The following is a 57,671-nucleotide window of genomic DNA, read 5'->3' as shown; positions in this document are numbered from 1 at the left end:
TCGATGTTCCTGCAAGTGACAATCGACCGCTTCCAGAAACCCGTTCGTTGGAACTGGCTTGTCCCGAGTACTGAACGGAACGACGATAACGCGGACGTTCGGCCGTCGATTACAGCCTTCCGCAGTCGTCCCAGAATAAAGGACAGCCTTCGCACGCCCAAACCTAAGACCCGGTGTATTCGTTGCGACAGTCCCGTAATCGACCGCCGTCACGGCTCGGTATGCCTCTCGCAGGTCCGCTCGCAACCGAGCGAACGCTGCATCGAGTGATTCTGCGTCACGACCACCACTCGCTGGCCCGTTCGGGTGAACCAGCACGTCCGAGAGGTCGACCGACGATTCGAACGTATATGTCTGCTCATAGTCGAATGCGTCCTCATCGGTAATCGTCTCGAACGGCGGAGACGGGTAGCCGACCCACTCGCTACCAGTGGGTTGGTCGTGGACGACGATATCGTCTATCCCCGACTGCCAGACGAACCGGACCACCGTTCCGGGATCGATTCGAACCGCCATCGGCGAGAAAACTCCCTTCACGTCCGTCTCGGAACCACCGTCAGCACCGACCGTGATTTCAACCTCCAAGTCTCCCCGTCGGTCATCGGTCGTGACTTCACCCGGTACGTCTGCGAACCAGTCTCCGTAATCGAACTCTGAAGCATCGCCTCCCTCGGGTGGGTCGCCGACGACGATTGCCCCTCGTCGCTTGAGCGAGGTGTCCGCCCCCGAGTAGAACTTGTAGACCCCGTCTCGAACCACAATTTCAGGTCGGAACTGCCACGACGTAGACTCGGGAACGTTACCCTCCGTCCCGCCACCGTGAACGTACGACTTTGCAACGACTTCCCGACCAACATCGGGGATTGCACCTCGGATTTCGTCGCCGAACCGAATCGTTCCCGCCGTCACATCAAGGACGTAGTGGTAGTCGTCCGAGGCAGAACCATCGAAGTCTTCCACTCTCGTCCACTGCTCATCGAGTATTCCCTGTGGATCTCGGCGCACCACAATGTCCGGTGTAGACCGGTCTTCGAGTACCGGACCGTGTTCGAAGCCAAACGTTTGACTCGGACCGGCCGTCGTCTCCGTGCCACCGTCGGGTCGAGTGAGTACTTCCTCAGTGACAGTCGATTTGTGGATGGCCTGTACAGTGTTCACGTCGATAGACTCGAACTGCGGCGGTACTTCGTGGTGGGGCGCACCGTCGTACGAGGGGTCTTCTTCGCTTGGTTTCTCGATGAGACACCGTATCCAAACAAACCCCTCGTCTTGGCCGAGGACGCCGTGTTCTGGACTGGCTTTCTCTCGGTTCCAGTCCGACGGGCGGGCAAGGTGAACGGTACCGTCCTGATAGAGTCGATTCGTCCCGTCGTACGGCACGTCGAAGTCGTGCCAGTTGGGGTCCAGATACCAACCAGTGTACTCACGGCAGTACTGCCACGAGACTACGACCGTTGGGCCGAACGTCGAGGATTCGGTGCCGTGAGATGCGGGATCTGGAAGACCTTCGTCGTGGAAGTTCATCGCAATGTCGAGGGTTCCGACACCGTCGAATGGGTCGGTATCGAACCCGAGGTACATCGCGCTCCCGACGCGGGCAGTTGCTCCGAACCCGAGGAAGTGAACGTCGGGAGTGTCGTTCGCCATCGTGTTGTCGATTCGACCGCTTTCCGTCTCCGAAATCACCCGCACTAGTTCGGCCGTGGTCAGTGTGACCGGAGCAACCGTCTGGAAGTGTTTCTGCTCGCCAGACGCGTCGTCAGCTACCAACGGTTGACCTTCCGGAACAGTCGTTCCTTTCGTCCCTTCGGGGTGTCGTAGTCGGAGGCTGGCAGCTGCTGGCCGTGGTGGCTCAGGGGTGACGCCGAGTAGTTTCAGGTACTTCCTGCGGTGGGCGTCGGTTACTTGGTCGAGTTGGTAATTGTAGGACTCGGTGAGCCACGAGAGTGCTTCCAGAATCGTGATGCCGGGGTCGTGGACGTTGTGGTCAGTCCACGTTTCGGAGTGGACTGGAATGCCTTGTCGCGCCTCTTCGAGTATCGATGCGAAGTCCCGGTCGTCCAGTTCAGGTATCTTGAGTCCCATCTACTTCCCCTCGGTGTCCGTGTCCGCACTCATTCCATCGACAGTGACAACGTGAGCTCCACTGTAGACCAGAACGTCCACCGCGACGTTCGGCGGTTGCTCGCCTTCCGTAACGGTCCGTGTTTCGTCGTCTCCGCGGAACGTCACCGACAGGTCGGCGACATGGTCTACACCGTCGATTCCTTCGAGGAGGGCATAGAAGTCAGAGAGACACGGAAGCTCCCCGAACTCCCAGCCAACGCCTGTTTCGCTGCCCGTGAGCGGGTGGAGGAAGCCAGATAGTTGGTCTCGAATGTCGGCCTCCAAAGTCGAGATACTTCCCACGGACCCCGCTTCGATGGTCGTCGTCACCGACACCTCGACGTAACTCGGCCCCCTGACGACGAGTTCGGGGACTGAGACAGCATCGTTACCCGAACGAACTCGGTCGGCAGCGACGAGGGTTGCAGGCGCTCGGTCGCTGACACCCCCGGTGACGCGGTGCTTGAGTTCGACCGATGGAACTGGCTTCTCGCGCTGGTCGTTCGGAACGATTAGGACCGTCACCCATCCCGGGCTATACTCGCCCATCTCGTCCATTGCTGGGATACATTTTGCTCTGGCGAGTTGGCGAGACGCGGCCATGGCTACCCGTTCGAAATCTTCTTTCGCCACTGCCTTGCCACGGTCTCTGAGTTCCTTCGGCGCTCGCGTGAGGACGCCCGCGAGCAACTCCGAATCGGCACCGCCGTCGCCGGGTTCGGGGTTCGTGACCGAATCGACGAACGGAATCAAACTGAGCAGGTCCGTCACCGCGGCAGTCTCGACGTTCCCCCAGACGCCACCACCCGTTCGATAGTCGATTCGAAGGTTGTCCACGCCCTGCGGCGGTATCCGCCCGTGGACGCCGTTTCCGAAAGTGAGTCGGCCGCTCGTCGCGTTCATCTGATAGTGTCGGTCGTCGTTGCCCGATTCGAGGAAGTCGTCTACTGGGCCCCAGCGAACCCAGAACGCAATTGTCTGGTCGTCTGCACTCGTCACCTCCTCAACTGCGTCAGGATGAGTTTCGAGGAGCGTTTGTCGCTCGCCTTCCGAAAGTACGGGGAGTTCGTTCACCCAAACAGCCTCCTCCGTCACGGGCGGCGTAGCAACGATGAACGTCTGGGACTGAGTTCCATCACTCGACCCAAGAATCTCTCCCTCGATCCGTTCGACGTTGTAGACCCACCCGGTATTGATGTGAAGCCCAGACAGCTTTGGCGGGGTTCGGTCCGGCGTTCCCGCAGGCGGGACGGTTGCCAGTCGCTGTTCGCACGGATCCGGCACTCCTTCGACCTTTGTGGTGACGAGTTCGCCATCTGGAGTCTCGATGGTGACGGCATTCGTTGCACACTCGTCCAACGCGGGGTGGTCGAAGTCGAAGTGAACGACTCCTTCGTCGGCGGGATCCGAGCTGGTTGCGATAGTGAGGGGTCTGCCGGGGGCAACCGTTGTGTCCTTTCGGAACGTCCTGACTCGGTCGTCGGGCCGAGCGCACGCGAATTTGATTCGGTAGCCAGCTAGATTTATCACTTGTGTCCCCGCGTTCAGCAACACGACACGTTGGTCTACCGAATCTATCCGGAGTACTTCCACCGGGAGGGCTGTCGGGTCGGGTAGCTTGCCAGTGTCCACCTCCGGGAGGAACGCTTGACCATCGACTCTAGCGCGTATCCAGTGAAGTTCTTCACCGAACTCCGTACTCGGGGTGGTTGGCTCTTCGAACCGGAAACTGACGATGCCCTGTTCGGTGAGGCTCTCGGTTCCGTCGGTCGTATCAAGCAGTATCCACTCGTCCCCCAAGCGATTGCGGTATTCCCAGCGAACACGGGGGTGGAATCCGGAGGGATATTCTTCGTCTGTGAGCGAGAAAAAGAGGTTGAGAGGCCCGTCGCGGAGTTCTCTGTCGAAACCCACGTAGAGTGTTTGCTCGCTTTCCGGCAGTCCAAAGAATGGCTTCACGCTTGGCGACGGTTCACCGTCAAGCGTGGCAGTCACGTCCTCGTAGTTCAGATTGTTCTGCGTCACCAACGTCTCGGCGTCTTTCGTGAGCAGATCCTCCTCGCGACTGTCGTAGGAGAGCCACGTGCCACCGAATCGCGGCGGTGTACCGACGATGCTGGTCGCCGTTTTGCCCGCTATCGCGTCCGCTTCGCTGTATGTTAATCGGAGATATTCTCCCGAGACGAGTTTCGCTCGAATCCAGAAACCCTCGTGTCCCGCCGCAGTCGTTGGTTCGAAATCATCAGGGATGGTGAACGACACAGACCCAGAGCGTCGCAGATCTCTCGTGTCGTCCTCGAGATCATCCAAGAGCGCCCATCCCTCGCCGTTCCAATACTCCCACGAGATTTGTGGTTCGGGCCACTCTTTGGGCATAGTTGTGAACGTCACGTCCCAACTCTCGTCTTCGAAACGCGCTCCGAGGGTTCTGTCTGGGGTCGCGTGAAACAGGTGTGCATCTGTCGTCGTCTCTCCGTCTCTCGCCACCAACTCCTCTTTCAGCGTAATCTCGACGCCTTCGTAGACGCCGGAGTCGAGATACTGTGACTCTCCGAGCAGTTCGTTCGGATCGTCACTATCGAGACCGACAAATGCCCCGTTTGGAAACTCGTCTGCTGGAATAGCCACCGAATCTGCAGTCACCACCATTCCGTTCGAAACCTGTTCTGGGATGGAAACGTCCGGTTCGGTAGCCGTCTCACCGACTTTCCTGCCCGACGGAATAAACGTCATCTCCGCCATCACGGACCCTTTCGTGAACACTTCTTCCGACCCAACGTAGAGCGTACTGCGTAGCGGCCACGACTCTCCAAACGGATACAGTTCCGCAGGTTCCTCCTTGCCTGTTTCTTGGTCGTCCGAGGTCACTTCCAATGGAACATCGCCAGATAGCAGGTCGTCCGGCAGTATCCGCTCGACGGTGCCGGTACCGCCTTTCGGCGGGACGAGAGACAGACGGACCGACTTGACTTCGACGCCAAACAAGTCCTGTGGAGCGTACGACTTCGATTCCGCGAGCAGCTCCGCGTCGAACGGGATTCGACAGCGAATCCACTTGCTCTTCGTCCCTGCCACCTCCCGTTCTGTGGTTTCGGTCGTCTCTTTCGGAAGCGTGAGATCAACTGTTACCGTCGTTCCCGACACTTTCGACGTGGAGATGCTGGTAATTCGTTTCCACCCCTCTGATTTCACGCCGTCTTCCTCAGTCTCTCCGTAGAAGTCCCACTTCAATCGATCCGTGAACACTTCTGACTGTACCGACTGAGTATCCGTTTCGATTGTCACCCAAATCTTCGATTCGGATTTCAAGGTCAGGAGGTCAACGTGGCCGACGTAGAGGGCGTGTTCCTGTCGGTCCGTCCCCGTGAAGAGTTCGGTCTCCACGCCCGACTCCAGTGCGTCTAAGTGCGCAAAGATGTCGTCGTTGACCGGGTCGGTCGTGACGACTGCTTCGATAGATGCTGGCGTCCCTTCGAACCCATCTCCGGCGAGAATTTCGAAGAGTTGTTCCGGTCTTTCCCCCTTCGCGGGTGCTACCGTCTGTGTTCCCTCCGAAATGGCCACGTTCTCCTCCACGTCCGCTGTGACCTGAAACGACACCGGCAGTCTCGATGGTTGCGGTGGATTCCGACCGAACCCGAGCGAATCGAAGAACCCGATGCGGTGCTTCTCGGGGACTCGATTCAGGCGTTCGAGAACATCCTCACCCATCCCGGAGAACAGCGTGAGCAACGTCGCACCAACATCGTCGGCGTCTGGGTCCCACTGTTCCGTATAGTAGGGCGCGATGTCTCGCGCTTGTTCGAGGAGGTCGTTTCCGTCTCTCGAATCCACGATGGGTCGTTCGGACACAGTATCAGCGCTCCTGCAAGTAGAACGGATAGACCAGATTGAACTCCGTATTCGTAGTCCGAATCCGGTAGCTCACCCGTATCAGGAGTTTCCCCGACGCTAGCTCTTCGGTGGAAACGTCCACGTCCTTCACCTCGATTCTCGGTTCCCATTTGACGAGTGCGTCCCGAACGGTACTTGCAATGAGGTTGCGCGTCGTCGTATCGATGGTGGCGAAGGCGTACTCGTGGATACCACACCCGAAGTCCGGTCGCATGATTCGCTCGCCTTTTGCAGTGCTGAGGACGAGGTAGATGGCCTGTCGAACGTCTGCTTCGGCGGTCGAAAGCTCCAGTTCGTCATGCCGGTCGGTTTCGACCGGGAATTTCCACCCCGTTCCGAGGAAATCTTTGCTCATTGTTCTCCAGTGTCGTCAACCGATGAGTACCGTTGGCTCACCGCTGGCTATCGAGTTCGGTGGTCCATTCTCGACGATGCTGTCGCCCATTCGCGTGGCTGGAACGTTGTTTATCATGACCGTCGAACTGCCCATCTGGACGGCCCCTCCAACGTGCGGAATCGGCGTCGGTGTTGGCGTCGAAAGCGGACACGTGTGGAGGTCTGTCGCCCGCCACGCCGGTTTCCCACCGATGAAGACGTTTGAACTTCCCGCTCCCGTGAGTGGTGTCGCGTGTGCAGTCTGGTCGAGGATACGTGCTGCTGGTGGCATGATCGTTCAATTGATGTTTACGATAGAACCTTTGAGAGTCAGGACTCCAGAGGCCTCGATGTTCGCGTTTCCGTCCGCTTTGAGTTCGAGCATCGGGGTGTCGATGGTGAGTTTCGTGCTACTCGACAAGGTGATAGCACCTTGTTCCGAGTCGAACTCGATTTTGTTCTGGCCCGCGTCTTCGATGCTGATTGCGCCCCCACCGGAATCGTCGAGTACGACGGTGTGACCCCCGTTCGTGGTTATCTCGACCTTTCCCTCGGACTCAGAGTCATCGAAGACCACTTCGTGACCGCTCCGCGAACGAATCTTCCGCACGTCGTTCTTCCCGTCTGCGTTCTTCTCGGGCGGTTCGTCCTCACCGTTCCAGAGCGCGCCGATGACGTAGGGATGGTGGATGTCACGGTTCTCGAACGCGACGAGAACTTCGTCCTCCGGTTCCGGGAGGAAGTACGTCCCTCGGTCTTTCCCGGCCATTGGCGTGGCAATTCTAGCCCAATAGCTCTCATCATCGGCGTCTCGCCACGGAAACTGCAACCGAACCCGGCCCAGATTCTTCGGGTCTTTGTTGTTGGTGACGATGCCGACTGCAACGCCGCCCAGTCCGCCGTTATCGCCCGTAAATTCAGGGATACTCATTGGATTGCTCCATTCATTTTGGTCGCTCCGTCAGTTGAAACGCGGTCGTGTACCCTGAGCTACCTATCTGATGGGTGGCTTGTTCGACGAAGTAGTCGCCCGAGAATTTCTCGTCCACCCCCTCGATTCGAACCGACACACCGGCACGAATGTCTGGGATTCCGAACGTCTCCGCAGTCCCTCGAACGAACGACTGGGAAATCCGAGCCATTTCGGCTTCCGCAACCGTTCTCGCCTCGTCTACGGATTGCGTCTTCACTCGGAGAACGCGCTTCCCCGTTCCTTCGGACTGCTCCACGGTAGTGACCACGTCCTTCTTCTTCGCCGCGTCCCAGTACCTCGCTTCGACCGTCTTCACCTGCTCGGCATCGTTGAGTTCGGGCGAGAACGAACTCAGCGACTCACCGTATCGGAGGCTAACGACCGGCGTACTCGGACGCTTGTTCGGTTCGCGGGTCTTGAAGTAGAACGTCTCGCGCCGGACGAACGTTTCGAACCCGTACTTCGCCCCAAGTTCTTCGGCGAGGAACTGGTAATCGCTCTTCGTGTCCTGAATTATCTTGTTCGGCTTCAAATCGGTCGAATCAACCTCCACGTTGTTCCCGAAGTATTTCGAGGCGACTGCCGTTACCACGTCGCTCACTTTGGTCTTCTCCCACGATCCCGAGTTCGTCCCCTTCGTCATCTCGTGAAGTAAGTCGTACCCGCTCACCGCAATCGTCGGCGTCCCACCCGAGGGGAAACTCGGTTGAACCGAACTTATCTTCCCGACGAACGCCGGGTCCGCTTCCGGTCGCTCCACGTTCGGTGACGGTTCGAGTTGCTTTCCGTAGCCAAGCCACAGACGCACCGACGTGCCGACTTCGAAGTCGTCCCACTCGAACCCCGAAAACGAACCAGTCGAGTAATCGAAGGGGTAGTTGAGCGTGAACGAAAAGCGGTCAGCACCTTCCATCGTGGTATCGACCGACACGTCAGAGAGGACACCGTGGGCTTCGGTGAAGGTCTGCCCACCGATTTCCGCCCTGAACCGCGGCGAGTAGAAATCGCCGTACCGCTCTTGGAGTTGCTGAAGCGTCATTCACTCTCCCTCCAATGGTGGGACGACGAGTTTGGTCCCGGGTCGCAGGACTCGGGGGTTCTCGATTCCGTTGGCGTCCGCAATCGGTCGCCACTCTGTTGGGTCTGCGTACTCCGTCCCCGCAATCGACCAGAGCGTGTCCCCCGATTTGACTTCCCACAGTTTCGTCCGGTCGGCAGATGCCAGCGGATTCTCCGAGCGCTCTCGAACCGGTGGGTCGTACTTCCTGAAGGTGACGGTCACTCGCGCCCGCACTGGCAGTCCGTTCCGGTCGAACATCGTGAACTGCTTGCTGGCGCTTTCGAGGACGGACTCGAAGTCCACGAGGCTACCCCAGACGAACTTACAAACCGGTGGTGCGTGGAGTTCCGTATCAATTGTCAGAAGGCTGTCTATCAACTCCGTGTAGTATCTCACGTCGGTCGCCTCGTCGTCGTGCGTATCGAAGAACAGCTCCATCGACAGAGTCTCCGATTCCCCGGAGACGAACTGGGTGAGAGGCGCTCCGCGCCCCGGTGGACTTTGCTGGGCGTAGCTGACGCCTTTCTCGATGGAGTACTCGGTTGGATTGAACATAACGGGAATCGCTGTCCCGGCCTGTGTGCCACTGAGGATCTGAATTCGTGCGTCTTGAAGACCGGGGTCCGTCGGGCTTGCGGCCATTCAGAACCCCCGTCGTTCGCGTTCGATTCGCGTCTTCTTCTCGAGTTCGCTGTACAGACGGTCGACGAAACGGTTCATGGCTGTGGTGTCTTCGAGGACGGCGGTCATCGTGGTGTCACCTCGGGGTGGTCGTGATCGTGAGGTCGTAGGTTCCGTACGAGCGGACAACGGTGGACCGTCGAGTTCTTCCGTCCTTCTTCGCGCTCTCTCAACACTCTCCCGCTGGTCGATAGTCGTCGCCGTTCGCGCGTCGTCGCTATTCGGGCTAGACGGAGCAGTAGCGAGAGTGAGTTTTGGACGGCTTGCGCTAGTGGATTGGTTATGACTGGAGGGAGATGTGGGCGTGGCGTCGACAGGCTGGCGACCCTTGAGCGAGTCCGGGCTCGCCGGATGCGGTGACTGTAATTCCGTGTTGTCTCCCAGTCTCGATTGCGAGATTGCTTGCATTGGGGCTACCTGGTTTTCGGTAGTGTTCGAAATCGAAGGAATCATTGTCGGGGACGCGGTCGCATCGAGTTGTGTTGTCTCAGCGTGTTTCGCGGTGCGAGATGCCGTTCTCTCAGGTTGCAGTCTGACGAGCATCGGTTCTGCACCGCGAGAGTGAGACGGCTGGTCGGCTAGTTCCAGTAGCACCTGTCGAGGCAGGTCGAGGCGAGTGACGTTCCGAACCGATTTGTGGGGCCGAGTCGAGGTATCGGTACGAGGCGCACCTCGTTCGATGACTGTGACAGACCGCACTGATTCGGTTGGTATGCTCGGGCCGTCGTTTAGATTAGCTGGCATTCGCTCTCTTTGCCGGTCCGTGGTTGTATTATATGCCGACGCTTCCTGATTATCCGAGATGGAGGACTGCGCACGCTGTTCTTCGGTATTTATTCGCGCATTCTGCAAGAGATGCCGAACAGTCACCTCTCGTGGCGAATCCGACTCAACGCCAGCGTACCGGTGTTCGTTTCTCCCGGTTGTGCGCTCTCTTTGCCGGATCTCTTTGACGACGAGTGGCTGGAGAGATAAATACGAAAAGGTGGGTGCGACGTTCTCGCGTCGTCTGCTGGGATTAAGTAGCACACCTGCGAACGATGCGAGGATACCGATTGAACTGTGTTCGCGGAGTTCTGTTGCTATTGGGTATCGATCATAGACTACTCCTATCGATCGTACAAATTGCGGTAGTCGGGTCTCTTCGGTCTCGTCTGGCACCATGTGTCCCCCATTCGTCGGTCGAAAATCGAGGGACGAAATCCTCTCCCTCGTTCCGAGTCGACCCCCTGTGAGTGAGTAGGAAATGTACTACACCTAACTATTTAATGATTGCTCCGGCTAGATTCTGTCGCTATACGAGGAACAGTGTCAGAGAGATGCAAGACGTACTCCATTTGTCTCACTCCAGCTTCATTCGAATATGCGGTTTGCTGTGTCATAGCCGAATCCCGATACTGTTGAACAACTCTACAGCATACGCCAATCCGCTATCACCGTGCCGCGTAAGCTGAGCAACGACTTCTTCGTCCAATTTTACAACACTATCCTTCTGGGTCCTCTCCGAATAAATCCGCTTTACCAACGCAACCTGCTCCTGAGAAAATCCATAATTCTCTTCCCAAGCCACGAAGGCATCTTCGACTGGCAATAACTGAACCCTAATCAAATGACCTCCTTTTCGATCAACGTCAGTCCACGGTTCAGATGCGACAACTTGGCCATCCTCAGTCCAGAATGCAGCAGTAACCCTCTGTTGAGACTTTCCCTCAACTTCCAGATACATGTATTCGAGTGCTTCATCCTTCAACACCTCCCGGTCAACAGGCATGCCCTCGAAAAGCGAGGTTACGTCAATCGAAGAGTTGTCGAACTCACTAGTAAAGAAAACGCCCACCGCCTCTCGCTCGGAAAAAGCAATAGACCCTACACTGCCACTCGAGTCGTTGACATTGTATACGTCCCCATCCCACGACTGTTCGAATGCAAACTCAGGATGATTAACAATCCATACTGCGTGGGCGATCGTCCCCAACAACGCACCTTCACGAAGTTGGGACTGAGTAATTCTTGTTCGGTATGACATACTCTACTCTTCTTCCTCCAGAATCTTATCTAGCTTTCGCAAATTCTCAGTGAAGCTTACCACTTGCGCATTGGCATAACTGTTGAACCCTCCTTTGGATCGGGGGAAGATGTGGTCGATGTTGACTTCATCCGGATCAACGGGTACACCTCGCGCTCGTTTCGAAGCAATGACTAATTCACCGCCACCTGCGTCGGACCGAAGTGCGCCCTTGTTGCGTTTTCTGTTCTGTGCGATAATCTTGGCTTTTTGCTCGCTAGTAAAGTGCTTGAACGGCCCTACGCCGGGTGGATCGGGTATATTTGCATAAGGTCCATCTCCCTTAGCACGAGCGTCGAGGTTCTCGACCTCTTTTTTGACTCGCGTTAGCGGCAAAGCATAGCGGGATCTGCGTTGTTTGCCGCTCTCGATACGGAATTGGAGTAGCATCTGGCCTTGAACTTCCACTTTCCCAATTACCACTGCGGCTTCGCCTCCCTGAAACGGTACTAGTACCAATTCGCCCGTTTCGTACGGCATGTCTTCTTTCTGTTCACCTTCTTTAATCTGACTTGGGCTTGCCGTGAATTCATAATCCCACGTATCCCCTCCGTCGATGACCGTAATAGAACGGAAGACAGGATGGGTCTGCTCTACCTTGGACGCTATTTGTTCCGCCTCCTGTCGTTCAATTCCGCCACCTCCGAGGCTACGCTCTTCTTTGTCAATAGCCGCTAACCCGGCTTGAATCTTCGTTGCCTTCTCGGGGTCATCTGCTTCAACTACTTCTTTCTCGCCACCGATACCTAACGCCCCACCCAATCGCTGGACTGCCGCCTTCGCCTGTTCGAGAACCCATTGAATGCCCCGATTGATCGGCTCTTGGATGGCCGAAACCACGCTACGGATCTTCTCTGGTAAGTCACCGAGCCCCAGAAGATTCGCCAAGAATCCGATGACGGTCGGGATACTCCGAGCTAGCGCATCCTCGACAAGTTTCGCCGCGCCAGCGACGTTCCCCTGTGCGATTGCGAGGATTGAATCGAGAATGGCGTCGACCAGCGAGGCGACCTCGCGCGCACGCTGGAAGAAGAACGTGACCACGTCGTAGATGGCCTTACACGCCTTGATGAACGCGCCGACGGGACTCAGTATGCCGATAATCCACTTGATGCCCGCCTCGATCACTTGTGAGGCGATTATTTCTTGGATCTTGTCCAGCACCATCGCTTTGAGGTCGCCGACTTTCTCTTGGATGTACCGCCACAGCCCCGAGATTCCCTCTGTAATCAGAACTCGGAAAATTTCGAACGTCTTCTCCAGCGCGCTGACCGTCTCTTCTCCGAGAACGGACACTGCTTGGGCGCGAATGTTCTCGTAGGTCAATCCGAGAATCTGCATCACGAGACTGAAGATTCCCGCGAGGTCGAACTCTTCCGGAAGTTGAATCCCTGCTTGGCTGAGCGTTCCAGTCAACCAAGTGACCAGTCCGGCCTGGAGATGTGTCAAGATTTTCGCGATGAAATTATTCAGTCCTAATTTCACCCCCTCTACGAGATTGCCGAAGAATCCGATAGGGTCCTGAATTATCGTCTGTACTGCTGTTGCCGCTTTCCCCAAGACGCCCAACAGCAAGTCCTTGAGTTGCATAATCGTCTGCACGACACCACTCAGCGCGGCAGTCGCTTTGTCCACGAGACCCTTGTTCGCCTCCTTGAGTTCCTCGATACGGGCGTCTACCTGCTGGAGTTTCTCCGTGTACTTTTGAGCGAGCGAGTCTATCAGTTGGTCTTTCTTACTCTCGACAGTCTGCTCGAGTTCGTCGAACTGTGTCTGGATGTCACTGGCGGCCTCTTGCCCGACTGCTTCGAGCGAGTCGGGAAGACTCGCCACGTATTCACTGATCTCTTCTCGACCGTCAGCGATTATCGTCTTCGCTTCGACGAGTCCTGTTTCGACGATCGTTGCGACACGGTCGATGACGGTCTCCATCTCGTCGATGAACCGGTCACGTCCCTCTACGTAGAACTCGTTTACTTCCGGCGGCAACGACGTAACCTTGTCCGCGATCCAAAGCGTCCACCCGCCGACACCGCCGTATCGTTCGTCCTTGTACGCGGTCATCCGTTCATCGACGTAACTCTCGAAGGAGTTCCGCGCTTGTTCGGCCCCTTGGTCGAACGCTTGCATCGCCTCCTGGTCGAGTCGAGCGAGGCGGTCGGTGACGCTCCGTTTCGTCGTCTCGTAGATCTGATTGACGTTCGCCGCGATTTCTGCGCGCTGCTGTTCGTCTTCGCCTTTCGCTTGCTCTTGGAGGTCACCGACCTGTGTTACCAACTCCGAGCGGCCACCGTGCATACCTTCTGTTCGGGTGTCTGCAACTGCTTCTGCCTCCGACTGGGCGTTCGACAGGACACCTTGCTCGTGAGCACGGTACTCGACTGGTGCCTGCGAGGTATGCACTTGTGCTTCACGTTTCGTCTGGAGCGCCGCTGTGAACGCCTGTTCGTTAGCATTTGCGAGTTGTTCTTCTGTGACTCCTTGCGAACTCAACTGCTGGTCTAGCGCTTGCTGTCGCTCCCGGAACGGACCCGACACCTGCGCGGGCGATTTTGGTTTCGGGGCGGCCCGTGCAGCACCGACAGCGGGTGGTGGTGCCCCTGCAGCAGGCGGGTCGAGCGGTGTGGTTGGTTTCGGTTCTACTTTGGAGGTATCTGGCGTCTCTTCTGTCTTCTCCTCGATCGGTTGCTGGGTCTGTGCGGTCTCCTGTTCGACCGTTGCGGCTAAGTCCCCCTTGACCGCCGTGAGTGCGTTACTCTCTTTGAATTCGTCGGCCTCTTCGAGGGTCTTCGGAGCCACGCCAGCGACTTTATCGAGCAAAGCCTGTTTGAACGACGCTCTGTCGAACGGTGGTGGCTCTTGCGTCGCCATCTCCCCGACTTGATTCGCAGCGGCCTTGCTCGTGATCTCGGTCTCGGGACTTTCAGCGGCCGCCTGTGCCTCTGCAGAGGCCGCTGTCGCCGGGGGATGGGCTCGCTCTCTTGTAGCGACGGCTTCTAACTGCTCGACTACCGCTTGGAACCCCGGGTCGTCCGCCGGAGACGTGGGCGCAGTGTCACCAGCACCTTCGGGTGCCGCCGGTTCCTCACCCGCCGCTGACTCTGCACCGACCTCCTCCTCGGCAGGTGGTTCGGTCTCCGGTTCGGGTTCCGTTACGGGCTCCTTACCTGTCGCTTGCGCCTCTGCTGGTCCAGTCTCCGCCATCGTTCCTGTTGGACCACTTGGTGCCGAAGGTGTTGCGTCCGCTCCGTCCCGTTCTGTGTCTTCGGCCTGTTCGGCTTCCCGGCCGGGGCTATCGACTGGCGATTCGGCGGTGACATACCCGTTCAGTGTGCCACTTCTGTGGAGTTCCTGAACGGCCTGATTGCCGAGCGTTTGCTGGAGTGCCCGAACTGAGTGTTCCCGGGACGACGTGGCTGGGGATCGATGCTGGACGTTCACATCGGTCTGCTCGTTTCGGTCGGCCCGCTCTCTGCGTGTTCGCTCGGAAATCATCGTTCGTCAGGTCAGCAAGTGTCGATAGCGGCCGAACTCCTCCGGCCGAATCAACTTCCCTGCTTTCTGGTACTCTCTCCGGACGGCCCGGATGACCTGTTGCATTCCGACGGCCTCGTCGTCTTCGGCTGCCATGAACGCCGCCGTCAACGCGATGTTCTTGATATTCCCACCGGTCAATTCGAGGGAAACCAAGAATTCCACGTCGAGTTCTTCCACGGGAGTCGCATCCGGGAAGATACGTCGCCAAATCGCACTCCGTGCTTCCTCGTCTGGACGAGGGAAATCGACACAACAGTGAAGGCGACGACTGAATGCGTCGTCGATATTCTGCTTGAAGTTCGTCGTGAGGATGATGGTTCCGTCGTGTTCTTCGATTCGTTGGAGGAGGTAGTTGACTTCGATATTGGCGTAGCGGTCGTGGGAGTCTTTGACCTCGGTTCGCTTGCCGAAGAGAGCGTCTGCTTCGTCGAAGAGGAGGATCGCACTGGTGTCTTCGGCTTCGTCGAAAACTTTCCCGAGGTTCTTCTCCGTCTCGCCGATGTACTTACTGACGACGCTCGACAGGTCGATTTTGTACAAGTCGAGGGCGGCGTCCCCGGCGATTATTTCGGCGGCCATTGTTTTGCCCGTCCCGGACGCCCCCGAGAACAGAACGTTGAGTCCATTTCCGAGTGAGAACTTGTCTTCGAATCCCCAGTCCATGTACACCTTTCCCTGCTGTGTGATGTGTGCCGCGACTTCCCGGAGGTGGTCCATTTTGTCCGCTGGAAGCACGATGTCCTCCCACGTATAGTTCGGTTCTATCTGTCGTGCGAGCGAATTGAGTGTGTTTGAAGACTGCGCTCGACATCCTTCGTAAATCGCGTTCGTGGAGAGAATTTCGTCTTCGGAGAGATGACGGGCCGTCGAGACAGCGTCTGCTATCTGACCGCTAGTGAATCGAAACTTCCCCGCGATATCCGCGACGTCCACGTCGTCGGGAAGTCCATCAACGCACGCCCAGAGTTCCTTCCGCTCCTCGTAGGAGGGAACTGGGAAATTGATGCTGTGCAGTTCGTGGCTTTCCAAGTGGAGATAGAAATGTGCCGGTAGCGGTTCTCGTCCTGCGAGAAACACGTCTCCATCAATCGAATCGATCTGTCTGAGGAACGACTCAGGGTCTACCTCAGTATTCGGTGTTCCCGTGAGTTCGCTCCATCCATCGAAGTACAGCAGGCTACCGGTTAGCCGTGCTTCCCGCTCCAAGAGCCGTATCGTCTCCGGAACGTCCTGTTGGACGAGGGCTTCGACATCGACTCCCAGTAGCGTGGCGTCTGTCTCCGCACAGAGTTCGAGCGCCGTCGCTTTCTTGCCTGCTCCAGTTGGCCCGCTAAAGCACGTCATCAACGGCGACGACTGTCCACTGTTTTCGTGGGTTTCCCAAATCGCTTCGGCGTGGTTTCGGTGGAGTTCTTGCTCGGAGTCATCGGGTCGCCGTTCAGGTGGCGTTTCCATCTTGACGAGGGCAGCTAGTTCGTCTGCAACTTCGTCGTCGCCGAGGAGGTGGGTAGTGATGCGGCCATCGACCATCACATGCCGTGACGGGCGTGGCGTTTCTGTGTCGACGGACAGTCTCACCAGTCGGTTTCGGATGAGTGGAGAACGTCTCGTGAGGATCGTGTGTGGTCGTCCGTCGCGTTCGGGGTAGGTGAGGACTCGCTGAACGAAATCGACGGTCGGACGCGTCTTCGTGATGTCGTCCTGTAGGTATGCGTAAATTTTCTCGTACTTCGGGTCGAGTTCTGGAGCAAGGGCGAGAAGTAGTGTGTCTCGGTGGAGTCGGTCGAGGTCGAACGCATCGGCGAGATGGCGGAAACGGAGACGTTCCCCGCCATCGTTTGCCCACTCCCGGTCGCTCGCCCGTCTTTTTTGGTCGGTCAACTGTCGTTCCCGTGTGCGGATTTCCCCTGCGGTGGTTTCGATTTGGCGACGAAGCGGGCGTATTTCCTCAGCGCGTTGGGTCTCCGACCGTCTGTCGCCGGTCGGTGAGGCGAGTAGTTCCCGGACGGTCTCGTCGGAAATGTAGAGGCTGCGTAGTTGGCCGCCGTCTCCCTCAGCGGTAGTCGACCACTCTCGCTGGTAGAGTGTGAGCAGTAAATCGAGTCGTTTGAGTTCGTGTCGGAGATGTTCGAACGTGTCTTCGTATGGCTTCATTCAGGTGGTCTCCCGGGGATATTCGAGATACCGCGGTGGACGAGTTCGACGGATTCGATTGCGACGGATCCTTGGTCGGCACCGAACTCGGGACCAGTCCACTTCACAGGGTACGCTTCTTGGAACTCCCAGCCCCATGTTTCGCTGCCGACCGAATCGAGCAGGATGACGCGGACGTTCTTCCGGGTGAGGGTGCCGTTTCCCACGTCGTCAGCGGTATCGTTCGCCCAGTCCCAGAGGGTTCGTGAATCGGTCAGTCCTCTCCGAAGGACCGCGTTCGGGTAGTCGTAGCGGCCGGGTAATTTGTGTGTGAACTCGTTCACACCTCCCTCTTGGTATTCTTCGGGTTGCATTTCGACATCTAATCCGGAAACTTCCGAGAATCCCGCGACGACGAGCGAATCAACTTCCACGAGGAAGTTACAGTTCGCGTAGGGATCCGTTCGTGGTTCAGCCGACATGCATCGACCCCACGGTTTCGTTCATCCGGTCGTTGATACTGCTAATCTCCTCACACCAGCGCTGTCGCTCCCAGTGAGGCATGTTCAGCACCTCGTCGTGTCCCCAGTTGAAGTGATAGGTGACGAAAGCAAGTTCCTCGTAAAGTTGGTTGAGCGGGTAGCCTTCGATCACCCCTCCAGGTTTCCCATCTCCACCCCCAACTCTGGCCCCGTTTCTCGTTCGAGTGCTGGTTCGACGGGAACTTCGAACTGCTCGCTACATTCCGGACAGACCGTGTCTATCGCGTTGGCACCACGGGTATTCACGCGTTCGTAGAGGTCTTGTAGGTAGGAGAGGTCCGAAACGAAGAGGTCCTCGATTACCGGCGGCGTGACCTCGTCGATCGTTCCGAGCTGCGTGACGACTCTCGAGAGGAGGATCACGGTGAGATAGGAGGGGTTCGCCTTCACCCGAGGGTCTTTGAGTGGCTGAATCTCGTCGGCCGCCGTGGCGAGACGCATAGTCCCTGTTTGGTGGAGCGTCCCCTCGTCGTCTGGGTACCCCTGCGGAAGGGTGAACTCGAATTCCGTTTGGAGTGCTGATATCGTCATGCGGTTCGCTCCATGCCCTCGTGGGCGATTTCCATTGATTCGATGGCGACTTCGCTACCGCTCGCATCGAGGTCAGGCGCATCGTATTGTTGGGGCCACGCATCTTTGAATTCCCAACGCGGGCCGGGGTCTCCTTCTTCGTCGGTGACGACGACGGCGATACTCCGCCGAGCATCCTTCATTTTCCCCTGTTCGACCAATCGTCGCCACTCGAACAGTTCCGTCGAGTCCGGAGTGGTTCCCCACTGTAGCGTGAGGTTTCCGTACGAGTTGAGGTTCCACAGTTTTCGCTGGGTCGGTGGGTCGTTTCCTTCGCGGTACTCTATTGGTTCCGTCGAATTCTCGGGAATCGTCGCCTGACTGAACCCTGCTTGGACGATTCCATCGATTTCGAGCAGGAACTGCATACTCCTGAACGGCCCATATCTGTCTGTCATGTGTGTTCTCCTTCGTTAGGCTCCTTCCGCACCGCCGGTCCACTGTGATATTCTGAAGATGACGAACTCCGCTGGCTTCACCGGGGCGACGCCAATTTCGGCGATAAGTCGTCCGCTGTCGATGTCGGCTTGCGTCATCGTCGACTGGTCGCATTTCACGTAGAACGCTTCCTCTGCGGTCGTTCCCATGAGCGCGCCGTTCCGCCAGACTGTCGTCAAGAAGTTTGTGATGGTCTGGCGGACTCTGGCCCAGAGGTTCTGGTCGTTCGGTTCGAAGACGACCCACTGGGTTCCCTCGTCTATCGATTCCTCTAAGTAGAGGAAAAGCCGACGGACGTTTACGTACTTCCACGACGGGTCCGTGGTTGAAACCCGAGCACCCCAAACACGGATTCCACGGCCCGGGAAGTTTCGGAGACAGTTGACGCCTTTCGGATTGAGGAGTCCCTGTTCTTCGTCGGTCAGAGTGAGTTGTAGTTCGTGCGTTCCGCCGACGAGTTCGTTCGCGGGGGCTTTGTGCACGCCTCGTTCTGCATCACTCCGCGCGTAAATCCCCGCGACGTGTCCGCCGGGTGGGACGAGTTTCTCGAGGCTGGTTTCGGGATTCCTGATTTTGAGCCATGGGAAGTAGTAGGCCGCATATTTCGTATCGATTCGTGCAGAGTCGCTTCGCGGCTCGATCGTTTCGAGGTCACCAGCATCTTCCGGTGCTTGCAGGATTGCGAACCGATCTTTCAACTTCTCACAGTGACTCACGATTTTGTCGGTCAAACCTTTCAGCGCCGCAGAGTCTCTCGCTTCGTCCGGCACACACAGGATCGAAATATCGTCTACTTCTTCGAATGCCGCCAACCCAGTCCGTTCACCGGGAGTCGCTTGCCCTACGTAATCTTTCACTGCAGCGTCTGGTGTTGGACTGGTGAACGATTCGGTCAACCACGTCGGTTCAACGTTCCAATTCGAGGGTAATGCCGACCCCTCGCGGGCAACTTCGACGAGTTTCGACCCACTGTTGATCTGCTTCGTGAAGTAGTTGCTCGAGGTTTCTTCGAGCGAGAGGTTGTCGTACACTTCTTCGACGTCGGGATCCGGTGCGGCGTCGTGGTCGATACCGTGCGTTTGAACGAATTGTGCATCCGTTTCGTAGCTCCAATATCTGAGCGTGAGTTTGAACAGCGGGCTTTCTGGCTTGTGTAGCGTCCCCGGTTCGACGTACGCCGCGATATTGCTCCCCCAGATTCCGGGGCCGACGGCTTCCATCGAACCGAACGTAACGCTCGTCGAAACGTCGAACGGATCTGCTCCTCGTCCGGAAAGGTCGATTTCGAACGACTTCTGACTGCCACCGACAGTGTACTCTATCGTGAGTGTCTCTTCTGCAGGATTCGTCTCTGGAGGATTTGTTTCCTGTGGGTTGAACGTCACACTGAGAGTAGCCGTATTCCCCTCGCCGGTGAGTTCAGTTGGGTCGGGATCCTCTATAGTGAAGGCGTCGCTCGCTGAAGAGAGTGGACTGATTTCGACCGTGTCGTTCGTCTGACTGGTGAGCGTAATCGTCTCCGGTTCCGAGTGTTCCGAGAACAGCACCGAACCAAAGTCGATCTCGAGTCTATCAGCGGCTAAGTCGCCGGCCCCCAGTCCGACGAGGTCTACGAACACGTGTTGATCGCCAGATCCATCGAAGGTGTATGGGATGTCGAGCACCCCCTCGTGTTTATTTTCGTCCGAAGATTCGAACGTTATCTCAATCGTCGCTTCTGATTCTCCATCGGGGCTGAGTGTAGTCGTGCTTGGCGCACCTGCGTCGAAGCCCTCGGAAGTCAGATCGTTTAATGTGCCAAGTTCGACTTCCGCCTCTGAGCTGTTTGTGAGCGTAAGTGTGACCGGTCCCGCCGAACTAGTGGAATCGTCTAGGGTGCCAAAATCGATCGTTTCATGAGAGAGTTCGAGCGGCGAAATTCCCTCACCGTCCATTCTGATAGTGAGTTCTCCCGGAGTGTTGTTGATTTTGTACGGTATCTTGAGGTCTGCCGTGTGTTTTTCGATCGTGTCCGGAGTGAACCGTACCGTGAGGGTGGTCGTCCCGTTCTGACCAACCGATTTGGTCTTGACCACCCCTTTGAAGACATTTACAGGGTTGGTTCCATCCGTCGCGTGTATTTCATCGTTTTCGATAGTAACCGTGTCTGTGGCAGTGTTCGTGAGGGAAACCGTCTTGACGACGTCCGAAGTCACGACTTGGCTTCCGAATTCGAGATGAGTCTTGTCTGCAGCGAGGTCGTCTCCACCGACGCCATTGAGGTGAATCTGGATACTCTCCGTGAGATTCGTTTCTGGGTCTTGATAGTCGATGTCAAGATTTTCCTCTTGGATTTGCTTGGAATCGGGAGTAAACGCGACTTCGATGGTGGTCGATTCACCGGCCTCGAGTTGATTCGAAGTTGGAGAACCAAGCGAAAAATCCCCGATGGGGGATGCCGGGTTTTCGATCGTGATTTTATTGTTGGTTAGGTTGGTGAGTGTCAGTGTTTTTGTCGATTTCTTGTTGAGTGAAACGGTGCCGAAATCGACTCGTGGAGTGAGTGTCCCCGGTTCGTTTGCCCGCAGGTCTGCGCGGGCGGTTGGTGTGTCTTCGGGTGTTATACGGCCGATATAGGCCTGCCGACCACCATTTCTGAAGAACCCATCGACGGCGTACGCCAAGTTCGTGCTTGCTAACGGCTCTCCATCCTTGTACAGCGCGAATCCCCCGTATTTTCGTTCGAAGTCGGCAAAACTGGTGACGAATTCGGGATCGGTCGGCCCGCGTTCGGTTTCACCGAGGAACCCTGCAATGCTGGTACTAACCCCTTCAATCGGTTTCGGCCCTCGGTCAACCTCTTCTACGTATACCCCTGGTGTACGATATTCTGGCATATAACCCCCTCATCCCCCGAGCCGACTTCTCTTTGCGCGCGCAAGTCGAATTGCTCGTTCCCCATACACCTCTTATTTATTTATAACTTTGCATCACCACTCGCAGCTTATTTTTCACACTCACAAGCACTCAAGCCCGACTCGAACGAGACGAGTCGTTCACACAATCCCGCCGAAAACTTCGATTGTTTCCGCCGTGAGGTCTACTTTGAACGTCCGAACGGTTTCGCTGTCCTCCGCGACCGAGACCGCAACCTGCAGTGGGTTCGTGAACTCGTCGTGTCGCATTTCGAGCGTGACGTCACCAGTCGGTGGCCACTCCGGAAAGTACAGGTCGAAGCGACCATTCGAGTTACTCTCTGCTCTGATTCGAGGAGTACTCGACGTGACCTCTACATTCACATCGGCAATCCGGTTGTTCGCGGTGTCCTTGACGAACCCTCGCAGGACAGTCGCATCAGTTCGAAATAACCGTACCGTCATCGTTGGGTTCGACGGACGATATATCTCGACCGCTACGAACTCCGTCAAATCTTCCCGCTCAGTCACGAACACCTCACGAGTTACGTCACGGAACTCGTCGTCGCTTTCTACCGTTACGACGGTCGGATTTGGCGGTTCTGGAAGTTCGACGTCGAGAAATAGAAATTCGGTCGCTGACTTTGGTCTCGGAGACGTCTCGTCGTTCTCGATTCCAATCCGAGTCGAGGTTTTCGGCGGGGCACCTGTCGCGCCGTCGATAAGGTGTACCGCAAGCGTCACCGTCAACGGTGGCAGGCGAACTGGAATCTTTTGTGCTTCGTAGTCGTCTATTCCAGACTTCGAGGTTTTAACCATGAGTGAACTTCTGTCGTCTGTTTTCTCGACGTGTCCGCCGTGTGTTCGGTACTCCGCTATCGATTCGTGTCCGACCTCGAACATTCATTCTTCGCCGTCCTCCGTTGGCATTTCCGGTCGTCCGATGTGTCTCTCGACGACTGGTATGACTGTCTTCTGCTCTGTCGGTTCGATAATGACGGGTGTGACGAGATACGGGACTGAAGGCCAGAAGCCTTTCTCCGGGAACAGATTGGCTATTTGGTCGACCGATTGCGGGTAGAGAGAAACGTACGCTTCCTCGTCGTTATCACTGCTCGTAACGACGGTCGTATTCTGTAGAATCTGCATCGCTCGACCCAGTATGACGTGTGTCTCCGTATCGTCGTCCCCGTCGTTTCCGGTCGCTGGATGGGCAGTAAGAAGAAAGTACAAATCAAGCGCGAGTGGCGGCCGTTCGTACAGGGTTGGATCGATCTGGCGATGCTCCCCGTTTTTCATGTACTCGTTCTCCTCGACCTGGTACAAGTAGAAGGTGAGACGGAGAGAGAGGTCGCTCGCGTCTGCTGGTGACGCGAGGCCGACTTGGTCCTTCCCGATGAGTATCACTTCCGGCGGTCCCGGATCGACCATCCCGTCACTCAGCGCCTTCGCTAACGTCTTACTCACGTCTGATACGACGCCGTACCCCCCCACTATCTCTCAACTCCCCTCAGTCGGTACCGTCCACCAATGTGGTGTAGCGTCGAACGACGCGTGGAGTCACGGAACACAGACTGGATGATAGCAGTCATCGCCTCCTCCTGAGAATGTCCTCTCATCGGCCGACATAAAAAGTCTTTCTCCGAATTTTCGAGCGGTACTTCCAGTAGCAGTAGCGAGTACAGACACTACATTCGATTTTTGATCCCAACTTGAGAACTTAATAACAGACCGTCGAATCCAGTCGGAATGGACGAGGTGAGTAAGATCACACATATTTTTGTATAGTTTCATTTATTTGCCCATTTTGTGCCCAGTACAACACCGCTGTTGTTAAAATAGATAAAAATATTATTGTTAGTAATACAATTCCGATTTTACCTTGAATAATGTTTTGACGTATACTAAATATAAAATTAACTGGGTTTTTTGTATTATAGGATATATATAATATAGTAATGATCGCGATGACACCTGGAGGTATAATAATCGCAACCAGAGTTACAGGGCGATTATTGATTTCTTTTGAAGCATCGAATTCCGGGACACCTCCACGCATCTCTTTCACTGGTGTTGCCGTATGTTTGAACGAAGCGGTAACCAGTGGAAGAAATGCATACATTAGTACAGTTAAAAAGAATGCTCCCAATATGAGAGGATGAAAACGAATAAAAAGAGATTGAGATTGACTTATTTCTTCTGAAGTTTGGTTTAGGATACCCATTACCACAAGTGAAAACCCATAGACAAGAGAAAGCAACCCACACATAAATAGAATCGATTTTCTAAAAATTGAATTGGTGTTGAATTCAATATTTTTAACAATATTATCTATAATGTCGCTTTTGCAATTTCTAAGACTGTACTCTTCTTTTGCCACAATTTTTTTAAGATTCCTTTTGTTACTCCCTCTTGCAATCGAAGAAACATTGTAAGATAGTAAAGTAAAAGCAGTGGCAATTATTAAGTACAAAATTCCCCAAAGAATATTTGGCGAGTTTTGTAAATTAGATACAATTGAAGACTCAGCATTTATATTAACTCCTAGAAACGGAGACATGATAATCACAAACGGAAGAACTCCCGAACTAAATCCAATTAATCCTAGCATCTGAAGTGCTTTTTGATCAAGAACTTCAAATGATTTCATTTGATCCTCTTCAACTTCCTTCCCCTCACGAATCCCCAGATCTAACCGGTCCTCTTTGTCCGTTTCAGGCATGATAGGATACTTGGACAACTGGTATCGACAAATCACCTTCGGTCGGTATAGTCTTTTCAATTAGTAAAACTATCACACTAATGTGTTAAAATTTCATACATTTTTAAGAACCAACTATTCTCCATTTTACACTGATTGATTAGACGTGAAAATTCAATAAACAGCGGTTCAAGAACCGCGTGGTAAAATCCACCATCTAATCATTAGTCAATAAATCAAAGGAGTAAATGGAATTCTCATAGGTCACGGCTTCCACTCGTTGATGTAATTGATCAGGTCGTCTTTGAACTGACTGAGGTCATCACTCGTTTCTCCGGGCAGGGTATTTTCGAAATGGATACGCTCATCATCGCAATTGATGACCGGTTTGACACCAAACGACGTTTCGATGTTTCCTATCTGGGCGAACACTCCCACCCTTTCTTTTGAGGGGATCGGATTCCCGTTATTATCTTCTCCCGGTGTACCGTCAGAGTATAGACCACAGAGTGCTCCGTTTTCAGTGAAGTAAACTGCTGAACCGGATTCACCACCATCTCCGAGCAGTGATGTTATTATGCATTCGTCGATACGAACCAGATTCGGACGTCCTGGTTCACCTTAGTCGACCTGGATCGAAACGTCAATCAAGCTGATCTCCGCCGTGGTCACATCGGTCTTCCGCTCCGTCTTCGTCACCATCTTGCGGAAGTGTTCGTCCGTGATATCCGCGACGATGGACCGACCGTACATCTCACCATTTTCTGTGGTATCGAGGTCGATGGCACCCCTCCCGTCGTGTTCGGTGACAGATCGGGCAGCAGCATTGACAGTTACACCGTCTTCGAGCAAACCATCGCCAATAGTCACGATTAGATCACTTTAATCAGCGTGCGAAACAATAGAACCGACTCAAAAGCCAAAACAAATATCATCATAGAGATTTATCAATACTAGTATGTCTGGATTGGCAGGCACGACACTCGAAGTAGATGTTGTGGAAGTAATTGACGGAGATACAATTAAAATCCACCTGAATGGAGAAGAAGAAAATCTTCGTATTCTGGCCCTCGACACCGAAGAATCACAGGATGGGCTGAATAAACCGCATACTCCATTGGGAGACGAAGCTAAAAATGAGGTCCAATCATTTATCGAAGCGGGTTCAACAATTACCATCGAATTCCCAGGGTCTGAGACGCTCGAAACTTGCCTCGAGCGATATCGTGGTAACTTCGGTCGTCCACTCGTCTATGTTCACAAGGATGGAGAAGACTTCCAAGAACGAATGATTCGCAAGGGCTACAGCCCCTATTTCACAAAATATGGGTATGCGAATTTTGAAGAGTATCATCGGCGATATAAAGAAGCAGAACGACAAGCTCAGGCAGATAATATTGGAGTCTGGAATCAACTGGAAGCCAATGGACAAGTGATGCGTGACTATAGTACGTTGTGCACATGGTGGGAATTGCGTGCCGAAGTCGTTGAAACGTATCGAAAAGCGAAACAGGAAGAAGTAGAAAATCTCTTAGATAGCCGTCTTGATTATCACGAACTCACAAACATGGTCGGACAGGAAGCAATCGTATTCACTGAGTTGCGGTCATATCGTCGAACCCATGGGGGAGAACACGCCATCGTAACAATCGGATCCGAGAGTCAGCCGTTCAAACTCTTCATTCGAAATGCATTTGCCTCTGAAGTAGGCCAACGTATTCTCTCACTACTTGAGAAACGGTATGTTCCAAGTGGCTCAGACGGACGAACCGTGGAATCACCTCGCCGAAGTTATGCATACATCGCCGGTGAAATTGAACTTTACCCAGAGGAAACGGGCGAGCCTGAAATCGAAGTAACATCGATTAACCAGATTATGGACGAACCGCCAACCCAATAACTAAAAATTATGTTATTTAGAAATAAATATGATGTCGTCGTCAATGATAAATCAGTTGCTCTTGAAGACGAGCGGTTAAATAATCTTCAGGAGGGTTTGGTGAAACTATTGCGCTTTTCGTGGTGGTGGGGACGGAAAACCTTCTTTACGAAAATAGACACCAAGCCACGGCCAGCAATAATCGTTCAACAAGCACCAACCGAAATTGAACACCTTCTAGGCCGCCATTACTTTGAACCAGGATGGGAGTTCTCGTACAATTATAAAGGTGAAGTTTTGAACCTACGACGAGCGGAATATGTTGAGCAGACACCATACCCTAAATTACACTGGTGGCAAATACATCTTCGGGGCTATGAGGTTCCGAGCGGTGAGCTTGCACTGACTCCCCATTTTGAACCAGACCCAACAGAACATCCAGATGCACACATCAGTCAAAATTTTATTATTCGAGACCGTGCCATGGAGACTATTGCAGAACTCCTTGATAAAGAGAACAAATACTATAGAGAAGAAAAGGGATGGCGCCAGGAATAAATTACTCCCATACCCATATTAATCTGAACAGTGTTAGAATTACTCATATTTAAAATCGTCTTGGTCGTTCGCTGATGGACATTACCTGGTCACCAGTAAAAGGACACTCTCGAGGATCCGTATCGCGTGAAGCAGAGGTCGCTCCGAAAAATTCCACAGCAAACGCTACAATGAACACGGATTAAATCGTGGAAATACTGTGGACAATTATTTACCAACTATTGTTATATCGTATTGCGTAGTATAGCAATATGGGTTGGAAAAGATGGCAACAGTGATCGATGTGCCTCCACAGGAGATCCAACAAGAAATCAAAGCACTTCAGGACGAATTAGATAGGACAATTCCAGCGCGGGTTATAGATCAAAGTGTATTAGTTGCAACCTGGAATTTACGCGCGTTCGGTGACCTCACCGAGAAGTGGGAGTCTGAAGAAGACGACAGCCCAAAACGCGATTTGCATTCAATCCGACTAATCGCCGAAATCATCCGTCGCTTCGATGTTGTCGCCCTACAAGAGGTACGAGGAAACCTCAAGGCTCTCCGGCACACAATGAAAGTGCTTGGTCCCAATTGGAGTCTCATACTCACCGATGTCACCCGCGGCAAGGCTGGCAATAACGAACGACTTGGATTCCTCTTCGATCAGCGCACGGTGAAGATTAGTGGCCTTGCTGGAGAACTTGTTGTCCCAGAAGAGGAGATGATTAGAGGGAACGAGGATGAGGATGCTGTTCCAACAGAAACACTAATCCGCCCTGATGCACTCCAGCGACAGTTCGCCCGCACCCCATATGCCGTGAGTTTCCGGTGTGGAAATCAAACATTCATTTTGGTGACGCTCCACGTGTTGTACGGGGATGTGCCGAGCGAACGAATCCCGGAACTCCGAGCGATTGCGAAGTGGCTTGATGAGTGGGCACGTGATGTTCATACGTGGGATGAGAAGTTTAGTCTGATCACCCTCGGTGATTTCAACATCGACCGGAAAGGCAATGAGCAGTATGAGGCATTTGTTTCAACAGGGTTACACGTACCGGACAGTCTTCAACAATTACCGCGTACGATCTTTAGCAAAGGGAATCCGACTCAGGAGAAGTTCTACGATCAAATCGCATGGTTTACCGAAGAGAATGGTCAGGACGCGATCTCGTTGGAATACCGTGATGGGGGCTATTTCGATTTTACTTCACATGCACTTCAAAAACGGAATTTGAGTAAATCCTCGCTATCATGGCATATCTCAGATCACTATCCACTCTGGGTTGAGTTTGGACTCCCCAGGTGACTTATTTGGCACAAAAATATGGAATTGGCTGCTTCACCGAACCAAAAAATTCGAGGAGGCAGATAGTATGTCCTCCCGTAGGTGATGGTTTTTTCAGAGTTCAGTAATTTACTTCGATAGACTAGTCACGACGTTCAGCCTCGCCTGCAACTGGAGATTGGAGATAACGTTTAATTCAACCTCCACACAGTGGGATTTTCACCATTCATGATGATTCGGGCTCGTCGGCAATGCAGAGTGTAACGATGTGAAGAACACCAGAAAAAAGAACTTTCGACTTTGACCTGTGATGGTTAAAAATAGGAATTGCCACTGGAAAGTACAGACAATGACCCACCTGTCGATCCGCAACTTGTTTTATCTGAAGAATTCAGGACGCAGGCTGAAAACCCTGATATCTCAACTACGGTCTGGAAACCTTTCCTTATAGGATATTGGAGGTCTATGTACTACGAACCGAAGATGAACGATTTATCCGATGCTACCAAACTGTGGTATGCGATCATACTGCTCCGTTATCTGTCCATGATTGGTTAGAATTTCAACTATATTCTCCTATGTCTAGCGTGACGTAGAGATTTTCGACTCACCTCAACAGATGATGACAAAAATTTGTGAATTAATCTACTATTAGTTATATAGAGTTCATTGGGGCCATTTCAATAGTTACAATTCTAACCAATAGACTCCTTTTTCGAACCTATTACATTTGTAGTATTGTAAGACAGAATCGGTGCCGGATAGTATACATTAACAATTAACACTCTTCAGAAACCATATTTGCCAACATCACATGGGTCACTACCGTCAATAGATTGGAAAGTGAGGGGCATACACATTGGAAGATTTATCTTTTTGATTTGCAGTCAGACATAGAATCCAACCGACTATATTTGTCAGAAACCCATCTATTGTAGAATTTTTGGCACTGTCTAGTTAAGCCAGCTTAAGAAGCGAGCAGTTCGTTGATTTAGTGCTTTGCTCAACCAAGAACTGCTCAGTGAAACGTTAGAGACGGCAAATCTTGAATGTTGGGAGAACGAGCGGACGGCGACGCCCGTCAGGGCGTTCGCCGTCCGTCTCCACGCGACCGGATGTTCACTCAGAGAAACAAAAGCAATTCTTCGAATATTCGGCGTAAAATGCTCACATCAAGCGATTTTTCAGTAGGTACATCGGCTCGCTGACAGCGTTTCCGACCCGCCGTCGGTGCAGCCGACGCGGGTCGCGGTGGACGAAACCGCTGTCAAAATTAACGGCGAATGGTCTTGGGTGTACACTGCAATAGACACAGAAACAAAGTTACTGCTTGATGTCAAAGTGTTTGATTGGCATGGCACTGATTCGGCGGCTGCGTTTCTGTCTGGATTGGCCGAGAAACACGATCTTTCGGGCGCGGTGTTTCTCGTTGATGGCTACGGGTATCGGACTGCCCTCTTCCGAATTGGATTGAGCGGCTACCTTGATTATACCGAGCGAAACCTCATCGAAAAATGGTTTCACACGCTCAAGCAACGCATTGACCGCTTTCATACGTCGTGGGTGGGAAGTCGGCCGAACGTCCAACTGTGTCTTGAACAATTTGTACATTACTATAACCATCAGCGACCACATCAATCGCTCAACAACCGAACGCCTGTCGAGGAGCTAAACTAGACAGTGCCACTCGTTTCAAGATGCGCGATTGATTTGATAACCGAAGTAGAACGTGCGACGGTAGCGAGGTCGATTTCTCAAAATTGGTGTTTTTGGGTAGTTTACTTCCTGTGGGCAGTATAAGCGGCAGTGAATACACCCCGGGGCCCCGAATCAATCTGTGTGTAGATCGTAGTACGCGTTAAACGCTTGAACAGCAAGTTCATCAAACAGAACATTCTTACTCTCTACGCTCTTGGGTAGATGATTGTTGGTAAGTTCTGAGGGGTAGCTGGAAGTCACAGCGGGCAAGGGTGGTGCGAACGCACCACCCGACACACGATGATGCCAATCAAGACGTTCGTCTCGGAGCGTCGGGCCGCGAACCTGCTGGCACAGGTTTGCTGGTGTGACGGCGTCTTTTGCCCGCGTCGCGAGATTAGCGACAACTAGTTTAGCTTTGCGACGCATTCCCGGGTGAGGAGACGAAATTCAGATACCACAACACTCCGTCTCTTTGCTTTCTACGGAGATACCGCAGTCGTCGCCTCGCCATCTAACGATCCTACAGAGCATATAGAATAATTCTCATACTGTGACCACGGTTCTTTCTGGATTGTCTCCGCGTTCGTAGTCGGTGATAGTGACGACAAGGCTGACGCAGTGCAAGGAATACTTGCGCTGGTGCGTGGGCGTGGCCTCGAGCGCGCAGCGTCCCGTGGTTAGCGAAGTTCCGTGGGCCCTCAAAGCCGGGATTAGAGCAGCCCTTCGAACCTACGTGTTCGTACGGACATTGAACCTCGTCGGAGCACCACCCCACGGCCTCGTTGACTGCTTCGCCCTCAACCTGTTTCATCAGGTTCGGTAAGAGCCTTATCGATATTCTTAACGCCTTTCCAGAGCTTCTATTCGTCGTTCAAGGCTTTGGATCTTACGAATAAGCAATCCAACGCCCGGTACGAAGATTTCATTCGGCATTATCGTCATAATTTGGCCATTACGGTCTCTCAGTGAAATTATCCCTGATCTCCCGTCCCCACCAAGAGTGATGAGCCCGTTTTGTCCGTCGATAAACGCGCGGACATGTGCTGGATCTGCATTCCCATGTATTCCGCCATTGAGGTGAACGCGCTCCTCCCCGTTCTGATCACGAACGACGACATCTCCATCCACACCACCACCACCGAGCCAGAGATCAGCTGCATTCCCATTGAGGTATACCGTCGGCCCGGTCTGATTTCTCATCGTAAGCGCCCCCCCGTCGTTGAGGAACAGTTGACCTCGTTGGCCGTCGCCTCCCAGCGTAATGTTCCCATTTCGTCCGTCGACAAACGCGCGGACGTGCGCGGGATCAGTGTTACTTCCGTGGGCTGCATCGAGGTGAATCCGCTCTTCACCACTCTCGTCTCGCAGTACGATGTCGCCATCAAGTCCGCCTCCGCCAAGATCGAGATTTCCATGTCGGCCGAGCTCGACGAACTTCTCACCGGTCGGCCGCTTAATTCTGATGTTCTGTGCGTCTCCGTCGAGATGTATCGTCTCGTTGTTGGCTGCATTGGATAGGACGAGATCGCCGTCATGTCCGTTGCCACCGAGTCGAAGGTTGCCTCCCTCCGAATCGAACCGTCCCGTCTCCGTCCCGTCGCGGTCGTGCTTCAGTCGAAAATCACCGATTAGTTCGATTCCGTTTTCAGTTAAGAGGATGTCTGATTCGTCCATTTCCACTCAGGTATGTGTATAGTTACCAAACAACATAACCTGGTCGGATATTGAATATCCATCTAGCATCTCACTCATCTTCGAACCTTTGTGTCTTCCACGGGATGTCGATCATCGTACGTTCAGAGACGTCGTCTGTATTCACAGTCGACATTCGTCCCAGTGTCGGAGATTGGAACACGAACCCGAATCTGTAAGAGGTCGGTTCAACCGCCGTGCCCGGCAGGAGCAGTATCCCGGTTCCATCCCGATTCCGAATCACACTCAGATCAGCAACCGGCTCAAACGATTCGTCCGACAGGAATCGTCGCTGATGGGCAACTGACCCGTTCGGCGCGCGTATTCGTATCGCGATGTTGTCCATTGGAAGCCCAATGAGGTCCTCCACGAGTGCCCTCATACTGGACTCTGTCGGAGATCCTAAAGACCATAGCGCCTGGAAAACGCCCGTACTGACGTCCCCGCCGTGTTTTTCAATCAGAGTTCGGATCGAGATAGGATCGACCCGATGACGTCCTCCCAACTCGCGCTGTACCAATCCGGACTCCGTCGGGGCCGGTGACGATTCGTGTATCCGGACACGTGTCCCAGCCGGTAGTGGCCGCTCCTCTCCGAATTCGTAGTACGTCTCCCAGTCCGAATCCGATTCACGAGTGTCTCTGTGTTCAATGACGTATCCGGAGAGATCTACCCGCTCACGTAGAAGGAGCGTCACGTGCTCGTCGTCACCTCCGGACGCCTCGATGAGCTTTACGTCCTCCGGCAGATGCGAGTCGTATGACTCGACACCCCGAGTGACACGAGAGACAGCCAACTCCGTCTGTGTCCAGTTGATTGGTTCGGGACTCTGCAACAGGAACCCCACCGTCGAATCAGGACTGCCCTCCTCCCCCTCGGTATCGATCCGTGTAACCTGTACCTCTGGGGGATTCTGGTTGACAACGCCGTCGAATTGGTCGAGGAGTGCGTCGTACGCGAGGCGCTCTTCAGCCGTCGGCTGCACGCTGACTGGCTGCGCGGCGGCTAGTAGGTCGTCGATAGACCCACCACCCCTTGGGAAAACAGCTGCCGGCCACGTCTCGTCCTGATAGCTGTGGATGTGGTGGATGAAGTTAGCGAAGTGAGACGTTGTGAACGAGAACGTGTACACGCTCGGTGCCCCCTTTCGGTAGTCGTCGACCCGAACACTGTTCAGACGGACTCCAAGACTAGATCGCTGGTAGATTCCAACGGTACCTGCATCGATCCAGTCGGCCGAATCGTCTTCTTCGACCTGGTAGACCAACTCGTCGTCCACGTACACACCAAACGAACGGTCCAGCGCCTCAACGATGATATCGTACTCATGGCCTCGTTCGAACGTGAACGTATCGCTCGCCAGGACGGTCTCCTGTCCGCCGGCGACGCGGACGAGCCGTCGCTCGCCTGTTGCACTCAGCGTGACGCGGTAGTGATCTCCCTCTCTGTGCCTGAAGACGACGCCGATGGTTTCCTCGTCTGAATTGGTCTCTCCTGGAGCCGGGAAGCTCCCGAGTTTGAGGTTGACACGATAATCCGTCCACTGTGAGGGGGGGATACGATGATCGGCGGGGATGGTCGGATCACCAGTGAACACGAATGACGTGCCTGGTGACTGGGATGTGATACTACTCGTAGGACGAGCGATCCCGCGTGCTGCGATCCGCCAGTCCGAGATCACGTTGCCTTTTTCATCGGTCTCCAGATTCGGTTGTTCGTCAACCGTCACGCTTCCGCTGCTCTCGTCGATGGCCGTGATGAGATAGGTCTTCGAGGGACGCGCCGTGTCCCCTGTGAATCGAATCGTGTCAACGTTCGCTACTACCTCGGAAAGGTCCGGAGGGCCAGCATTGGATTCGTCGTTCGTCTCAAGTGTGAACTGCAGACCATCTGCTGAAACAGTGGCGTGCCTACCAGATATCACGTTGTGGTGGTCCACCTGCCAGTTCGTCTTGGCTGGTATCTCGCTCCCGCCCTCGGCGAATTCCGACCAGCCGCCGCGTCCCTCGGAGAAAGTCTCTTGCAGCAAGAGTGGAACCAGTCGGGCTTCGTATACGGTGTCAGGATCGAGGACGTGTCGGTCGTCAACCACGGCCAGCACGTCGTCATTGGGGATCCGTATCTCGTCGACATCGAGACAGCGACTGTTCTGTACCGTTGTCACCCATCGGCGGTCGGACCGATCCAGGAACAGTTCCCCGGTGTCCCGCCACAGGTCGTCGATAACCAGCAGTCGGCCCTCGGAATCACGGACGGGCCGGTTGTTGCTGTCGTACAGGTATAGCGAGAGGTCCCGGCGGCTCGCCCGGTACATCAGGTCGACGTAGGTCACGTTGGTCTCGCAGACGACCGGGTACGCACGGTACACGGGCCGCGGAAGCGAGGGGCGCTCCCCGGAGGAAGGGATCGTCTCCGGCGTCGTCCGGTCGACGTAGAGTGTGAGGTCGTCCAGTTCACTCTGGTATACGTCGTCTGTGGCACCCCCAGAGGTCGTCGTTCGCGTCCGAACCTCGTCCGGTAGGTGCGTCCCGATCGGTGTCGATAGGACACCGACCCCAGGTGGACCATCCGTGCGGAAGAACGCGTACTCGGAGAGGTCGATCGGATCGGGTTTCCAAGTGAATCCGTCCGCTTTCCTCCCCCGAGCGGTTACTCTCGTATCGATTTCCAATCTGTAGGTCGTGTACGGCTCGAAGATATCGTCCTCGTCGTACCACCGTTCGACCAGTGCCTGTCGATTATCGATGACTTTTCGTTCATCGTCGAACGTGCGAAGCCGCTCCTCCTCGTGCTCGCCGGTTTCTCCAGTCTCAGGTTGTCGGTAACGCGTTCGTACCGTTTCGCTCAGCGGGACGCTCGCACCGCATATCTCGCCGATGGCAAGCTGCCGGAAGACGTCTTTAACGAGTGGGTTCGGGATGAGGGTTCCCGGTCCCGTTGCCTCGATTTCTACCTGAGCTATGTCGGACGTCTCGCTCGTCAACACTACGACGATCTCTTCAGGGAGTGATGTCTCCCCGTCGGGCCACGCTTTTGTATACTCGTCTCCGTTCCGATCGGTCGCACTCGCTGTGAGCGTCTTGAGACTTTCTTCTGGACCGATCCCCACATCTGGCCGGACAACGACCTTCACCGATTTGTGCGGGGCTGGAAGGGTTATCGACAGGCGAATGGAGCCGTCGCCCTTCGATGTGGTATCCCTAAATCGTAGGAACGTTCGCTCATCCTGCGTGACCACGGTGAATGGTTCCTCGGGTCGATCCGTACTATCAGTTAACCTGAACACCGGCCACGCTGCCGATTTATGTTCGATACGTCGCGCCGGTTCATCGGACTCTGGAAGGACTATCCGACTGATCTCGAAATCAGCTTTTTTGACACCTCCCGGGTTGTAACAAGTCGGTAACGGAAGACAGGGGTAGTCCGGAAACATTCGATCAAGAGCGTCGTCGAGCATCCCACCTGATTGACGAGTGAAATCAAACGGGTTCTTCGACCAGAGCTGGAGCTTGGTATTTGCCATCGCCGGGTCGGCGTTCGTCACCGCTTCGGGCCCCTCCTGTTGAGGTAGCTTCGGAACCGGCCCCCACGAGCCATATAGGTCCTCTACGGGGACCCACTCTCCGGAACCCTCGGACTCCACCCACTTGCTCAGGCCAACAGCGGTCAGGTCATATCTGACCTCGGCGGGTCCCTCGTTCTTTCCAGGGTCGCCGATGAGTTCGTACTCGGGCGTTATCTCGGCGGCGCCAGTTTCTATTCCGGCCGTCTCGCGTGCGTGGACCGGCCGATTGAACAGTAATTGCGGTCGGGCATCGAGCGGAACAGCGGGGAGGTCCGCTCTGTCCGGTGGCGGTGCAGTCGGGTCGAGGGAATCCGGCCGTTCCTCCGTCAGGAACCCGTCGAGTCCCTCGTGACGATAGTCCGGAACCAGTAATGATGGGTACGTCCCACCGGAATCGGGGTTGTCGGCCTCGTCTCTGGGAAGTGGCCAGGTCGTCGTCACTTTCTGATGGCCGATAGCGACCTCCTTGAGCGGGTGTGGGAGCAGCGGTGGGTTCTTTCTCGGACCCCATTCAAGAGTGACCGTCGCTTTTAGCTTGGGGAGGGGCCAGGGAAGCTTCAGTTTCACCCTGACTTGGCCGAGGACGTGGAAGGGTTTGAAGACGTCAGCCTCGAGCGACGCGTCCAGTGAGAGTTTAAGTCCGACTCCGAACGCTTTCAAGCCGACGCTCCCATGAAGACACAGATCGCCGTGGACGTGGAGCGGTTGCAGACTGAGCAACACGTTCCACTCCATCCATGCCTCGAAGTCGACTTTGAGGGGACCGAATCGGTAGTGCTTGTCGTATCCCCGCCACGAGCCGAAGGCGAGCTGCTTGGCATCCAGCATGAAGTAAGAGTTCGCCTCGAACAGCGACAGAACCGTCGCACGGATACGTTGTTCACGGGGCTCTTTTTTCCCCAGGTGGAAGTACCACGCTGTTGGATCGTTGAAATCGAAGAACAGCTCTGCACCGCCGAAGATATCGATTAGCTCTCCACCGCCTGCGAACTTGTAGCCCCCCTCGACGCCGGCGAGGAACGTCCCTGCTCTGTTGTCGAGGACGATGAGAGCACGGAAGAGCGGTTCTTCGATCGGTTCACTCTCAGTCGGTTCGACGCCCTCCTCCGGAAGTTCGGGTAGCCCCGACAGCATGTCCATACCGCCCTCGAGGAGAATAATCGGGCCCGGGAGAACGACCCCGAGGAGAACGCGAGCGGATATCATTCGGCCGTTGTCAGGGATGGTTCCGAACGTCATTCCTGCCCCGACTGCGAACGATCCCCGCTTTGGTGCCCATTTGCTTGTCACGTCGGTCACACCCAAGTCTGGACGGTGGTACCAGCTGTTAGATTGGTCGAGACTGTACCACGCTTCTTCTTCTCCCTTGTCGGGTTCTAGATTGTGGCCGTAGAGTCCGGCGAAGCCGTAGATGGCGAGTCCCGTCGCGAACAGCGGGATGCCGGATGGGATGTCCGCACTGAGGTAGATCCCAAGGTATGTGGTGTCTCGTCCATCCTCCTTGATTTGCCCGAAGACAGCCTTCGCGTCAATAGTGACGTCAAGCGCGAGGAACTCGAGCTTCAGGTCACCCGTGAATCGGTTGTCGCCGTTCTCCTTGGTGTAGGCGACTGAACCCTTGAATCGGAGGGTGTTCGGAATCTCGAATTCGATACCGACGCCGTCGAACGAGAGGTCGACGTCTCCCTCGTCGTCCCACGTGATCCGGAGGCCCTCGACCGAGGCACCCATCGGCAGGCCCTCGACGAGTTTAATTCCGCCGTTGAGACCTATCCACTTCCGTCCGTCGTCGGTCTTGCCGAGTCCGAACTTCGTGATCTCGAACTGGAAGCCGAAGAAGTCGAGGCTGTACTGGTCGCGGAGGTCGATCCAGCCGCCGTCGAGGTGGACGTTGCCGTCGGAATCGATGGTGAGTTCTCGGACGGCGAAGCTGGGCCAGTCGATATCGCCGAACTTTGGGGTTAGTTCCCCACTAATTCGTGCGGCGAAACGGCGTCCATCAACCTTGAAGCCGATGGTGTCGACCCGGAGGGTGAATACATCATTAGTCAGTTCCTTTAACCCACCAACGGCGACAGTGAATGACCCATCGCTGGTTATTCCCAACTCTACATTTAGTGGTTGATCAAAAAAGGGGAGACGAATGGTGCCTTCGAGAGAGCCGCGAGTCGGGATGCTCTGTATGAATGCGAGGTCAATTTTTGTCAACTCGAATTCTATCTCTCCCAAATGCCCCATCGTCGATGTCGAAACCTCAACCTCGCCTGTGAAGCCCCCCGTCCCAATAAATGCATCAGAGATGGTGAAGGTACTATCTGTTAGATTAGCGAGTTCGTTCCCAAAGCGAATTGATCCTTCTTTGATATATATGCCGCGCCAGTCATTTCCGAGTGCCTCTCCCCCCGGTGGCAGGGATACATTAGCTGACAATCGAAAAAGAATATCGCGTACTTCGATGATTACACCGCTATCTGCGATCATTGCTGGTGGAAGTGCAATTTCTCCCTGTTCACCGCCCGGCCAAATCGGTTCAATATCTAAATCATCAGAAACACGCAAACCGGTTGTCAATTCGATCTCAACGAAGTGGTTTGGATCGTCGCTGACGACGAATGCCCCAGAGTCGTCTTGGATGACTGGCTTTAACCAGCTTCTTGGAAAGCGTAGACGAGCAGCATCGATAACAAGTATTGCTTCTATATCTTGGTCCGCTTTTTGGATATGGATTTCGATATCCCCACCTCCAATTACGAGTCCAAGCCCCCCCATGCCAGGTACCTCAACGACCAGTTCCTCTAGAGCTTTGAGATGCGCATTCACCAATAGCGAATCGACATCTCGAAGAACGTATCCATCAATGTAGGCGATCTGGTCTGTCACGGGCGATATAAGTTGTAATACTCCTTCTGGAACTTCTTCTTCCGGGAGAACATCAGAGAGTGGAGTAAATAGTTGTGGGTCAGTCATCTCGTTTCCTCTGCTGGGTAATTGCGTTCATAGTCCTGATGTAAATACTACCTCACCATTTCCACTGGTCTCTTGATAGTTTCGTACAGCGTTGAAATATGTTGTAAAATTACTGATGTGGGTAGATCCGTCTATATTTGCGTTACAGCGCATTTGCCAAGGGTTGTGTCGAACATCGTTAATAGAATGTCTCAGGGTACTCGCATCCACTATGCTACCAGCATTGTGCGCGGCTGAGACCCGTGGAGGGTCAAATCTCGTACCAAAATTGCAATAGGCGTACTTGAGGTGAGCAGTGCCCGCAAGAATGGAATTCCGGGAACTTAAAAGCCATTCAAACCACCCTCTTCTGTTGACTGGTAACGGGTCAACCCCAAATTCGTCCGGGACATTATTATAAAATCCGCGCAACCAGTTTATGCGACTTTGTCCCATCTGAATCAGTGTTTGTGTCAACCCTGGGGATGCTCGATAGGTCGGTGAATTATCAATCACCTGTCCCAACTGTGCCCAAGTGAGTTGGAACCCCTGAAGAATCGGATTGTTATTCTGGAATGGGTTATTTGGTACAATTAGTCCCGAACGACCAACGCCCAACAAATTAATTGCATTTTGGATTACTATGTTTCCTTGTGGGGTATTACCAAGTGGTGAATTTTGGAGTTGTTGGATCTCCTGTTGCCGAATGGGCTCAAGTCTCACTATTCGAGCTCTCCCATTAGACTCACCTCGTATTATTGCAGTGACAATTTCGACCGGGAACTGTAAACGAGAACAAATGGCATCAATATCCTCCCCATGATTATTCCAGATCTGCCCTATCCTATTGATGTCGGCCTGTGATGGCTCAGGACACGCGTTTGACCTCGCGTTCGGTTGAGCATTAACTCCACACGTCGCAACTGTTGTACCCCCAATAATCTGATTCACTCCCGGCCGAATTCGCGTCTCAAATTCGACGCTGTCGTCGTTCGTCAGTCGCCACTGGAGTGTTGATTCAGTGTTCGCTGGTTTGGCACCGTGCCATTCTCGAAGCGACTCGGAGATGGGGAACGGCATCGTATTTGCCGGGGGAGCGAGCCTAATCCTTGCTGGTACTTCCACATCTAGGTCGATGGAGAGTTCGTTCAATAATGGGTGATCAAAGGTGTGATCAGGTCGCATCGATGCGCGTGAGATAAATTCCACACGACGACGATTTGGATTCGCTAGATGTGCATCCCAGAGATAACGCCACAGATAGTACGAGGGGTTGAGTTCGTTTCCGGCATATTCTTTAGTCACGATTGTAACTCGACGCGGCGTCACAGGACCAAGTGGGAACGTACAGTCAGAGGGAAGTGGATCAAACGGTTGAGCAGTTGATGCAAATCCAATCAAGTCCCCTGCCTGCACCGAGACGGAAGATTGTGGTAATGGGGTTGGTAAGTCCACTGTAAATATAGAATCCAAAAGCTCTCCAAGAGCAGCTTCGAATTCAGGAGTTCCGGGTTCACCGACGGAGTCGAACCAATCCTTCAACCTCTGCCCCTGCCAATGTTCCCGCATCGTTGGGTGCCATTGGTTAGGAGCGGTGTTCAAGGCATTATTATATGCGCCGCGAAGGAGATTCTCAATTATCTCTCGTGTTCGAACACGATCGACGTTTTTGTATATTACAACCTTCGCGATGGGCTCGAATAGTCCCCGAATTCTGCCGAATTCGTTCTGATTCGCGGGAGTAAGGTGAAGCTCCAATTTGTATAGAGGAGCCTGAGGTTCCGGGCCGGGGATCTGGTCAAAATACAGCAATCCATCGAACATTGCATAGAGATTCCCATGATTTCCCTCGTCAGGAACCCAGAGTTCAATTCCCGATACGAACTGATTCGCATCAGGTAAGGAAACTGGCTGTCTATATGGTCGGCCAATACACACCTCTAACACGACAGGATTTGGAGATCCCGTGGGTACATGCCCAATTGGTAGCGCCAGGTCTCCCTCACTCATGAACGATCCCCCGTACCGTGGTAAATTCACATATGTTGCTACAATCTATCATGCTCTTGGATCTTGATCGTAAGCTCTTCCAGCTACTACATTCGATGGCTGTGAAACATTTCCAACCGGGTCAACCGCAACAACCCGATAAAAATACGTCGTAAAGGGCTGGAGTTCTTCGTCTGTCCAAACACCGTTTGATTGGACCAACGGTGGGACATTCGCTTCGACTTTTTTCATTAGCCTAATGTCACGAGAGTATGATTCCTGTTCAGTTCGAAAGATATCGAAATGCGTGACCGACTGGTCAACAGAGTTCCAACGAATCGTTATCATCCTTCCATCAGATTCACTCTCATTCGGATGACCAGCGACGATTTGCTCGATCACAGGAGCCTGCGGTGGTACTACATCCGGCATGTACACAGGCGGACTCGACAGGCTCAACGCGCTCACGTTCTGCGCGTCGTCCACGAACCCAACCCGGTAGAAGTACCGGTTCGTCGATCGGCCATCGAGTTCGTCGGTGTACGCCTGCAGGTCCGGATCGTCGGGATAGTCGTCCGGATCGTCGTCGGGTCCCGGCCGGTTCTCGTACGCCGGATTGTCTGCAGCGATCGGCTGAGTCGTCATCTGCGTGAACGCCGCCTCATTACCCGGCAATCCGGCGAGGATCCGGAGCGAATCGTTCGAAAGCTCCGTCCGGTAGTACGCGAGGGCGTCGTCCCTCCCGTTCGCACGCGAGAAGTCGTTCAGCCGATTCAGTTCCTTGGCAATCTCCTCGCGACGCTGTCGCTGCGTCGGATCGTCAGGATCGTTGAACCCCGGCGGGAACAGGTCTAAATCGCTCGGGTCGAGTACCTGGGACGTCTCGCGTCGCTCCCAGTCGATGCGGAACAGCGTCTTGTCCATGGCGCGGAAGACGTGCGTCGTGAGGCTCCCAGACGGCCGAACCCACCGGAACGTGTAGCGTGACTTGCTGTGGTAGTCAGCACGGGTCGCGTAGACGCGATCCGAGTCGAACGTCGGGAGCGTCGGCCGGTCCGGTGCCTCGCGCCAGACGCGATACACGGTCACTGGGGGGCCGATCGGACCGTTGTTGTTGTTCTCGTCGAAGGCACTCACGCCGATGGTGCCATACACCATCGGCTCGTCCAGGCTCGGCTCCAGCGAGCCGTCGTTGAGCCCCGGTGCTGGGACGACGACTTCGTACGTCCGAATCGTGATGCCGTCGTCGGTCTCCTCCATGTAGTACCGTGCTTGCCCCACTGACGGCTCGTACTGAACCGTCTGGAAGGCCAGGGTCTGCCAGTGATCGAGCTGACTGAAATCGGCGAATCGGGGGTGCTCGATCGCGTAGCTCGCCGAGACGGAATCTCGTAGCCTGGTCGTTTCACTTGACGCATCATACTGTTCGCGGATCCCGCTCGGCAACTGATATTTTTCTGCGAGCGTCAGCTTGTTCGGTTTTTCAAACTGTGTGATGGTGTAGCTTCGGGCGTCGTTCGCCGTCCGGAACGAACGCCCCTCGAGCAGAGACGGGTCGCGCCAGTTCCACTCCGTCTTACTTCCAATCACCTCATTGGAGTCGTGCTTGACCACCACCGTCCCTTGGCTGTAGACGGGAGGAACAGATATCACACAGGGAGCGTCCCCGCGTGGCATGACCTCGTCACCTTTCGGATCGATGTGTCGAACCTCGACCCAGAGTTCGTTTGGATCACCGCTGTCGACGATGGTGAATGCGTCCATCCCGACGTGGAGTGATGTCCCGATAAACGCGCTCTCGGGTGCACCCGTTTCGATCGTTGTCTTGACGCGGCTGTACCCCCCGCGAGATCCGTCATCCACATCAGTCGTTCTTCCGGGGAGTGTGTTCGGTCGTCCCGGATGGTAGTGGAGATAGAAGCCACCGGTGTCGGGCGCTAGTTGCGTCGGCCAGCGCCATCGCACTCGCAAGCCGATGCGATCAGCATGTTCGGACTTGGTTTGCCAGTCGTCGAACGACGGGAGCGGGTTACCTCTCTCTTGACGGCGCCACGTTTCGTAGTAGTCCCGTCGAACGAGTGGATCAGTTGGATCGAGGATGGTCGCCTCGACTCCGAACGGTGCCGGCGGTGGGACACGGTTCCGCAGTTCGATCGCAAACTCGTGTTCTCGCTGGTCGCAGGGATTCTCCTTGTCCGTTCCGGGAGCGCACCAGACGGCCGGCCCTCCCAACTCGCTGTGACGGCCGAACAGGTCGAGACTGCTAACCCGATAGCTGTACCAGCCGTCAGCCAGTCCGCTGTCGATAGTATCCAGTCCGAACGGCGGCCACTCCGGCGGTCGGTCCGGCGTGATGCCCTCGCTGAGTTCTGCCCGTAGAATCGGTTCTGCGTCCTCGAGGAGATCGTCACTCTCGTTCGCTCTCGTGACGAGTTTATACTCGGACTCATCGGGGGGCGATCCTGTCGGCGGCTCACGACCTCCACCCTCCCCTACCGGATAGTCGTAACGCCAGAGGTGGAACAGTGCTGGCGGAGGATTCCCCTCGTCATCCTCGTCGCCGTATTCCTCCCAAATGAGGCCAGCGTTGTTCCTGGCGTCTCTTACCTCTCCATCGAACGTCGGAGTCATCATCCCGGGAAGGGAAAAGACAGTTGCGTCGTTCGGAATGGACAGCGGCCATGGCTGATCGTGTTGGTCGTACACATCAAACGCGTCTGCGCGATCCCCTTGAGCCGCTGTAAGGATCTGCTCCATTCTCCGTGTCGGAACCGCAGTGTACCAGTCCTCTTCTGAGATTTTTTTCCGGTCGACTATCTCATCGTGGTCAGCGACCACACGATAATCGTATCGCTGACCATTGACGATCGTCTGGTCGACCCAATAGAGTCCGAGTATTTGTGCAATCGCTGGGTCGAGCCCACCCATCAATATCGTATCGAGCGCATACTGGAAGGACGAGTGAGGAGATTGGCCGACACCGTCATCCTCGGGTGACTGTGCGGAACTGACAATTATGTACCGTTGTCTATCAACGTCGATCAACTCCCCACTGGCATCTGGCATTCCTCCGAATGAAGAAGACAATCGGAGCGATTCGTGATCCACAACTTCCGTGATTTCATACGTCTCCCGGTCGAATATAGTATACCTCGCTTTACGAGAAGAGATTCGCTCTCCGACGTACGGTCGGTTCAATATGAGTTCCGTATTGCTCCGGACGCTTTCGACGATGTAAATCGCCTGTTGGTCACGGATTCGAACTGGCGAACCCACGAGCGTCTCGTCCCATTTGGTCCCCCGACCTTCGAGGATGTTACTCCCGACCGTGACGGTTCCGGAATCGTCCGAGTCGACAGCGAACTGGACGACGAGCCCCTCGAATTCGGACACCCACTTCGTATTTCGACCAGATGCCGTCGTCTCTCCCTGTTTAACACTGATTCTCCCGTCAGCGTATACTGGTGTTGGGAGGACGCGAGCCGCCATTCCACCGGCCCTCTCTCCGCCGTCCACGAGGTGTGCGAGATAGTCGTACAGGTGTCCGAAGGTATCCTCGCTAATTTCGTATGACGCGGTTGAGACAGAGGCACCTCCGTAGGGTCGGCTCAGGACGAGTCTGTTACTTGAGAGAACCTGAACGATCGTATAGGTGGATGAATCCAAACTAGAATCATTTAAACGGAAGACTGCTCCGGTGAGCTCTGCTCCCCAGTCGGTGCTATCACCTATGATAATGGCCGAGCCCTCGGTGGCAGTCACCGTACTAGTTGCCGAGAGCACCCTTGAGTCGATCAGTCGCTCTGGAGGCCCGTATAGAACCCTCTTATCAGCGATTTCACGTGCATCGTCGATGTCTTCCTCTCCTTTTCGACATGGGTAGTCCGGATGCTGGATAGGCAAACAGAGCGGAGCAGGCGCATCAGGGACGAGTTGCCACCCCTCCGCTTGGCGCTCTGGTTCAATTGTTGGACGTCGGAAGAGATAGAATCCGTATTGGGGGAATCCACGCTCTGGTTCGAATCCCCATCGAAGGTGAATCCCTTCTGCCAGCCGGGGGAACCTCTCGTTGGCCTGTACGTCTCCGTTCACCCCGAGTACGGCTGAACTCAGTATCTCTCGATTTTGGTACATGTATTACTTTCTTACGACAGACAGTGACGAATACTGTTCACCAACTGAGTTATATAATGGTTTTTGATGTACATAGCCTTTTCTAGCTAATCAGCTGCTATGTCGACCGGAGTGCGACAGAAATGCTGACATTTACTCGAAGTACAGGACAACAACACTGGTCAAGGATGGACAGTTCTGGCTGTGATTTGTGAGTGTAGCCCACACAAATGGCGGCGAATGTGCCAATATACATATGTTTAATTTATGAAATCATCCATTTCCTCCCCCTAGTTGAACTGTACCTGATATAGCCGTTCTTTACGTTCGTCACTAGTCACACCATTCGCATTGCCACTAATGATTTTAACAATATTCCCCTGTTGATTGTGGATTACACCCAAATCGGGATCGTCAGGAATATCCACACGGACGAGATCTCCGACGCTGAAACGGTCAAATTCGAATTCGCCTCACCTGAGATGGTAACCGTCGATTTTCCTGATACTAGACTTGAGGACTATGAAACCCCCGCAAGCGTTGAGTTTATACGCAGGTTTTCGACCGCTATTTCTCACTCAGTGATACCGTGTCTGGTATCCGGAAAGTGGTGACCAGACCGTCGTCCTCACGCTTACCGACAATTGACCCAGACGCCCCCGTCTATATTACCGATTCAACAGAGGTCATGCTTCACGAACCAGAGCAAGCCCGAAATTGGGGGGATATACACTCTTCATTCAATATGGAGTGTATCATTACCGCCTAAAATCATAAACGGAAATACACAAATTCGAGACGCTTGCCAAACTCTCTTAGTTCTGCTTAGTGCAACATGAGGTAGTAGAGCCGAACTCATCCAAGTCACCACCGAGAACCACGAGAACCCCGCAGCCCACCAATACGTGGTCTCCATCGTTCATTTGGGCCGATGTACCTGATCGTGCGCCGCTCGAAGCGGCGTTTAGCAAGGATGACAGCGTTGCTGCTTTCCAGCTGATTGGCGAGTTCGAAACAGACTGTTTGTATCAACTCGAATGGGAGGACCACATTGAACATCTCGTTCACATCCCTGTCGAACACGAAGGGTCGGTGTTGCGTGCAATCGCTCGAAACGAGCGCTGGGAGCTTCGCCTCTTATTTGCTGAACGGGAATTGGCCGCTTGTACGACTGAGTACTGTCTGGACCACGACATCAACTTAAGTGGGCCGAAGGAAATAGTTATGTATCCGATGAATTCTGCTAACCGTATCCGGAAACTGTCACAGAGTAGAAGATCTGTTCTTGCCACGGTCGGGGCGGGTATAGCTGGTTTTTCCGGGTGTACTGAGCAATTAGGGACGGTTGACTCTGGGCAATCCCAGCAGTCCACTCCGGAGGCTACTGGAGAGTTTTCCGATGATACACGAGCTGCTGTTCAAAAGACCGGGAAAGAACTGAGAGAGTCCGTCGTGAAGATCATCGGGAAAACCTCCAGCAGAGGTAGTCAAGGGGGGACTGGTTGGTGTGTTGATGGGGAGTATATCATCACAAATGGGCACGTTGTTGAGGGGTCTCGGACGTTGGAGTGCTGGACACTTGGTGGGGAGTCGTTTACTGTGGAGATAATCGATGAGTCGCTTCAGCCAGACGTTGCTGTTCTTCGACCGACTGAGATGGACTCTGTGCCGATTCCGAGCGTTACGATGGGTGACGAGGGGTCGCTTGAGAAAAATCAGCCTTTGCTTCAAGTCGGTCATCCCTATGCGATTGGGAATTGGGTGATTAGCCTTGGTAGATACGTGAAGACCGATCGCAGGAGTATGTTGACGACAGTGCCGGCTATGAGTGGATCTAGCGGGAGTCCACTTACAACAACGGATGGTGCTGTTGTCGGGTTGACGACCGGGGCAACCCCGGTGGAACAGAATGGTAGAGTGGTTGGAGAGGCTCCAAAACCGGTTGAACCACAGGTTTACGAAGTATTTCACGATCAAACTTATTCAACGCATGTTCCGGCAACAGAGGTCCGGTCGAAAATTCAGAGCTGGACGTCTTAAGAAGAAAGGGCACTGGTGAATCGCCGTACGGCGGTTGATTTGGTCATGTTGCGGTACGCTTGATGTTATGAACCACACATTTCACGACGAGTTCACGAAATTCTCGTGTACCAGGTTCGCGCACGCACGGCGCCCATGTTCAGAAAAGCTGTGTACACCCGCTTAGTACAAAATGGAGCAGCGGGTGGTTCTTTGGGGGGCTCAATCCCCTCTCACCGTATGTTTTAATATTCTGGAAGTCATACTATCTACTCAGTAAAGAACTATGAGTAGTAAGAGTGAAAATGGCGACCACGTCGTCCGTATCAGCCGCAAAGGCCAGGCGACGATCCCCAAGTCGCTCCGTGAGAAGTACGGCATCGAAATCCCAGGCCGTGTGCGCTTCCGCGAAGAAGACGGCGAACTCGTCGTCGAACCAGTGCCAACACCCAATGAACGCTTCGGGTCACTGGGCGAAGACTACGAGCGTGGCGAGGTCATTACGCACCATCGAGAGGAGCAGGCAGCTGAGCGCCAGGCAGAGGACACCGCCGACCAGCGTGACTACAAGCGCTACGTCGCTACCGACGACCGAGACGAGACCACCGACGAATGAGCTATCGCTACGTTCTTGATACGGAACCCCTCCTTGCATACTATTATGGTGAACCCGGTGGAGAGACTGTTCGCGACCTCCTGACGGATGTCTACATGGGTGAAGAGGCCGTAGCGGTCAGTGAAATCACGGCGACAGAACTGATGTATAAAATAGCCCGCTTTGAAACTGGTTCCCCATCGGGAACGCCAACAGAAGAGACACCGGCGACCGGCCGACAGGCCGTGCGTGACTTGGTGGACGGCGGTGTCACACTGTGTGCACCCTCCGAGTCGTGGCCACTGGCAGCTGAAGTGAAAGGAGCAGGGGGTATCGCGCTCGGCGACGCATATGCCGTGGCGCTTGCGGTTGCCGAAGATGCAACTCTTCTGGTCGGTGCTGATGAGGATTTCACGGAGCTCGTCGTAGACGTATCAGTCGAACGGATCCGGACAGATCCAGCGTGACACGTGGGATACGAACAGACGGAAAGCGGTTTGCGTATCTCCGTACTACGATGAGGTATGGCGGCTGCGTGGGCACAGTGGGACCACATTACGAAGGTTGACCCGGATAAAGCACTCCACGATGAGGATACTTACGCTGGCATTGCTGACACAGGAACAGATGCAATCATTCTCGGTGGCACCACGAACATTACAGAGTCAAAGGTCCAGTCAATTCTCGATGTACTCTCCTCTACGGCGATCCCGATATTCATCGAGCCGACCTATCGCCCGTCGTCGTCTTCTCAGACCGAGGCACTCGTTGGCTATTTGCTTCCAATCGTCCTGAATGCCGACGAATTCCCGGATGAGTGGCTCTAAGTCCGACGCAGTGTCTGTCTTTTCTCTCGTCCGTACTCCTGATGGATATCCTGGGATGGCGACTCCTTGTTACAGACAGTGGCTGTGTCTCCATTAAAATCATAAGTAGCAGTGAATCCGGCAGGTGCGTATTTTGAAAATGTCCAAAGACCGCTGCCACCAACAAGCAACAACTCCCAGTACGACCGTCCGATTCTAGATACCGCCTCAACAGCTACCTTCTTCGAAGGCGAGTCTTGGGTATGAGTGTCATTGTTGAATTCACTATTGAGAAGGAGAACTTAGCGTTAGGCCAGGCATTATCCGGGGCTGGCAATACCCGTATCGAACTCGAAGAAATCGTCCCCAGTGAAAACAACGTCATGCCTTTTTTCTGGATCGTCAATCCAGATAGAGAGGGATTAGAAGTGAGCGTCGCCGAAAGTGAATACGTCAAAAATCTCGTCCGGCTCGACACCCTTGGTGACCAGTCGCTCTACAAAGTCGAGTGGACGGGTGAATACGAAGACCTCCTCGCCGGCATCGTCAAAACGGAAGGGACGATTCTTGAAGCGACAGGGGACGACGCGTGGCATTTCATTCTCCGATTCATTGATCACGATCATGTCGGCCAGTTCTACAACTTTTGCACCGACCACGAGATCCCGCTTCACATCGAGCGTGTGTACACCTTGACCGAGGAGGGATTGCGAGGACGGATGTTCGGATTGACGAACGAACAGCGTGAAGCAATCGTTCTCGCACTCAAGCGCGGCTATTTCACGATTCCACGAGAAGTGCAAATGCAAGCGTTGGCTGATGAACTCGACATTACCCAGCAAGCGTTTTCTGAACGCCTCTGGCGCGGTCTCGAGAAAGTGCTTGTAAATCTCTTTGAATGACTCGTCCTCTAATTCCCGAGGGGTAATAAACATCTTGTGCACACAGACGATTTTCCTTTTTCCCCCTGTCTCTACGGCTGATGTGCAATGAACGAACAGAAGCGAGAGACAATGTTCGAAGTATTAGCGAATGAGCATCGGCGGCACTTATTGGTTGCGTTGCGAACAGAGAATCCGCAACGGGCCGAGGGAATCGTGCCCCAAAATATGCCTGTTGGTGACGAGAAAACGAAAGACTTGCAGGCTGCGTTCTATCACAACCACCTTCCGCGGCTGGATGCTGCAGGGTTCATCACTTGGAATCGAGATACCAACGAGATTGTTCGAGGACCGGACTTCGACACGATTCTCCCTCTGTTAGCGGTGATTGAGAATTGCCACGACGAACTCGCTGACTGCTAATTTTCAGCACTGTTGTCGCTGGTTAGACGGTCTATTTCTCGCTATGCCAGCCCTCACGTCACATGCTCTCTTCAGCAGACGTCTATCGGCTGCCGATTTGAATTGAACCCGACGTGAATTCGTTCCATCTCCTGCTCCGGTTCGTGCAGAGGGTATGCATCGACCACAGAACTCTATTGGTTATTCTGACGTGAATTCACCAAGTCCCGATTGTTCGCGTTCCTCTGGCTCAATGACCGACGGATCGTCATGACTGGGGTTGTTAACTCGTGTCGAGATCTCGTAGGCAGCCAAATCATCACGAGAATACGGTTGACACAACGCTTCGCGTTCGTCTGGTCCGGCCGAAAGCCACCGATCTTCATCCTCACTACCGAGTACAACCGGCATCCGATTATGGATCGGCTTCATCACGTCGTTAGGTTCGGTCGTCAGAATCGTCACACAGGGAATCGCCTGCCCATCTCCTTCCCACACTTCCCAGAGACCAGCCATCGCGAACGCTGGAGAGTCCTCACGATACACACGATACGGCTGTTTCGGGCCACCGTTCTGTTGCTGCCATTCGTAAAATCCGGATGAAAGGACCAAGCACGGCCGTGATTTCCACGCATTCTGGAAGACGCGTTTCTCGTCAGCCGTTTCGGAGCGAGCGTTGATGATTCCCTCTTCGGGTTCGTCCGCCCAGAACGGTATCAATCCCCAGTGGTACTGGTCGATCTCGTTAGGTGTCTCATTCGTAATGACCTCTAAGGGTTCGCCGGGAGCGATATTGTATCGTGGTGTGTACCCACCATCAGTGACGACCCGTGCGTCGAAGCGGTCCTCGAGGTCTTGTTGCTGGATGAAGAGCGCAGTTCGCCCACACATAGAATATGTACGGTCCACAGGCGCATCAACGTATGGTGACCGGGAAGGATCGAAGGCAAATGGTTTGCATGTGACGGAGCTACCGTAAGCTATGGCGGCTGCGTGGGCACAGTGGGAGCACGTTACGAAGGTTGACCCAGACAAACCACTCCATGATGGGGATTCCTACGTAGACATTGCGGACATCGGTACGGATGCAATCATTATCGGTGGCACCACGAACGTCACAGAAGCCCGTGTTCAGCCGATTCTTGATGCGCTTTCTTCTACCGAGATCCCCATATTCGTCGAACCAACCTACCGCCCAACGCTGTTCCATAACGAGGCACTTTCGGGCTATTTGCTACCGATTGTCCTGAATGCCAATGACCCACTGTGGATCACAGGAGCACACCACGAATGGGTTCGTTCATCTGATCTTGAGTGGAAAGCAGTCCATCCAGAAGCCTATATTGTCCTGAATCCAGCGTCGTCAGTTGCGACGTACACGCAGGCAGACTGCGACCTCGATGTCGATGACGTCGTCGCCTATGCTGAACTCGCCGAACAGATCCTCGGCCAGGACATTGTCTACCTCGAGTATTCTGGCACCCTCGGTAATCCAGCAGTTGTCGCTGCCACACGGAATGCACTCTCATCAGCGCAGCTCTTCTATGGGGGCGGGATTCACGACTACGACTCGGCCTATGAAATGGCGAATGTCGCTGATACAGTCATTGTTGGCGATGTGCTCCATGAGGCTGGCATCGAGACGGTTGAGGAAACTGTTCGCGGAGCAAGGGATGCAAAGCACGAGTCATAAACCGATGCTCTCGAATCGAAGTGGTGATTGTATCGATCGGGAGTGTGTGCCTACAAGCAATCGGCCGCAAGTTAGTATGTACTACTAACCAATATCGCCCACCGATTTAACGACGTTCAGACACTATGTATTGTTATGAGCGAGAATGCCGCAATCGTAGCCCGGATCATCGAGCATAACACTGGCGGGCAGAACCGTGCGACAATCGATCGCGACCACATTGGTGTGATTGCAACTCAGCACGGTCGCTTTGACGGCGATATTGATGATTCGATAGCCGAGGCCCTTGCAGAGGGATACATCGGAGAGCAGGACGGTGAGTACGTCGCGACAGAGAAAGTCTGGGATCTCGTTCCCGGTACTACTCGCTAACTAGTTGTTCGGTCTGACTGCGCTTTGAGTTCTTCCCCTCTCCCACTCTTTCTTCAACCTCTTTGTTAGTATACGATGCTAACAAAGGCATCTGAAATTCTAAAAACCCGCTTCAATTCACTTAGTAACGTACGTAAAACTTATCTAATGGTGGGTAATAACGTATTCTAGAAACAACGCCTGCACTGAAACGCGAGTGATTCCCCTATGACACCACCACCAACCGCTGACACAGATGGCCACGAATCGCACAGTCGACGGGCGTTTCTCGCAACAACCGCCAGTCTCGGCCTTGCATCACTGTCCGGGTGTGTGTATGGCAGTGGAATTGGTGCGGTAGATACTGGATCGAACAGCACCAATAGCACGAATTCAACTGGCGGTATGCCGTCAGGACTCGATCCGACAAAGTATACTGACCAGTTCAAGCACCGAGTCAACATCACAAAGAAAGGCGCAGACAACACTGGAAAGCAAGAGGTCGATGATGTTCTCGACCGTGTGATCGACGACGATACACTCGTCTACTTCCCACCCGGTCGGTACAAGCTCAATACGAACCATCGCCACGTTGGACTCCGTAACCTCGGAATTATCGGACAAAATGCCGTCCTCACGCACGGACGTGTAGACGCGATCGAGGGATTCGATGTTACCGAGGGGGAGTATCACGGCCCTGCTCAGCATTTCAAAATCGGAGTGCCTGATACACCGCACAAGGGACGCTTCGTGTTCGGTGGGTTCACTGCTGATTGGCGTGGGAAGAACGAAGGGATGCAGATTCTGAACCATCATACGGCCGGGAAATCGGTGATCCAGAACATTCGGCAAGTCGGTATGCACTCGCTCGGCTGTCAGGGACCATTCCGACTGAACCCCGCGACTGAGAATGCGTTCATTCGGGCCCGGAATATCGACATCCGGCATGGTGGTCTTACCTACCAAAAGACAATCAATACGCGAGATACCTACGACGGGGGGCCGTATGCTGGTCGTTCGTGGGCGACATCGGGGATTACGATGCATCCACGCACGCAGGGGAAGCTCCGCTTAGAACGGGTTATCTGTGGCGGGTGGCCTGACAACGGGATCTACGTAATCGGTGGACATCCGGGTACAGGAGACGGCACTGTCGAAGTGATAAACTGTATTGCGGGCAACTCACAGGCCTCGAACATCCGCATTGGCGGGACAAACTCGAAGATCATCGGGTGCAAGGTCATCATCGATCAGTCGTTCGGAAACAAGTTCTACTACGAGCAGCGTCCCATCCGGATCGATGATGGTTCCTGTACGGTCAAGAATACCCAAATCATCCAGAAGAAGCCGACCGGATGGAGCCTCACTGTCCTTCATGGGGTGCAGAAAGCGTTGATCGAGAACGTCTCGATAGCAATTCACGATACACCGACGAAAGCGCTCGTGGTTGACGATGCAGCAAACAATGTCACAGTTCGGAATCTGCAGGTTCAAACACCTGGTTGGCAGGCGACAGAGAACGTGCTCTTTCGCGGGTCGGGTGACGTAATGGAGAATATCACTGTAGATGGGAAGCCGGTTTGATCCTCGAGATCAGATTTTTCTGATATCGCGGAGGACACCCCAGACACAGATAAGCGAAATAAGAAACGCCGCTGGTTTTGCCCAGCCTTCGGGAAGGTACATCGAGAGATAGTACCAGAATCCGATGAAAGAGAGTCCGAACGCGATGAACGGGGCTCCAAACGCGAATAGAATTGCAGATGCTCCTCTCCCGAGGGTGCCCATTGTTACGCCCTCCAGTTTGCGATGGCGGCGGTACCAAGGACGATGATGAATGATCCAATCCCCTTGATACCAAAGGCATAGCAAACGAGGAGCGCCAGGAGAATTGCTCCCCAGAAGCGCACTTTTCGACTGTGCTTGATCGCATCGATGAGTGTCGTTTTGAGTGCGTTCATGAGTTTGTGTCTTCGCCGTCCTCTGTGTTTTCGCGTGGGTCAGTAAGGAGGTGGTACAGTGCGGATTTGGCATGGATGTTTTCGATGTAGCCCGCTGCTTCCAGCACTTCTAATCGCTGGTGGATGTATTGCCGTGTGTAGCCTGTTTCGTCGACCAGATAGGATTGCGTTCGATCGCCTTCGTGAAACAGGTCGAGGATTTGCTTGTCAACATCCTTTAGTCGAACCATCGGCTGCAATTCGTAGCGTATCATACGTAAGTGTTGTCTGTCATTGACCTATTGTAGTTTACGGACAGTCAAGTATGAAAAGACACTACTGTCCGTAAACTATTTATTTCTATTTCTAGTTGAGTAGGATGGAATATGGTTCCCTCAAGAAACCACGAGCAGAGCGACAGGAACGGGTCGGAAACAGGATCAAATAATTCCGTTTCACAGACAATTGCAGAAGCAGTAGATGCTGGTATAGAGTTGGTAGACACAGTGGCCGTGCGTGCTGGTCGAGCAATCGGCGTCACGGACGAGACGGTTGCAAAAGCGATCCCCAAGGCATACAGTGTCGCGCTTACGTCGGGCCTCGTTATCGGTCGTGCCGCCGCCCAATCGAGTGGGAGCGTGAAGGTCTGTGATCAATCCAAGTTCATCGGACAGGCACTCCCGTTCTTTCTCACCGCTGGCGGGACGTTCCTCGTCGGTGCCTACGCGCTGAGCCAACTCATCGGTGGAGGTGGACAAGCACTCTCGATGTCGAGTGGCAAGCAAGGCACGTTCAAAAGCATGCAGATGGACGGGCACAAGGGCTTCATTAGCGCCCTTGTCGGCCTCTCGTTGCTCGGCATCATGATGGGCTGGATGGCTTTCCCGGTCGATACCAGCTGTCTGCCCGGTGTCTAAGGAGGAATGCATGCACGCCAACACCCGACGAGTGTTGGTTGTCAGTCTTACCGCGGCCCTTCTGGTGCCACTGCTGATTTCGCCGGCGATCGCCGCCACTTCCCACTCGTCACACTCGATGTATCAAGCCACCTCGCCCAACGGATCTGCGACCAATAATTCGACGACAACGACGCCAGCCAATGGCTCGCATGCGCCGGGCAGTGGCTCGTCCGGAAATGGTGGCTTCGGTGGGTTCATGCCTGATATCCCGGGGCCGAAAGAGACCGCGAAGATCGCGATTAATTTCCTCGCTGGGACGTGGCTTGTTGAGCAAATCACGACGGCAATCGAGGAATTCATCAACGCCTTTACCGGCTTTATCGTCGGGACGCCATTCCCGACAAATGATGGCTATCTCGGTATCCTCGGGTACCCCGTCGAGAACCAGAATCCCAATTGGAACGATATCTTCTGGCAGCTCTACGTTCCATTCGTCGGCTCGACCTCGATGGTCCTGCTGGTGTTGAATCACTGGTTTTCCGCGATCAAGGTCACCGCACCCGGTATGGGACGGGATCTTGATGGAGGTAATTTACTGATTAAGACGACGGCTGGCGGGATGTTTATCGGCCTCTGGTGGCAGATCGGAACAGCAATCGCCCGGCTGAACAATGCCTTTGCAACTACACTCGCCCCGAGTGGGGCAGAGATGGCCACGACGCTGAATGGATTGGCCAAGCTCGCCTCTGGGGGAATACTCACCATCATCTTGACCCAAGGGGCGAGTCTCTCCGAGATATTTGCCTTGGCGATTATGTTCGGTACGCGCCACGCACTACTCATCCTCTATCAGGTGTGCATGCCCATTCTGGTGATCATGGCGCTCACGGCACCAGCTGAGTGGATACGTGGGTTCTTCGCTCGATTAGCGTGGCACTACCTCACGCTGCTCATCCTCGTCTTTCCGGCGGCATTCCTTCTCCGCCTTGGGTTGATTATCGACTTCGATTTCGGATTTGGAGTCCTCGGCGACATGCTCGTCGGAATGGGCTTTCTCGGTGGCGCTGTCCTGTCGATCGCGATCCTCGGTTGGACGTCGATCGCAACGCGACGCTATGCGGGAAAGATGAGCAAAGCGGCCGGGAACAGTCGTCCTACGAAGGATGGTATGGAGAAGTCCTATGAGCGTGCCAAAGAGCGCAAAGAATCTGCCACCAATTGGCTTCACAGTCGACGCCAAAATCTTCGAGCCATTCGGTCGGATGGCGGTACAGACGGTTCCTCGCCTTCGCCTGAACCTAAGAAATCACCCATCACACGGCAGGAATCGAAGCCGGAGATGGCGCCCTCACGTCCGAACGAAAGCATGCGTAAGCGTCGGAACGAAGGCGGATGGCGGTTGTCCGGAAAGAAGGGCTATACCGATGACTGACAGCCAGTATCGACTTTCAACCACGGAGGACGGGTTCTGTCCTCCCACTCGCAGTCAAGCAGTGTCGTTCTTGAGCGGCACTGTGCTGCGGTGATCCCCTACACCCAGATCACACATGTCAAATTCACCCGGAGCAGAAGTTCTCGATCAAATGGCTAGCGGACGGGACGTCTTCGGTCGGTGGGACATGAACGAACTCGTTCGTGCCATCTACCCGGCACTCGGGATCTTGGTATTGACACCATTCCTCCCGAAGCGACTCCAAATCGCGGGCATCCTCCTGACGCTCGTCGCGTTAGCGGGTGCAGGAGTTGTGCTCGCTGTTGAACCGGCGTACCTCACAGCAGGTGAGTTCGTCGCTCAACGGACGAAATGGCTCACTCGGCAGTCGGTGAAGCTCCATTCCCGTCAGAACCGCCGCTAACCCACAGTATCACCCGCAAACCAACACCCCCGACATTCAAATCAATGAGTCAGAACGCCCAACCCGCAAACGAGCATCCGACCGCACAGAAACTCTTCCAAACAGTTCCTCTCGTCCGTCGATTCGTGACGAGTACCAGCGGCCAATCCACCCAAGAGTGGGTGCCCGTGAATCGGCCACTTCCGGGACACAACGCCGTGGAATTGACAGACCGATCGGTCGTTGCCGCGATCCGTGTTGACCCAGCGAACATGAGTACGAAGACGGCATCGCAGTGGGAGGACCGCATCAAGCAGCTAGACGAAGCCCTCTCAACAACCGTCGATTTCGAAATTGAGCAATACAGTACGCTTCGTTCACTGGATAAGCAGAGTTATCGCGAAGACTACCACGAAATGGCTGCCAGTCGTCCCGACGAAAAGGATCTCACGGGAATGGACCGCCTGCAGCGTCGTCTGCTCGATGAACGAGTGGAGATCATCGACGATGACCACGAGAGTGTGCTTGTTCGCGAGCATTACGTCCTCGTGAAGGTCATGCCGGTCGAACTCTCCGAATCATGGGACGACGCGGCTGGACTCTTTGGAAGCGCAACAAACCTCCCGTTCATCGGCGATCAGATCAAGGCCCGTCGAATGAACAACTACGGCGACGACCTCGAGCAGCTTCGCATTGACCTGACTGCTCGCCTGAACAAGCGCGTCGAAAGCGTCGTTCAAGCACTCGGAAGTGTTGATGGCATCACCGGGACGCCGATCTCGCTAGTCGAGTTCACGCGGTTGCTTCGCTCCTACTACCGAGCGGACAATGCGGCCACGATTCCGAATGAGACGATTCGGGCATTGATCCATGACTCGCCGGTTGTGGGCGGAAACGCCGATGTCGATGTAGACTATGAGGTCGATGTACAAGCGAAGGACAGCGATCCACTCGCCGAGAACTATCGGTCTTTTCTCGCTCCTGAGTCGGTTCGGTATGATGATCAGCGCTATCTCGTCCTGGACGAGGAGACCTACGTTCTTGGAATGTGGGTCGAGAATTGGCCAGAGAACCCTGATATCGGCATGTTTCGAGACGTATTGAACACTCCCGGCGTGCATATCACACTCTCAACGCACGCACTCGGCGTCTCCAAATCCGATGCCCGGCAACAATCCCAGAAGAACAAGATCAAACACAAGAGCGACTACGAGAAGAAAGAGCAAGAAGGCCATTGGGGAGCCGAGTCAGCTTATCGCAAGTGGCAGGCTGCCTCGGATATCGAGGATTCTCTGACCGAATCAGGATCGGGGCTGTTCATGACGAGTACCTACGTGAGCCTTCGTGCCAGCTCTGAAGAGCAGCTGCTCGATGCGGCGAAGACGATGAAACAGCGCTTCAAAGAGCAACCCGCCCGGTGCGAGGTTGTGCCTGCCCACTTCCAGCAGGAGGAGATGGCCCACTCGGCCGCGCCACTCGTCTATGATTCGATGAACAAGGCCACGCCGATGCTGGGGCGTGCACTGGCAAAGCAGATGCCCTACACTTCGAACAACATTTACGAGCCATCGGGAATCGAGGTTGGCATCCATCACGATCGGGACGAACCCACGATTGTCGATCCATATCTTCGGGGAATGGGCTACAATATGATGGTGTTCGGTAAGATCGGGAGCGGCAAGTCCACTACATCGAAGAAAATTCTGACACAACTCAAGGAACGCAACCCCGAGATGAACGTCGTGCTCATCGATCCACTCGAAGGGCTTGCGGGCCCGTCGAAGCTCTTCGATGCTGAGCAGATTGTCGTGGGGGGTGAGACGGGTCTCAATCCGTTGGAGATCAAAGAAACGCCCGAGGAGAAGCTATCCGTTGTTGGTCGGACGACGCCGTTCAGCGAGGCGATGGAGCGCTTCATAAGTTTCGTCGAGACGTTCTACGACCTCGAAGGCCGAGAACTCGAAGCAGAGAAAAAGAACGTCTGGGAGAAAGCCGGACGCCGTGCCTACAACGAGAAGGGAATCACGAAGGACCCGGGCACGCACGGCAACGAATCACCGACGCTTCGGGACGTGATTCAGGAGATTGCGCATATTGCTGGAGTCGGCGATAACCCCGAGATTCACCAGATGGGCGACCTCCTCGACGCTGATTTGAGTGAGACGGACGTCCCGCTGCGAACCCGCGAAGCGGCCGAACGGGTGCTCTCTGAGGACATTGAAGCGTTCCGGACGCGCTATCGCCACTTCACGAAGGAAACTGGCTTCGATTTGAACGCTGATGGCGGGAGTTTCTACCTTGACCTGCAACTCAAGGAGGGGAAAGGTGAGACGGGGCTGATGCTCGGGTTGCTCCTCACGTCGGTCTATGAGATGGCCAAAGAGAGCGACGACCCGACGATGATTCTTATCGATGAAGCGCAATACCTCACCAAGCACGCGGACAACTTGACGTTCTTGGAGCAGGTCGTACGTCACTCGCGACACTACAATCTCTCGCTGTTGTTCTCTACACAGTCGATCAGCGAGTTCTACGCGAAAGACGACGAGGGGACGAGTGCGCTCAAATCAC

The 57,671-nt window shown here is 54.3% G+C and carries 41 protein-coding genes and 8 pseudogenes (2 of these 49 cut by a window edge); 19 read left to right on the top strand and 30 right to left on the bottom strand.

Annotated elements, in window-relative coordinates; genetic code table 11:
* The 19 genes and pseudogenes from ACN2TU_RS23095 to ACN2TU_RS23005 all read right to left on the bottom strand — a co-directional run.
* On the bottom strand, positions 1–2,085 hold the 5' portion of the coding sequence (locus ACN2TU_RS23095; protein ID WP_435158799.1) for a baseplate J/gp47 family protein. It extends 384 nt beyond the left edge of the window; 2,085 of the gene's 2,469 nt are visible here — the first part of the coding sequence; its start codon is at positions 2,083–2,085; the stop codon falls past the left edge of the window.
* Positions 2,086–5,958, bottom strand: a complete 3,873-nt coding sequence (locus ACN2TU_RS23090) for a DUF7282 domain-containing protein (RefSeq protein ID WP_435158798.1) — start codon at positions 5,956–5,958, stop codon at positions 2,086–2,088.
* Between the two features lie 4 nt (positions 5,959–5,962).
* The gene (locus tag ACN2TU_RS23085) at positions 5,963–6,355 is read right to left on the bottom strand and encodes a GPW/gp25 family protein (protein WP_435158797.1); all 393 of its coding nucleotides are present in this window, start codon (positions 6,353–6,355) and stop codon (positions 5,963–5,965) included.
* Positions 6,356–6,370: 15 nt separating this feature from the next.
* Positions 6,371–6,667, bottom strand: coding sequence for a PAAR domain-containing protein (locus ACN2TU_RS23080; protein WP_435158795.1), 297 nt, complete (start codon positions 6,665–6,667; stop codon positions 6,371–6,373).
* 6 nt (positions 6,668–6,673) lie between these two features.
* Positions 6,674–7,306, bottom strand: a complete 633-nt coding sequence (locus ACN2TU_RS23075) for a phage baseplate assembly protein V (protein WP_435158794.1) — start codon at positions 7,304–7,306, stop codon at positions 6,674–6,676.
* Positions 7,307–7,319: 13 nt separating this feature from the next.
* Positions 7,320–8,387 carry a phage late control D family protein gene (locus tag ACN2TU_RS23070; RefSeq protein ID WP_435158793.1) on the bottom strand — a complete coding sequence of 356 codons (1,068 nt, stop codon included), beginning with the start codon at positions 8,385–8,387 and terminating at the stop codon, positions 7,320–7,322.
* Positions 8,388–9,050, bottom strand: a complete 663-nt coding sequence (locus tag ACN2TU_RS23065; RefSeq protein ID WP_435158791.1) for a CIS tube protein — start codon at positions 9,048–9,050, stop codon at positions 8,388–8,390. It abuts the gene before it with no gap.
* A gap of 1,417 nt (positions 9,051–10,467) precedes the next feature.
* On the bottom strand, positions 10,468–11,115 hold the full coding sequence (locus tag ACN2TU_RS23060; RefSeq protein WP_435158790.1) for a hypothetical protein: 648 nt from the start codon (positions 11,113–11,115) through the stop codon (positions 10,468–10,470).
* A 3-nt stretch (positions 11,116–11,118) separates the two neighbouring features.
* Positions 11,119–14,649: a hypothetical protein gene (locus ACN2TU_RS23055; RefSeq protein ID WP_435158789.1), complete on the bottom strand. Its 3,531-nt coding sequence runs from the start codon at positions 14,647–14,649 to the stop codon at positions 11,119–11,121.
* Positions 14,650–14,655: 6 nt separating this feature from the next.
* Complete coding sequence (locus tag ACN2TU_RS23050) at positions 14,656–16,845, bottom strand: AAA family ATPase (RefSeq protein ID WP_435158787.1); 2,190 nt, start codon at positions 16,843–16,845, stop codon at positions 14,656–14,658.
* Complete coding sequence (locus ACN2TU_RS23045; protein ID WP_435158785.1) at positions 16,842–17,306, bottom strand: phage tail protein; 465 nt, start codon at positions 17,304–17,306, stop codon at positions 16,842–16,844. Before ACN2TU_RS23045 ends, ACN2TU_RS23050 begins: the two co-directional genes overlap by 4 nt.
* Positions 17,307–17,322: 16 nt before the next feature.
* A pseudogene (locus tag ACN2TU_RS23040) lies at positions 17,323–17,478 on the bottom strand (DUF6760 family protein); the annotation flags it as partial.
* Positions 17,479–17,537: 59 nt separating this feature from the next.
* Positions 17,538–17,897 (bottom strand): annotated as a pseudogene (locus ACN2TU_RS23035) (hypothetical protein); the annotation flags it as partial.
* Positions 17,894–18,334: a phage tail protein gene (locus ACN2TU_RS23030; RefSeq protein ID WP_435158784.1), complete on the bottom strand. Its 441-nt coding sequence runs from the start codon at positions 18,332–18,334 to the stop codon at positions 17,894–17,896. The gene ACN2TU_RS23030 and the pseudogene ACN2TU_RS23035, both read right to left, overlap by 4 nt.
* A gap of 15 nt (positions 18,335–18,349) precedes the next feature.
* Positions 18,350–21,250 carry a choice-of-anchor D domain-containing protein gene (locus ACN2TU_RS23025; RefSeq protein WP_435158782.1) on the bottom strand — a complete coding sequence of 967 codons (2,901 nt, stop codon included), beginning with the start codon at positions 21,248–21,250 and terminating at the stop codon, positions 18,350–18,352.
* A 159-nt stretch (positions 21,251–21,409) separates the two neighbouring features.
* Positions 21,410–22,171 carry a carboxypeptidase-like regulatory domain-containing protein gene (locus tag ACN2TU_RS23020; protein WP_435158780.1) on the bottom strand — a complete coding sequence of 254 codons (762 nt, stop codon included), beginning with the start codon at positions 22,169–22,171 and terminating at the stop codon, positions 21,410–21,412.
* The gene (locus tag ACN2TU_RS23015) at positions 22,172–22,762 is read right to left on the bottom strand and encodes a Pvc16 family protein (RefSeq protein ID WP_435158779.1); all 591 of its coding nucleotides are present in this window, start codon (positions 22,760–22,762) and stop codon (positions 22,172–22,174) included.
* A 274-nt stretch (positions 22,763–23,036) separates the two neighbouring features.
* Positions 23,037–23,990 carry a hypothetical protein gene (locus ACN2TU_RS23010; RefSeq protein ID WP_435158776.1) on the bottom strand — a complete coding sequence of 318 codons (954 nt, stop codon included), beginning with the start codon at positions 23,988–23,990 and terminating at the stop codon, positions 23,037–23,039.
* 600 nt (positions 23,991–24,590) lie between these two features.
* Positions 24,591–24,839: a hypothetical protein gene (locus tag ACN2TU_RS23005; RefSeq protein WP_435158775.1), complete on the bottom strand. Its 249-nt coding sequence runs from the start codon at positions 24,837–24,839 to the stop codon at positions 24,591–24,593.
* 88 nt (positions 24,840–24,927) lie between these two features.
* Here ACN2TU_RS23005 and ACN2TU_RS23000 point away from each other — a divergent pair, with 88 nt between their 5' ends.
* The 5 genes and pseudogenes from ACN2TU_RS23000 to ACN2TU_RS22980 all read left to right on the top strand — a co-directional run.
* Entirely contained in the window at positions 24,928–25,869 is a 942-nt protein-coding gene (locus ACN2TU_RS23000; protein WP_435158773.1) for a thermonuclease family protein, read from the top strand.
* Positions 25,870–25,878: 9 nt separating this feature from the next.
* On the top strand, positions 25,879–26,406 hold the full coding sequence (locus ACN2TU_RS22995; protein WP_435158770.1) for a hypothetical protein: 528 nt from the start codon (positions 25,879–25,881) through the stop codon (positions 26,404–26,406).
* 265 nt (positions 26,407–26,671) lie between these two features.
* Positions 26,672–27,694, top strand: coding sequence for an endonuclease/exonuclease/phosphatase family protein (locus ACN2TU_RS22990; protein ID WP_435158768.1), 1,023 nt, complete (start codon positions 26,672–26,674; stop codon positions 27,692–27,694).
* Positions 27,695–28,672: 978 nt separating this feature from the next.
* Positions 28,673–29,350: pseudogene (locus ACN2TU_RS22985) on the top strand (IS6 family transposase).
* A 321-nt stretch (positions 29,351–29,671) separates the two neighbouring features.
* Positions 29,672–29,761: pseudogene (locus ACN2TU_RS22980) on the top strand (IS1595 family transposase); the annotation flags it as partial.
* Positions 29,762–29,917: 156 nt separating this feature from the next.
* On the opposite strand, the pseudogene ACN2TU_RS22975 reads toward ACN2TU_RS22980, so the two are convergent.
* Positions 29,918–30,047: pseudogene (locus tag ACN2TU_RS22975) on the bottom strand (IS5/IS1182 family transposase); the annotation flags it as partial.
* On the opposite strand from ACN2TU_RS22975, the pseudogene ACN2TU_RS22970 reads away from it, so the two are divergent.
* Positions 30,046–30,197 (top strand): annotated as a pseudogene (locus ACN2TU_RS22970) (IS1595 family transposase); the annotation flags it as partial. The pseudogenes ACN2TU_RS22975 and ACN2TU_RS22970 sit on opposite strands and share 2 nt — an antisense overlap.
* A 17-nt stretch (positions 30,198–30,214) precedes the next feature.
* Here ACN2TU_RS22970 and ACN2TU_RS22965 read toward each other — a convergent pair.
* The 5 genes and pseudogenes from ACN2TU_RS22965 to ACN2TU_RS27030 form a co-directional block, all read right to left on the bottom strand.
* Entirely contained in the window at positions 30,215–31,048 is an 834-nt protein-coding gene (locus tag ACN2TU_RS22965; protein ID WP_435158765.1) for a hypothetical protein, read from the bottom strand.
* Positions 31,049–31,118: 70 nt separating this feature from the next.
* Positions 31,119–36,737 carry a DUF6603 domain-containing protein gene (locus ACN2TU_RS22960; protein ID WP_435158764.1) on the bottom strand — a complete coding sequence of 1,873 codons (5,619 nt, stop codon included), beginning with the start codon at positions 36,735–36,737 and terminating at the stop codon, positions 31,119–31,121.
* Positions 36,738–37,625: 888 nt separating this feature from the next.
* On the bottom strand, positions 37,626–39,587 hold the full coding sequence (locus ACN2TU_RS22955; protein WP_435158761.1) for a hypothetical protein: 1,962 nt from the start codon (positions 39,585–39,587) through the stop codon (positions 37,626–37,628).
* A 48-nt stretch (positions 39,588–39,635) separates the two neighbouring features.
* Complete coding sequence (locus ACN2TU_RS22950; RefSeq protein WP_435158759.1) at positions 39,636–43,700, bottom strand: hypothetical protein; 4,065 nt, start codon at positions 43,698–43,700, stop codon at positions 39,636–39,638.
* Positions 43,701–43,969: 269 nt separating this feature from the next.
* Positions 43,970–44,125 (bottom strand): annotated as a pseudogene (locus ACN2TU_RS27030) (DUF8139 family protein); the annotation flags it as partial.
* 382 nt (positions 44,126–44,507) lie between these two features.
* Between ACN2TU_RS27030 and ACN2TU_RS22945 the strand changes: the two are divergent.
* Positions 44,508–45,719: a trypsin-like peptidase domain-containing protein gene (locus tag ACN2TU_RS22945; protein ID WP_435158756.1), complete on the top strand. Its 1,212-nt coding sequence runs from the start codon at positions 44,508–44,510 to the stop codon at positions 45,717–45,719.
* 43 nt (positions 45,720–45,762) lie between these two features.
* Here ACN2TU_RS22945 and ACN2TU_RS22940 read toward each other — a convergent pair.
* Positions 45,763–45,850 (bottom strand): annotated as a pseudogene (locus ACN2TU_RS22940) (IS5/IS1182 family transposase); the annotation flags it as partial.
* A 134-nt stretch (positions 45,851–45,984) separates the two neighbouring features.
* Here ACN2TU_RS22940 and ACN2TU_RS22935 point away from each other — a divergent pair.
* From ACN2TU_RS22935 to ACN2TU_RS22915, 5 genes are all read left to right on the top strand, one after another.
* On the top strand, positions 45,985–46,314 hold the full coding sequence (locus ACN2TU_RS22935) for an AbrB/MazE/SpoVT family DNA-binding domain-containing protein (RefSeq protein WP_435158754.1): 330 nt from the start codon (positions 45,985–45,987) through the stop codon (positions 46,312–46,314).
* The gene (locus ACN2TU_RS22930) at positions 46,311–46,760 is read left to right on the top strand and encodes a type II toxin-antitoxin system VapC family toxin (protein WP_435158751.1); all 450 of its coding nucleotides are present in this window, start codon (positions 46,311–46,313) and stop codon (positions 46,758–46,760) included. The genes ACN2TU_RS22935 and ACN2TU_RS22930 overlap by 4 nt, the downstream gene beginning before the upstream one ends.
* A 57-nt stretch (positions 46,761–46,817) precedes the next feature.
* Positions 46,818–47,120: a geranylgeranylglyceryl/heptaprenylglyceryl phosphate synthase gene (locus ACN2TU_RS22925; RefSeq protein WP_435158749.1), complete on the top strand. Its 303-nt coding sequence runs from the start codon at positions 46,818–46,820 to the stop codon at positions 47,118–47,120.
* A 242-nt stretch (positions 47,121–47,362) separates the two neighbouring features.
* Complete coding sequence (locus ACN2TU_RS22920) at positions 47,363–48,001, top strand: helix-turn-helix domain-containing protein (protein ID WP_435158747.1); 639 nt, start codon at positions 47,363–47,365, stop codon at positions 47,999–48,001.
* An 87-nt stretch (positions 48,002–48,088) separates the two neighbouring features.
* Positions 48,089–48,403: a DUF7344 domain-containing protein gene (locus ACN2TU_RS22915; RefSeq protein ID WP_435158745.1), complete on the top strand. Its 315-nt coding sequence runs from the start codon at positions 48,089–48,091 to the stop codon at positions 48,401–48,403.
* 180 nt (positions 48,404–48,583) lie between these two features.
* Here the strand turns inward: ACN2TU_RS22915 and ACN2TU_RS22910 are convergent, their stop codons facing one another.
* On the bottom strand, positions 48,584–49,273 hold the full coding sequence (locus ACN2TU_RS22910; RefSeq protein WP_435158742.1) for an SOS response-associated peptidase: 690 nt from the start codon (positions 49,271–49,273) through the stop codon (positions 48,584–48,586).
* Between the two features lie 91 nt (positions 49,274–49,364).
* On the opposite strand from ACN2TU_RS22910, the gene ACN2TU_RS22905 reads away from it, so the two are divergent.
* The 3 genes from ACN2TU_RS22905 to ACN2TU_RS22895 all read left to right on the top strand — a co-directional run bounded on the left by ACN2TU_RS22905 (position 49,365) and on the right by ACN2TU_RS22895 (position 52,010).
* Positions 49,365–50,075 carry a phosphoglycerol geranylgeranyltransferase gene (locus tag ACN2TU_RS22905; RefSeq protein ID WP_435158740.1) on the top strand — a complete coding sequence of 237 codons (711 nt, stop codon included), beginning with the start codon at positions 49,365–49,367 and terminating at the stop codon, positions 50,073–50,075.
* Positions 50,076–50,210: 135 nt separating this feature from the next.
* Positions 50,211–50,447, top strand: a complete 237-nt coding sequence (locus ACN2TU_RS22900) for a hypothetical protein (protein WP_435158737.1) — start codon at positions 50,211–50,213, stop codon at positions 50,445–50,447.
* Between the two features lie 207 nt (positions 50,448–50,654).
* Positions 50,655–52,010 (top strand): hypothetical protein, encoded by a 1,356-nt coding sequence (locus ACN2TU_RS22895; protein WP_435158734.1) that lies wholly within the window; start codon positions 50,655–50,657, stop codon positions 52,008–52,010.
* Between the two features lie 9 nt (positions 52,011–52,019).
* Here the strand turns inward: ACN2TU_RS22895 and ACN2TU_RS22890 are convergent, their stop codons facing one another.
* From ACN2TU_RS22890 to ACN2TU_RS22880, 3 genes are read right to left on the bottom strand one after another with little or no spacing between them, the layout of a single operon-like run.
* Complete coding sequence (locus ACN2TU_RS22890; protein WP_435158731.1) at positions 52,020–52,214, bottom strand: hypothetical protein; 195 nt, start codon at positions 52,212–52,214, stop codon at positions 52,020–52,022.
* A 2-nt stretch (positions 52,215–52,216) separates the two neighbouring features.
* Entirely contained in the window at positions 52,217–52,387 is a 171-nt protein-coding gene (locus tag ACN2TU_RS22885; RefSeq protein WP_435158729.1) for a hypothetical protein, read from the bottom strand.
* Positions 52,384–52,617 (bottom strand): winged helix-turn-helix domain-containing protein, encoded by a 234-nt coding sequence (locus tag ACN2TU_RS22880; protein WP_435158726.1) that lies wholly within the window; start codon positions 52,615–52,617, stop codon positions 52,384–52,386. Before ACN2TU_RS22880 ends, ACN2TU_RS22885 begins: the two co-directional genes overlap by 4 nt.
* Positions 52,618–52,860: 243 nt before the next feature.
* Here ACN2TU_RS22880 and ACN2TU_RS22875 point away from each other — a divergent pair, with 243 nt between their 5' ends.
* The 4 genes from ACN2TU_RS22875 to ACN2TU_RS22860 form a co-directional block, all read left to right on the top strand.
* Complete coding sequence (locus ACN2TU_RS22875) at positions 52,861–53,283, top strand: hypothetical protein (protein WP_435158724.1); 423 nt, start codon at positions 52,861–52,863, stop codon at positions 53,281–53,283.
* A gap of 10 nt (positions 53,284–53,293) precedes the next feature.
* Positions 53,294–54,697, top strand: coding sequence for a TrbL/VirB6 family protein (locus tag ACN2TU_RS22870; protein ID WP_435158722.1), 1,404 nt, complete (start codon positions 53,294–53,296; stop codon positions 54,695–54,697).
* Positions 54,698–54,848: 151 nt separating this feature from the next.
* A complete protein-coding gene (locus ACN2TU_RS22865; RefSeq protein ID WP_435158719.1) occupies positions 54,849–55,121 on the top strand; it encodes a PrgI-related protein in 273 nt (90 codons plus the stop codon).
* Between the two features lie 44 nt (positions 55,122–55,165).
* On the top strand, positions 55,166–57,671 hold the 5' portion of the coding sequence (locus ACN2TU_RS22860; RefSeq protein ID WP_435158716.1) for a VirB4 family type IV secretion system protein. It continues 407 nt past the right edge of the window; 2,506 of the gene's 2,913 nt are visible here — the first part of the coding sequence; the start codon lies at positions 55,166–55,168; its stop codon lies beyond the right edge, outside the window.

This window comes from Haladaptatus marinus, from assembly GCF_051194195.1.
The sequence above is the reverse complement of the archived record's forward strand: the minus strand, read 5'-3'. Positions and strand labels throughout refer to the sequence as shown.

Coding starts and splice junctions, on each gene's coding strand:
- ACN2TU_RS22995 (WP_435158770.1), top strand. CDS start 25,879: ATGTTATTTAGAAATAAATATGATGTCGTCGTCAATGATAAATCAGTT.
- ACN2TU_RS22925 (WP_435158749.1), top strand. CDS start 46,818: ATGGCGGCTGCGTGGGCACAGTGGGACCACATTACGAAGGTTGACCCG.
- ACN2TU_RS22965 (WP_435158765.1), bottom strand. CDS start 31,048: ATGGACGAATCAGACATCCTCTTAACTGAAAACGGAATCGAACTAATC.
- ACN2TU_RS23010 (WP_435158776.1), bottom strand. CDS start 23,990: ATGCCTGAAACGGACAAAGAGGACCGGTTAGATCTGGGGATTCGTGAG.
- ACN2TU_RS23000 (WP_435158773.1), top strand. CDS start 24,928: ATGTCTGGATTGGCAGGCACGACACTCGAAGTAGATGTTGTGGAAGTA.
- ACN2TU_RS22865 (WP_435158719.1), top strand. CDS start 54,849: ATGGCTAGCGGACGGGACGTCTTCGGTCGGTGGGACATGAACGAACTC.
- ACN2TU_RS23050 (WP_435158787.1), bottom strand. CDS start 16,845: ATGAAGCCATACGAAGACACGTTCGAACATCTCCGACACGAACTCAAA.
- ACN2TU_RS23030 (WP_435158784.1), bottom strand. CDS start 18,334: ATGACAGACAGATATGGGCCGTTCAGGAGTATGCAGTTCCTGCTCGAA.
- ACN2TU_RS22950 (WP_435158759.1), bottom strand. CDS start 43,700: ATGTACCAAAATCGAGAGATACTGAGTTCAGCCGTACTCGGGGTGAAC.
- ACN2TU_RS22895 (WP_435158734.1), top strand. CDS start 50,655: ATGACACCACCACCAACCGCTGACACAGATGGCCACGAATCGCACAGT.
- ACN2TU_RS23080 (WP_435158795.1), bottom strand. CDS start 6,667: ATGCCACCAGCAGCACGTATCCTCGACCAGACTGCACACGCGACACCA.
- ACN2TU_RS22915 (WP_435158745.1), top strand. CDS start 48,089: ATGAACGAACAGAAGCGAGAGACAATGTTCGAAGTATTAGCGAATGAG.
- ACN2TU_RS22880 (WP_435158726.1), bottom strand. CDS start 52,617: ATGGTTCGACTAAAGGATGTTGACAAGCAAATCCTCGACCTGTTTCAC.
- ACN2TU_RS22870 (WP_435158722.1), top strand. CDS start 53,294: ATGCACGCCAACACCCGACGAGTGTTGGTTGTCAGTCTTACCGCGGCC.
- ACN2TU_RS23085 (WP_435158797.1), bottom strand. CDS start 6,355: ATGAGCAAAGATTTCCTCGGAACGGGGTGGAAATTCCCGGTCGAAACC.
- ACN2TU_RS22885 (WP_435158729.1), bottom strand. CDS start 52,387: ATGAACGCACTCAAAACGACACTCATCGATGCGATCAAGCACAGTCGA.
- ACN2TU_RS23025 (WP_435158782.1), bottom strand. CDS start 21,250: ATGCCAGAATATCGTACACCAGGGGTATACGTAGAAGAGGTTGACCGA.
- ACN2TU_RS22935 (WP_435158754.1), top strand. CDS start 45,985: ATGAGTAGTAAGAGTGAAAATGGCGACCACGTCGTCCGTATCAGCCGC.
- ACN2TU_RS22930 (WP_435158751.1), top strand. CDS start 46,311: ATGAGCTATCGCTACGTTCTTGATACGGAACCCCTCCTTGCATACTAT.
- ACN2TU_RS23060 (WP_435158790.1), bottom strand. CDS start 11,115: ATGTCATACCGAACAAGAATTACTCAGTCCCAACTTCGTGAAGGTGCG.
- ACN2TU_RS23045 (WP_435158785.1), bottom strand. CDS start 17,306: ATGTCGGCTGAACCACGAACGGATCCCTACGCGAACTGTAACTTCCTC.
- ACN2TU_RS23070 (WP_435158793.1), bottom strand. CDS start 8,387: ATGACGCTTCAGCAACTCCAAGAGCGGTACGGCGATTTCTACTCGCCG.
- ACN2TU_RS22990 (WP_435158768.1), top strand. CDS start 26,672: ATGGCAACAGTGATCGATGTGCCTCCACAGGAGATCCAACAAGAAATC.
- ACN2TU_RS22955 (WP_435158761.1), bottom strand. CDS start 39,587: ATGAGTGAGGGAGACCTGGCGCTACCAATTGGGCATGTACCCACGGGA.
- ACN2TU_RS22910 (WP_435158742.1), bottom strand. CDS start 49,273: ATGTGTGGGCGAACTGCGCTCTTCATCCAGCAACAAGACCTCGAGGAC.
- ACN2TU_RS22890 (WP_435158731.1), bottom strand. CDS start 52,214: ATGGGCACCCTCGGGAGAGGAGCATCTGCAATTCTATTCGCGTTTGGA.
- ACN2TU_RS22920 (WP_435158747.1), top strand. CDS start 47,363: ATGAGTGTCATTGTTGAATTCACTATTGAGAAGGAGAACTTAGCGTTA.
- ACN2TU_RS22905 (WP_435158740.1), top strand. CDS start 49,365: ATGGCGGCTGCGTGGGCACAGTGGGAGCACGTTACGAAGGTTGACCCA.
- ACN2TU_RS23075 (WP_435158794.1), bottom strand. CDS start 7,306: ATGAGTATCCCTGAATTTACGGGCGATAACGGCGGACTGGGCGGCGTT.
- ACN2TU_RS23065 (WP_435158791.1), bottom strand. CDS start 9,050: ATGGCCGCAAGCCCGACGGACCCCGGTCTTCAAGACGCACGAATTCAG.
- ACN2TU_RS23055 (WP_435158789.1), bottom strand. CDS start 14,649: ATGATTTCCGAGCGAACACGCAGAGAGCGGGCCGACCGAAACGAGCAG.
- ACN2TU_RS23020 (WP_435158780.1), bottom strand. CDS start 22,171: ATGTTCGAGGTCGGACACGAATCGATAGCGGAGTACCGAACACACGGC.
- ACN2TU_RS22900 (WP_435158737.1), top strand. CDS start 50,211: ATGAGCGAGAATGCCGCAATCGTAGCCCGGATCATCGAGCATAACACT.